At 74.4% G+C, this 57,671-nt stretch carries 41 protein-coding genes (1 of these 41 only partly in view); 27 read left to right on the forward strand and 14 right to left on the reverse strand.

Annotation, left to right across the window (positions count from 1 at the left end):
- Positions 1–437: 437 nt before the first annotated feature.
- The gene (locus HCK00_RS18735; protein ID WP_168103150.1) at positions 438–1,409 is read right to left on the reverse strand and encodes a DUF4429 domain-containing protein; all 972 of its coding nucleotides are present in this window, start codon (positions 1,407–1,409) and stop codon (positions 438–440) included.
- Between the two features lie 237 nt (positions 1,410–1,646).
- On the opposite strand from HCK00_RS18735, the gene HCK00_RS18740 reads away from it, so the two are divergent.
- The 3 genes from HCK00_RS18740 (at position 1,647) to lacZ (ending at position 9,051) form a co-directional block, all read left to right on the forward strand.
- Entirely contained in the window at positions 1,647–3,398 is a 1,752-nt protein-coding gene (locus HCK00_RS18740) for a beta-N-acetylhexosaminidase (protein WP_311765380.1), read from the forward strand.
- Between the two features lie 108 nt (positions 3,399–3,506).
- Positions 3,507–3,980 carry a carboxymuconolactone decarboxylase family protein gene (locus HCK00_RS18745; RefSeq protein WP_168103151.1) on the forward strand — a complete coding sequence of 158 codons (474 nt, stop codon included), beginning with the start codon at positions 3,507–3,509 and terminating at the stop codon, positions 3,978–3,980.
- 1,231 nt (positions 3,981–5,211) lie between these two features.
- Entirely contained in the window at positions 5,212–9,051 is a 3,840-nt protein-coding gene (lacZ, locus tag HCK00_RS18750) for a beta-galactosidase, LacZ type (protein ID WP_168103152.1), read from the forward strand.
- A 206-nt stretch (positions 9,052–9,257) separates the two neighbouring features.
- Here the strand turns inward: lacZ and HCK00_RS18755 are convergent, their stop codons facing one another.
- From HCK00_RS18755 to HCK00_RS18775, 5 genes are all read right to left on the reverse strand, one after another.
- Positions 9,258–10,001 carry an SDR family oxidoreductase gene (locus tag HCK00_RS18755; RefSeq protein ID WP_168103153.1) on the reverse strand — a complete coding sequence of 248 codons (744 nt, stop codon included), beginning with the start codon at positions 9,999–10,001 and terminating at the stop codon, positions 9,258–9,260.
- 491 nt (positions 10,002–10,492) lie between these two features.
- Entirely contained in the window at positions 10,493–11,653 is a 1,161-nt protein-coding gene (locus HCK00_RS18760) for an acyl-CoA dehydrogenase family protein (RefSeq protein WP_168103154.1), read from the reverse strand.
- Positions 11,654–11,655: 2 nt separating this feature from the next.
- Entirely contained in the window at positions 11,656–12,600 is a 945-nt protein-coding gene (locus HCK00_RS18765) for a hydroxymethylglutaryl-CoA lyase (protein ID WP_168103155.1), read from the reverse strand.
- 160 nt (positions 12,601–12,760) lie between these two features.
- Positions 12,761–15,112, reverse strand: coding sequence for an acetyl/propionyl/methylcrotonyl-CoA carboxylase subunit alpha (locus HCK00_RS18770; protein ID WP_168103156.1), 2,352 nt, complete (start codon positions 15,110–15,112; stop codon positions 12,761–12,763).
- A gap of 112 nt (positions 15,113–15,224) precedes the next feature.
- On the reverse strand, positions 15,225–16,856 hold the full coding sequence (locus tag HCK00_RS18775; protein WP_168103157.1) for a carboxyl transferase domain-containing protein: 1,632 nt from the start codon (positions 16,854–16,856) through the stop codon (positions 15,225–15,227).
- An 87-nt stretch (positions 16,857–16,943) separates the two neighbouring features.
- Between HCK00_RS18775 and HCK00_RS18780 the strand changes: the two genes are divergently transcribed.
- The 3 genes from HCK00_RS18780 to HCK00_RS18790 all read left to right on the forward strand — a co-directional run bounded on the left by HCK00_RS18780 (position 16,944) and on the right by HCK00_RS18790 (position 20,183).
- On the forward strand, positions 16,944–17,564 hold the full coding sequence (locus tag HCK00_RS18780) for an SACE_7040 family transcriptional regulator (protein WP_168103158.1): 621 nt from the start codon (positions 16,944–16,946) through the stop codon (positions 17,562–17,564).
- A gap of 479 nt (positions 17,565–18,043) precedes the next feature.
- Positions 18,044–19,201, forward strand: a complete 1,158-nt coding sequence (locus HCK00_RS18785; RefSeq protein WP_168103159.1) for an acyl-CoA dehydrogenase family protein — start codon at positions 18,044–18,046, stop codon at positions 19,199–19,201.
- Positions 19,202–19,295: 94 nt separating this feature from the next.
- Positions 19,296–20,183 carry an acyl-CoA thioesterase gene (locus HCK00_RS18790; protein ID WP_168103160.1) on the forward strand — a complete coding sequence of 296 codons (888 nt, stop codon included), beginning with the start codon at positions 19,296–19,298 and terminating at the stop codon, positions 20,181–20,183.
- Positions 20,184–20,341: 158 nt separating this feature from the next.
- Here the strand turns inward: HCK00_RS18790 and HCK00_RS18795 are convergent, their stop codons facing one another.
- Positions 20,342–21,139, reverse strand: a complete 798-nt coding sequence (locus HCK00_RS18795) for a phosphatase (RefSeq protein WP_168103161.1) — start codon at positions 21,137–21,139, stop codon at positions 20,342–20,344.
- Positions 21,140–21,431: 292 nt separating this feature from the next.
- On the opposite strand from HCK00_RS18795, the gene speB reads away from it, so the two are divergent.
- Positions 21,432–22,460 (forward strand): agmatinase, encoded by a 1,029-nt coding sequence (gene speB, locus HCK00_RS18800; RefSeq protein ID WP_168103162.1) that lies wholly within the window; start codon positions 21,432–21,434, stop codon positions 22,458–22,460.
- Positions 22,461–22,613: 153 nt separating this feature from the next.
- Here speB and HCK00_RS18805 read toward each other — a convergent pair whose 3' ends face one another.
- Positions 22,614–23,102 (reverse strand): ATP-binding protein, encoded by a 489-nt coding sequence (locus HCK00_RS18805; RefSeq protein ID WP_168103163.1) that lies wholly within the window; start codon positions 23,100–23,102, stop codon positions 22,614–22,616.
- A 260-nt stretch (positions 23,103–23,362) separates the two neighbouring features.
- Between HCK00_RS18805 and HCK00_RS18810 the strand changes: the two genes are divergently transcribed.
- The 3 genes from HCK00_RS18810 to HCK00_RS18820 all read left to right on the forward strand — a co-directional run bounded on the left by HCK00_RS18810 (position 23,363) and on the right by HCK00_RS18820 (position 24,763).
- Positions 23,363–24,217, forward strand: a complete 855-nt coding sequence (locus tag HCK00_RS18810; protein WP_168103164.1) for a helix-turn-helix domain-containing protein — start codon at positions 23,363–23,365, stop codon at positions 24,215–24,217.
- 7 nt (positions 24,218–24,224) lie between these two features.
- Complete coding sequence (locus HCK00_RS18815) at positions 24,225–24,428, forward strand: DUF397 domain-containing protein (protein ID WP_168103165.1); 204 nt, start codon at positions 24,225–24,227, stop codon at positions 24,426–24,428.
- 131 nt (positions 24,429–24,559) lie between these two features.
- Complete coding sequence (locus tag HCK00_RS18820; RefSeq protein WP_168103166.1) at positions 24,560–24,763, forward strand: DUF397 domain-containing protein; 204 nt, start codon at positions 24,560–24,562, stop codon at positions 24,761–24,763.
- Positions 24,764–24,844: 81 nt separating this feature from the next.
- Here HCK00_RS18820 and HCK00_RS18825 read toward each other — a convergent pair whose 3' ends face one another.
- Both HCK00_RS18825 and HCK00_RS18830 read right to left on the reverse strand, forming a co-directional pair.
- Positions 24,845–25,831 (reverse strand): NADPH:quinone reductase, encoded by a 987-nt coding sequence (locus tag HCK00_RS18825; protein WP_168103167.1) that lies wholly within the window; start codon positions 25,829–25,831, stop codon positions 24,845–24,847.
- 379 nt (positions 25,832–26,210) lie between these two features.
- A complete protein-coding gene (locus HCK00_RS18830) occupies positions 26,211–27,047 on the reverse strand; it encodes an enoyl-CoA hydratase/isomerase family protein (protein ID WP_168103168.1) in 837 nt (278 codons plus the stop codon).
- 108 nt (positions 27,048–27,155) lie between these two features.
- Between HCK00_RS18830 and HCK00_RS18835 the strand changes: the two genes are divergently transcribed.
- The 3 genes from HCK00_RS18835 to HCK00_RS18845 all read left to right on the forward strand — a co-directional run bounded on the left by HCK00_RS18835 (position 27,156) and on the right by HCK00_RS18845 (position 29,143).
- Positions 27,156–27,548, forward strand: coding sequence for a winged helix-turn-helix transcriptional regulator (locus HCK00_RS18835; RefSeq protein WP_168103217.1), 393 nt, complete (start codon positions 27,156–27,158; stop codon positions 27,546–27,548).
- 229 nt (positions 27,549–27,777) lie between these two features.
- Entirely contained in the window at positions 27,778–28,227 is a 450-nt protein-coding gene (locus HCK00_RS18840; protein WP_168103169.1) for an HIT family protein, read from the forward strand.
- Between the two features lie 181 nt (positions 28,228–28,408).
- Positions 28,409–29,143: a S1 family peptidase gene (locus HCK00_RS18845; protein ID WP_168103170.1), complete on the forward strand. Its 735-nt coding sequence runs from the start codon at positions 28,409–28,411 to the stop codon at positions 29,141–29,143.
- Positions 29,144–29,341: 198 nt separating this feature from the next.
- On the opposite strand, the gene HCK00_RS18850 is transcribed toward HCK00_RS18845, so the two are convergent.
- Positions 29,342–32,146: an AAA family ATPase gene (locus HCK00_RS18850; protein ID WP_240965684.1), complete on the reverse strand. Its 2,805-nt coding sequence runs from the start codon at positions 32,144–32,146 to the stop codon at positions 29,342–29,344.
- 348 nt (positions 32,147–32,494) lie between these two features.
- On the opposite strand from HCK00_RS18850, the gene HCK00_RS18855 reads away from it, so the two are divergent.
- From HCK00_RS18855 to HCK00_RS18900, 10 genes are all read left to right on the forward strand, one after another.
- Positions 32,495–35,428, forward strand: a complete 2,934-nt coding sequence (locus tag HCK00_RS18855) for a helix-turn-helix transcriptional regulator (protein WP_168103172.1) — start codon at positions 32,495–32,497, stop codon at positions 35,426–35,428.
- Positions 35,429–35,658: 230 nt separating this feature from the next.
- Positions 35,659–36,648: a polyprenyl synthetase family protein gene (locus HCK00_RS18860; protein WP_168103173.1), complete on the forward strand. Its 990-nt coding sequence runs from the start codon at positions 35,659–35,661 to the stop codon at positions 36,646–36,648.
- A gap of 45 nt (positions 36,649–36,693) precedes the next feature.
- Positions 36,694–38,829 (forward strand): tryptophan 2,3-dioxygenase family protein, encoded by a 2,136-nt coding sequence (locus HCK00_RS18865; protein WP_168103174.1) that lies wholly within the window; start codon positions 36,694–36,696, stop codon positions 38,827–38,829.
- A gap of 235 nt (positions 38,830–39,064) precedes the next feature.
- The gene (locus HCK00_RS18870; RefSeq protein WP_168103175.1) at positions 39,065–40,090 is read left to right on the forward strand and encodes a polyprenyl synthetase family protein; all 1,026 of its coding nucleotides are present in this window, start codon (positions 39,065–39,067) and stop codon (positions 40,088–40,090) included.
- Between the two features lie 196 nt (positions 40,091–40,286).
- Positions 40,287–41,507 (forward strand): cytochrome P450, encoded by a 1,221-nt coding sequence (locus HCK00_RS18875; RefSeq protein ID WP_168103176.1) that lies wholly within the window; start codon positions 40,287–40,289, stop codon positions 41,505–41,507.
- A gap of 76 nt (positions 41,508–41,583) precedes the next feature.
- Positions 41,584–41,799 carry a ferredoxin gene (locus HCK00_RS18880; RefSeq protein WP_168103177.1) on the forward strand — a complete coding sequence of 72 codons (216 nt, stop codon included), beginning with the start codon at positions 41,584–41,586 and terminating at the stop codon, positions 41,797–41,799.
- A complete protein-coding gene (locus HCK00_RS18885) occupies positions 41,792–43,633 on the forward strand; it encodes an FAD-dependent monooxygenase (RefSeq protein ID WP_168103178.1) in 1,842 nt (613 codons plus the stop codon). The genes HCK00_RS18880 and HCK00_RS18885 overlap by 8 nt, the downstream gene beginning before the upstream one ends.
- Positions 43,634–43,641: 8 nt before the next feature.
- Positions 43,642–44,049, forward strand: a complete 408-nt coding sequence (locus HCK00_RS18890) for a limonene-1,2-epoxide hydrolase family protein (RefSeq protein ID WP_168103179.1) — start codon at positions 43,642–43,644, stop codon at positions 44,047–44,049.
- Between the two features lie 2 nt (positions 44,050–44,051).
- Positions 44,052–45,245, forward strand: coding sequence for an acyl-CoA dehydrogenase family protein (locus tag HCK00_RS18895; protein ID WP_168103180.1), 1,194 nt, complete (start codon positions 44,052–44,054; stop codon positions 45,243–45,245).
- 175 nt (positions 45,246–45,420) lie between these two features.
- Positions 45,421–46,239: a transmembrane-type terpene cyclase gene (locus HCK00_RS18900; RefSeq protein WP_168103181.1), complete on the forward strand. Its 819-nt coding sequence runs from the start codon at positions 45,421–45,423 to the stop codon at positions 46,237–46,239.
- Here HCK00_RS18900 and HCK00_RS18905 read toward each other — a convergent pair.
- From HCK00_RS18905 to HCK00_RS18910, 3 genes are all read right to left on the reverse strand, one after another.
- Positions 46,219–46,860: a helix-turn-helix transcriptional regulator gene (locus HCK00_RS18905; protein ID WP_168103182.1), complete on the reverse strand. Its 642-nt coding sequence runs from the start codon at positions 46,858–46,860 to the stop codon at positions 46,219–46,221. The two genes, HCK00_RS18900 and HCK00_RS18905, sit on opposite strands and share 21 nt — an antisense overlap.
- 453 nt (positions 46,861–47,313) lie before the next feature.
- Positions 47,314–47,496: a hypothetical protein gene (locus HCK00_RS26980; protein WP_206320574.1), complete on the reverse strand. Its 183-nt coding sequence runs from the start codon at positions 47,494–47,496 to the stop codon at positions 47,314–47,316.
- Positions 47,497–47,630: 134 nt separating this feature from the next.
- Positions 47,631–48,500, reverse strand: a complete 870-nt coding sequence (locus HCK00_RS18910; protein ID WP_206320575.1) for a 1-deoxy-D-xylulose-5-phosphate synthase N-terminal domain-containing protein — start codon at positions 48,498–48,500, stop codon at positions 47,631–47,633.
- Positions 48,501–48,941: 441 nt separating this feature from the next.
- Here HCK00_RS18910 and HCK00_RS18915 point away from each other — a divergent pair, with 441 nt between their 5' ends.
- The 4 genes from HCK00_RS18915 to HCK00_RS18930 form a co-directional block, all read left to right on the forward strand.
- A complete protein-coding gene (locus HCK00_RS18915) occupies positions 48,942–49,784 on the forward strand; it encodes an IclR family transcriptional regulator (protein ID WP_311765381.1) in 843 nt (280 codons plus the stop codon).
- A gap of 789 nt (positions 49,785–50,573) precedes the next feature.
- The gene (locus HCK00_RS18920; RefSeq protein ID WP_168103219.1) at positions 50,574–54,446 is read left to right on the forward strand and encodes an ABC transporter ATP-binding protein; all 3,873 of its coding nucleotides are present in this window, start codon (positions 50,574–50,576) and stop codon (positions 54,444–54,446) included.
- Between the two features lie 275 nt (positions 54,447–54,721).
- Entirely contained in the window at positions 54,722–55,996 is a 1,275-nt protein-coding gene (locus tag HCK00_RS18925; RefSeq protein ID WP_168103183.1) for an extracellular solute-binding protein, read from the forward strand.
- A gap of 280 nt (positions 55,997–56,276) precedes the next feature.
- Positions 56,277–57,671 carry the 5' portion of a serine protease gene (locus HCK00_RS18930; RefSeq protein WP_168103184.1) on the forward strand. It continues 129 nt past the right edge of the window, so only the first 1,395 of its 1,524 coding nucleotides appear in the window; its start codon is at positions 56,277–56,279; its stop codon lies beyond the right edge, outside the window.

Here is a 57,671-nt window from a genome sequence, read left to right on the forward strand (position 1 = left end):
CGGTGCGTGTGGTGTGTGGCCGACGGGTGGCGCGTCGCGTGCGCGTCATCGACGCCTGTCGGGTGCCGTGGAGAAGGCCCGGATGAGCGGAGGGGTGGGTACCGGTCGCTCCGTTCCAGGCGGTCGGGACAAGCCGGGGAGGGCGCGCGAGGGCGGAGGAGGCGCGCCGCCGCCCTCCGGTGGCGCTCCCGCGCCACCTCCCCCGTGCGGTGCTCATGTCACAACGGGTTGATCAGGTGCGCGCATGGGGAGGGGCTGATTCCGGCCAGGTCGAGAAGATCCTCCGCAGGGGGAAGTGCCGCACTTTCCGCACCTTTGTGGAGTGCGGGTGCTCGCGCCCCCTCCCCACGGGCCACGCGGTCTCGGTCCCCCGCGACGTGGCCGGCGCGACCGCCACCGTTCCCGCCGCGGTGGCAGCGTCGCGGTGACCGCACCGCTCAGAACCGGCTCAGGATCGCCTGCTTCGCGGCCGTGAACTCCTCGTCGGTGAGGACGCCCGCGCGGTGGAGTTCGCCCAGCTCGCGGAGGCGGCGCAGCAGCACGTCGTGGTCGTCACCGCCCGGGCCGGGCGCGGGGGCCGCGGGCGGGGCCCCGGCGTCCGGGAGCCGCGGGGTGTCGCGGCCGGTCTCCGGGGTGAGCGTCGTGCCGGGGGACGCGGGGCCGTCGTGATCGGGGCCGTCGTGCCCGGGGCCCCGGCGGGGCGCGGCCGGGTGCGGGAGGCGGGCCGCCACCGCGGCGGCGACCAGCGCCATCAGCGGGTCCTTGCGGAAGCCGTAGAGGTCGACGGCGAACGGGTCGTACTTGGCGGGGACACGGGCGCCCGAGGCCGCACCCCGGGGGACGAAGCGGAGGTAGCCGTTCTCCAGCCCGGCCGACGGCGACCACTCCACCGACTCGACCTCGCGCAGGGCCAGTACGCGCGGCCCGCCGGACTTCTTCGACTCCTCCGTCTTCCAGTTCCATTCCAGCAGGATCCGCTCGCCGTCGAAGTGGACCGTGCCGTCCCCGGCCCCCGCCGTGACCGGTACGGACGGGCCGGGCAGCAGGTAACGGTCGACGGGGCCCGGCTCCACCTGGTCGAGGAGGAGGGCGTTGCGCACCTCGTCGACGCAGTAGTCCGCCAGGTCGGCGCGTTCGGCGGCCACCGCGAGCTGGTACGGGTCGTCGGGGCCGCGCAGCTTGCCACCGGTGATCTGGAGCACCGGGTCGGCCCCGTGGCGGAGGCGGAGCCGCAGCCGGCCGCCGCGGCGCCCCGGCTCGTGGGAGATCCCGGCCACGGCCCGCAAGGGGACGGCCAGCTCGCCGAGGGCCCGGCGGAACGGGCCCACGCCCTTGTCGTGGCCGGGCACGATCCGGATGGTCTCCCCGTCGAAGTGCCAGGTGCCGTCCCGCTGGGTGATCTCCGCCATGGCGCCGATTCTTCCAAAATCCGCCCCGCCGGGCGGTGCCGGTGCCGAAACCCGCCGTGTCGGCCAACTGGTCGCCCGCAAGGCGGTGTTCGGCCGGTTCCTGAGCGGAGAGGGAAATTGGTCTAAACCCTTGACCCGCACAGGGGGCCCCGGTCTCATGGAGCCCATCGGTCGCTCCACTCACCCACGCGTCACTCACACGGATCACCCGGACAGAAACCGTCGGAAGGGATCGTCGTGCGACGAACCGGTGCCACTCCCCACCATCCCCGATCCGCCCTCAGACTCCTCTGCGCGCTGCTGCTCGTCACCACCGGCGGAGCCGCGGCCTCCCCGGCCGCCGCGGCGGCTCCGGAGACGGACGGCCCGGCCAGGGGCCCGGGCTCCCCGGCGTCCTCCGCCTTCGACCGGCTCGTGCCCGCCCCCGCCTCCGTGCGGCCGGGCGGCGAGCCGTACCGGATCGGCCCGGGGACGGCGATCCGCGTGGACGATTCCCCCGCGAGCCGCCGCATCGGCGAGCACCTCGCCTCCGTGCTGCGCCCGTCCACCGGCTACGCCCTGCCGGTCACCACCCGGCAGGGCAAGGGCGGCATCACCCTGAAACTGGGCGCCGCGAGGCAGTCCGGGGGCGGTCCCGGCGGCGCCTCGGCGGACGGCGCGGGGGAGACGGCCGCCGCCGGCGGCGCGGAAGACGGCAAGGGCCCGGGCAGCGGCACGGGTGCGGCGGCCGGCGGGGACGGGACGGCCGCTGCCGAGTCCTACCGGCTGCACTCGGCGCCCGGCGGGGTCACCGTCACCGCCCCGCGCCACGCCGGGCTCTTCCGCGGCGTCCAGACGCTCCGGCAGCTCCTGCCCGCGGCGGCCGAGGCGGACACCCGGCAGCCGGGCCCGTGGACCGTGCCCGGCGGCACCGTCACCGACGCGCCGCGCTTCACCCACCGGGGCGCCATGCTGGACGTCTCCCGCCACTTCTTCACCGTGGAGCAGGTCAAGCGGTACATCGACCAGCTCGCCCTCTACAAGATCAACAAGCTGCACCTGCACCTCTCCGACGACCAGGGCTGGCGCATCGCGATCGACTCCTGGCCGCGCCTGGCCACGCACGGCGGTTCCACGGAGGTGGGCGGCGGCCCCGGCGGTCATTACACCAAGGACGACTACCGCGAGATCGTCTCCTACGCCGCCGAGCGCTACCTGGAGGTCATCCCCGAGATCGACATGCCGGGCCACACCAACGCCGCGCTCTCCTCCTACGCGGAGCTGAACTGCGACGGCGTCGCCCCGCCCCTCTACACCGGCATCGAGGTGGGCTTCAGCTCCCTCTGCGCCGACAAGGAGATCACCTACGACTTCGTCGACGACGTGGTGCGTGAGCTGGCCGAACTGACCCCCGGCCGCTACCTCCACATCGGCGGTGACGAGGCACACGCCACCAGCCACGAGGACTACGCGCGGTTCATGGACCGCGCCCAGGAGATCGTCGGCCGCTACGGCAAGACGGTGGTCGGCTGGCACCAGATCACCGGGGCCCGGCCCGTCGAGGGCGCCGTCGCCCAGTACTGGGGCACGTCCGGTGACGACGAGCAGGTCGCGGCGGCGGCCCGGGCCGGGACGAAGATCGTCCTCTCCCCGGCCAACCGTGCCTATCTGGACATGAAGTACGACGAGGACACCCCGCTCGGGCTGAGCTGGGCCGGGTACGTCCAGCCCGAGCAGTCCTACAGCTGGGACCCCGGCAGCTATCTGCGGGGCGCGCCGGAGTCGGCCATCCTCGGCGTCGAGGCCCCGCTCTGGTCGGAGACGCTGGAGACCGGCGACGACATCGAGTTCATGGCCTTCCCGCGGCTGCCGGGCATCGCCGAACTGGGCTGGTCCCCGGCGGACGCGCTCGACTGGGCCGACTACCGGCAGCGGATCGCCACCCACGGCCCGCGCTGGGAGGCGCTCGGCATCAACTACCACCGTTCGCCGCAGATCCCGTGGGAGTGAGCGGGGCGGAGTGAGCGGGAGACGCACGCCACATCCGTCCCCCGTCACACTCCGCCGGGCTGTTCCGTCCTCCCTGCGCAGTCAACGGCAACGACGGAGGAGCCCTGGATGGACGCCCGCTTGAATCTCTTCGGCAGCTCGATCGGCCGCACGTTCTCGCAGCACATGCTCGCGGCCGGGCAGGTGATGTCCCAGTCGACCGTGCCCCTCACCACCCTGGAACTGGTGAGGCTCCGCGCGAGCCAGATCAACGGGTGCGGCTTCTGCGGTGACATGCACACCAAGGAGGCCGTCGCCGCGGGGGAGTCGCACGCCCGCCTCCACCTGGTCGCCACCTGGCGCGAGGCCACGGTCTTCACGGAGGCGGAGCGCGCCGCGCTGGAGCTGACGGAGGAGGGTACCCGCATCGCGGACGCGGCGGGCGGCGTCCCGGACGAGGTGTGGGCGAAGGCCGCCCACCACTTCACCGAGGAGGAACTGGCCGCCCTGGTGTTCAACATCGCCTTCATCAACGCCGCGAACCGGGTGAACGTCATGGTCCGGCAGCCCGCCGGGGACTACGAGGTGGGCCGGTTCGGGTAGCGGGAGCCGACGGGCCCGACGGGCCCGAGATGACCGCCCGGGGTCCGTGGCCGGCGCGAGGACGCCGGTCACGGCCCCCGGGCGTCGTGGGTACCGGGAGACACGGGTCCTCCGGAGGACCGGTCCGGAGCCCCGGGGGAGTGACGCCTCGTCAGTCGACGCCTGTGCCCCTGACGGCGGCTTCCGGCAGCTGACGGGGGAGTCCCGTCCCCCGGGGTTCCCGGCGCCCGCCACCGGGTCCGGGGCCTCGGCCAGGGGCCCCGGCTCGCCCGCCGCAGCGGCGGGGCCCGCCCGGCCGGGTTCCGTGCGGGAGCCCGGGCGGGACCCGCCGATGCGGCGGGGGCGCGTCGGTGCGGCGGCCGGTGGACCGGGGTGCGTCCGTCGGTGTGCCGGCCGCCGTGCCGGCTGTCCGTCCCCCGGACGCGGTAGGTGTTGCCTCGTGGGGTGGGCGGTCAGGACATGGGATGTCGCTTCATGTCACCGTCGCAGTGAACCGCTTCGAGAGGGGATGGCGTGGGGGCGGCCGGGGCCTCGCCCGGGTGGTTCGGATTCCGTCCCGGACGGTGGTCCGGGACGGCCGGCCGACGCGACCGCAGCCGGCGGCCGTCGGGCCCGGCCATGTGAGGTGCGGGGGAGCCCGGGTCCCGCACCTGGCGGCCCGGTGCGCGGCGCGCTGACGCGCCGTCGGCCGGCAGGTGAAGACATCCGATGTCTTCGTGGTCGAAGGATTGCGCTCGGGTGACCAGACATCTAATGTCTCCGGCGTGTCACCGCCGAGGGGGGATCGTGCCCGACCGGAGGCGGCCGGCGGTGAGTTCGGGGAATCGGTTCGGTCCGGCGGGGCGCGGGCCGTGTCAGGGAGATCCGGACGTGAGGGTGGTTCTCGCGCGGTGCCGGTGACGGCAGGTGCGGCGTCCGCGGCGTCCGCGCTCTCCGCCCGTCTCGCGTTCCCCGCCCCGCCCTCCCGGCCTCCCCGCCCGGGGTGACCTGTTCGACACCGCCCACGCCGCCGGGACGCCCTGTGCTCCACCTGGACCGGCCCGCCGTGGCCCCGGGGCGCGTGGCCGGTGGGCTGAGCCGCACCATCGCACCGCCGTACCGCCGATGTGCCGTACCGCCGATGTGCCCAGTCCGTTCCCGCGCGCGCGTTCGCCCGCGCCCGGCGGACGTCCGCACGCGGCGGCACATCGTGACAGCGAACCCCGCCCACAGGGAGGCACAGGTGCCAGACATGCCCGAATCCCCCGCATCCCCCGAATTCCCCGCGTCCCCCGAGCGGTCCGCATCCCCCGAGGGCCCCGCCTCGCCCGGGCGCCCCTCGCCGGTCCGGCGCCGTACGATCCTCGGCGGCGGCCTGGCCGCCCTGGGGACCGCCGCCTGGTCCTCTCCCGCCTTCGCCTCGCCGGTGACCGGGGCGGCCGCGGGGGCCGGGACCGGGGCGGCGACGGCCGGGGGCGCCAAGGCCGCCGCGGCCTGGCCCGACCCGCCCAACGGCTTTCCCGAGTGGCGCAACAACATCGGGATCTTCCAGGTCAACGCGGAGCCGCCGCACGCGACGTTCATGCCGTACGGCGATCTCCAGCAGGCGCTGGACGCGGACCGCACCACCTCCCCGTACCGGCTCCCCCTCGACGGGAACTGGCGGTTCCAGCACGTCACCCGGCCGGACGACCGGGACACCGGCTTCCACCGCCCTGAGGTGAACGACGGCTCCTGGAAGACGATCCCCGTACCGGCCAACTGGCAGCAGCACGGTTACGACTTCCCGATCTACGTCAACATCGCCTACCCGTGGTGGGGCGGGAGCGGCCAGAACGAGGCGTCGCAGCCGCCGGAGGTGCCGCTGCGGTTCAACCCGGTCGGGCAGTACCGCCGCACGTTCGACCTTCCGTCCGGCTGGCAGGGCCGGCGGGTCCACATCCACTTCGAGGGCGTCAAGTCCGCCTTCTACCTCTGGGTCAACGGCACGAAAGTGGGGTACCGCGAGGGCTCGTTCACCCCGGCGGAGTTCGACATCACCGACCACGTCCGGCCGGGGAGCAACCTCGTCGCGGTCGAGGTCTACCGGTTCCCGGACGGGGACTGGCTGGAGGACCAGGACATGATCCGGATGTCCGGGATCTTCCGGCCGGTGTTCCTCCACTCCCTCCCGGCCGTGCACCTGCGGGACTTCACCCTCGGCACCCCGCTGCGGGACAACTACACCAACGCGGACCTGACGGTCGCCGTCGCCGTCCGCACCAAGGGGGCCCAGCAGGCGGGGACCTACACCGTCGAGACCCAGCTCTACGACGCGGACCGGAAGGCCGTCTGGCCGGAGCCGCTGCGGACACAGGTGGACACCGGTTCGGTGCAGGCCGGCCGGGACGCGACCGCGCAGGGACGGAAGGCCGTCCAGGGGCCCAAGCTCTGGTCGGCCGAGCACCCGAACCTCTACACCGCCGTGCTCCAGTTGCGGGACCCGTCGGGCGCGGTCGTCCAGATCGTCTCGGCGCGGGTCGGCTTCCGCGAGTTCGCGATCAAGGACGGGCTGATGCGGATCAACGGGCAGCCCGTCTCGCTGCGCGGCGTCAACCGGCACGAGATCGACCCCGACCGGGGCATGGCGCTGACCCGGGCCGACATGGTCCGTGACATCGAGGTGATGAAGCGGCTCAACGTCAACGCGGTCCGCACCTCGCACTACCCCAACAACCCGCTGTGGTACGACCTGGCCGACGCGTACGGCCTCTACGTCATGGACGAGGCCAATCTGGAGACCCACGGGATCTCGGGCAACTACCCGGCCTCCCGGGCGGACTGGACCTCGGCGTGTGTCGACCGTGCCTCCGAGATGGTTCACCGCGACAAGAACCACGCCTCGGTCTGCATCTGGTCGCTCGGCAACGAAGCCGGCGGGGGCTCCAACTTCGTCGCCATGCGCAACTGGATCCGCTCGGCCGACCCCACCCGGATCATCCACTACGAGGGGGACAACCGGGCGGAGGTCAGCGACCTGCGGTCGCGGATGTACGAGTCGCCGTCCCGGGTGGCCGAACGCGCCGGCGAATCCGACCGGCGGCCGTACGTGATGATCGAGTACGCCCACGCGATGGGCAACTCCGTCGGCAACCTCAAGGAGTACTGGGACACCGTCCGGGCCCACGCCATCCTGCAAGGCGGCTACATCTGGGACTTCGTCGACCAGGCCCTGCGGCGCCCCGTCCCCTCCGGCGGCGGGGCGACGTACTTCTCCTACGGCGGCGACTGGGGCGACAAGCCCGATGTCGCGGACAACTTCTGCGCCAACGGGATCCTGCCCGCCGACCGCAAGCCGTCCGGCAAGGCGGCCGAGGTCAAACAGCAGTACCAGGCGATCAACGTCGCCGCCGGTTCCGATGCCGGCGCCGGCAGCGTCCGCATCACCAACGAGTACCTCTTCACCAACGTCCAGGCCTTCGAGGGGACGTGGGCCCTGATCGCCGACGGCGCGGTGATCGGCAGCGGCGAGCTCACCGCCGCGCAGCTCGACATCCCCCCGCTGACGAGCAAGACGGTGCAACTCCCCGTCCAGCGCCCGGCCGACCCCGCGCCCGGCGCGGAACACTTCCTGCGGCTGTCGTTCACGCTCCGGTCCAAGGCCGCGTGGGCGGACGCCGGGTTCGAGGTGGCGAAGCAGCAACTGCCGGTCGACTTCGCGAGCCCGCCGGTCAAGGGCACCCCGATCGCGGACGTGCCCACGCTGACCCACGCCGAGACCGGGGACCGGATCACCGTCACCGGCACGGACTTCACCCTCGCCGTCTCCAAGGCCACCGGCGAGATCACCGCGTACGAGGCGATGGGCATGCGGCTGATCGCCTCCGGCCCCGCCCCGAACTTCTGGCGCGCGCCCACCGACAACGACCGGGGCAACGGGCAGCCCAGCCGCAACGCCACCTGGCGCCGTGCCGGCACCGACCGGACGGTCACCCGCGTCACCGCCGAGCGGCTCTCCGACCGCTCGGTGCGGATCGCCGTCACCGGCACCCTCCCGACCGGCCCCGCGTCCTCGTACACCACCACGTACACCGTCTACGGCAACGGGGAGATCAAGGTCGACAACACGCTCCGGCCGGGCGCGGCGAGCCTGCCCTACCTCCCCGAGGTGGGGACGATCCTGACCCTCCCCGGTGAACTGGAACAGATGCGCTACTACGGCCGCGGGCCGGAGGAGAACCACTGGGACCGCAACAGCGGCTCCGACGTGGGCGTCTACAGCTCGACCGTCTCCGGGCAGTGGACCGGCTACATCCGGCCGCAGGAGAACGGCAACAAGACCGACGTCCGCTGGGTCGCCCTGGTGAACGGCGCCGGGCGCGGCCTCCTCGCGTACGGGGAACCGCTGCTGGAGGTGAACGCCTCCCACTTCACCCCGGAGGACCTCTCCACCGGGGCCCGCCACGACCATCAGCTGACCCCGCGCAAGGAGGTCGTGCTGCGGCTGAGCCACCGGCAGATGGGCGTCGGCGGCAACGACAGCTGGGGCGCGCACACCCTCGACCGCTACAAGCTCTTCGCCGACCGCGACTACTCCTACAGCTACCGGCTGCGGCCCCTGCCGGACGCCGGCCAGGCGATGGCGCTGTCCCGCCGGCCGGTGGAGGGCGGGGGAAGCGGCGGCCCGGTGGAGACCGGGGTGTACTACCGGCTGGTGGCGCAGCACAGCGGCAAGGCCGCCGACGTCGAGGGCGCCGCGACCGCCGCCGGCGCCCGGCTGGTCCAGTGGCCGGCGGGCAGCGGACTCAACCAGCAGTTCGACTTCGTGCCCTCCTCCGGCGGCTACCACCGGATCCGGGCCCGCCACAGCGGTCTCGTGCTCCAGGTGTCCTCCACAGCCACCGGAGCCGACATCACCCAGCAGGCCGACAACGGCGGCGCCGCCCAGCAGTGGCGGGTGACGGACCTCGGCGGCGGGCTGATCGGCCTGGTCAACCGGCAGAGCGGGCTGGCCATGGACGTGTGGGAGGGCTCCACCGCCGACGGCGCCCGGATCTCCCAGTGGACGGAGAACGGCGGCGGCAACCAGCGCTTCCGGCTCCAGCGCGTCTGACGCGGCGGGCGCGCCCCTCTCCTGCCGGGTTGGGCCGGGCCGAACTGGTCCGGGCCGGGTTGGGGCAGGTGCGGGGGCCGGGTCCCGGGGCGGCGCTCCGGGACCCGGCCGGGCCCGGCGCGGGGCGGGCCCGGCGGCCTCCCTGTCCCGGCCGGGGCCGGGCCGCGGTGGGGGTGGCCGGGGCGACGGGCCGCCGCCCCGGGCGTCTACCCGGGGGCCCGCGCGAGCCAGTCGGCGTAGCTGGTCGGGGCGATCTCCGTGTCCGGGCCGGCGGTCAGCGCGTCACCGGGGAGGCCCGCGTAGAGGCCCGCGCTCTCGTCCACGATGACGGTCCGGCGCTCGCCGCGCGACTCCAGCCTGCGCCGGCCGATCTGGTCGAGGGGGAGGACCTCCGGGCCGGCGATCTCCCGGATGCCCCGCAGGGGCGCGCCCAGGGCCACCTCGGCCACGACGTCGGCGACGTCCCCGGCGGCGATCGGCTGGAGCGGGGTGGTGGGCAGGCGCACGTCGTCCAGCGCCACGGTCCCCGTCAGGACCGCGTCGACGAACTCCATGAACTGGGTGGAACGCACGATCGAATAGGGGAGGGAGCCGGCACGGACGAGCTCCTCCTGCAGCACCTTCGCGCCGTAGTAACCGTCGCCGGGGACCCGTTCGGCGCCGACGATGGAGAGGATCACCACGTGACGGACGCCGGCCTCGCGGCTCGCCGTCAGCAGGTGGTCCATGGTGGCCTGGTAGAAGGCGTGCGCGGAGCGGTCGAAGGCCGGGGCCTTCGTCAGGTCGATCACGACCTCGGCACCCTCCACGGCCTCCCTGATCCCCTCACCGGTGACCAGGTCCACCCCGGTGGAGCGGGAGTGGGACGTGGCCTCGTGCCCCGCCGCCCTGAGCTTCCGCACGACCTGGGAACCGATCAGGCCGGTGCCGCCCATCACCGCGAACCGCATGGTCGTCTCCCTCCGCGCGCTTGCCGTGCGCCCGTCCCGTGCGCCCGTCCCGCGTGCCTCTCCGCGTGCCCGCGGCGCGCGGCCCGCGGCTCCGCGGGACGGGGTGACGGTGGCCGGGCCCGCCCGCCGCCCCGTACACCAGTCTTCTCCCTGCGCCGGGGGAGAGCCACCGGAGCGGGGCGCACGGGGGCGTCCGGGGCCCGGGGCCGGCGGGAGGGCGGTGGGTCCGGGGCCGGCCGGCGGGACGGTGGTGCGGAGGGAGAGACAGGCAGGGCCACCGGGCGGGCGCGGGCGCCGGGCGGCCGGCGGCGGGGTGCGGGTGCGGGTGTCGGGCGGTCAGGGGCAGCCGCGGGCGCCGGGCGGTCAGGGGCGGGCCGGGGCTCCGGGCGGGCAGGGGCCGAGTACGGGCATGGCGCCGGGCGGTCAGGCGTAAGGGGTGGACGCGGCCCCGCGCCCACCCCGCGTCCCCCGGGCGAACCCGTTCCCCTCCGTCAGGAGGTGAAGCCCAGCTCGCGGGCGATCAGCATGCGTTGCACCTCGCTCGTGCCCTCCCCGATCTCCAGGATCTTGGAGTCCCGCCACATCCGGGCCACCGGGTACTCGTTCATGAAGCCGTAGCCGCCGTGGATCTGCGTCGCCTCACGGGCGTTGGTCACGGCGATCTCCGAGGAGTACAGCTTGGCGAGGGCCGCCTCCTTCTTGAACGGCTCGCCCGCCAGCAGCCGGGAGGCCGCGTCCCGCCAGGCCAGCCGGGCGGTGTGGGCCCGCATCTCCATGTCGGCCAGCTTGAACTGGATCGCCTGGTTGTCGCCGATGGGCCTGCCGAACGCCGTGCGGTCCCTGGCGTAGGTGACCGACTCGTCCACACAGCCCTGGGCGAGCCCGGTGGCCAGCGCCGAGATCGCGATGCGCCCCTCGTCCAGGATGCGCAGGAACTGGGCGTAGCCGCGGCCCTCCTCCCCGAGCAGGTTGGCGGCCGGGACCCGTACGCCGGAGAAGGACAGCTCCCGGGTGTCCGAGGCGTTCCAGCCGACCTTGGAGTACGGGGCGGCGACGGTGAAGCCCGGGGTGCCCGAGGGGACGATGATCGAGGAGATCTCGGGGCGCCCGTCCGGCTTGCGGCCGGTGACGGCGGTGACCGTGACCAGGCCGGTGATGTCCGTGCCGGAGTTGGTGATGAAGCACTTGGTGCCGTTGATCACCCACTCGCCGCCCTCGCGCACGGCGGTGGTGCGGGTGCCGCCGGCGTCCGAGCCGCAGTCCGGCTCGGTGAGGCCGAAGGCGCCCAGGATCTCGCCCGAGCACATCCGCGGCAGCCACTCCCGCTTCTGCTCCTCCGTGCCGAACCGGTACACCGGCATGGCCCCGAGGGAGACCCCGGCCTCCAGGGTGATGGCCACCGAGGAGTCCACCCGGGCCAGCTCCTCCAGGGCCAGGCCGAGGGCGAGGTAGTCGCCGCCCATACCGCCGTACTCCTCGGGGAACGGCAGGCCGAAGAGGCCCATCCGGCCCATCTCGCGGACGATCTCGTAGGGGAACTCGTGGTTCTCGTAGAACTCGCCGATCTTGGGGGCGACGACGTCGTGGGCGAACTCCTCGACGGTGCGGCGGAGTTCCTCGTGCTCGGGGGTGAGGCGGTGGTCGAGGGGCATCTTCAGCTCTCCTGGTGGGAGGGGGTGCCCGCGAGGGCGCGGACGGTGCGGGACGGGCTGGGTCGGCCCAGGTGGGCGGCCATCCACACGCTGGTGGCGGTGAGACGGCCGAGATCGACCCCGGTCTCGATACCGAGGCCGTGCAGCATCCAGACCAGGTCCTCCGTGGCGAGGTTCCCGGTGGCGCTCTTGGCGTAGGGGCAGCCGCCGAGGCCGCCCGCGGAGGCGTCGACGGTGGTGACGCCGTGCCGCAGGGCGGTGAGGGTGTTGGCGAGGGCCTGGCCGTAGGTGTCGTGGAAGTGGACCGCGGTCCGCGCCGCGTCCACCCCCGCCTCGCCGAGCGCGGTGAGCAGCGCCCCGACATGGCCCGGGGTGGCGACGCCGATGGTGTCACCGAGGCTCAGCTCGTCGCAGCCGAGGTCGAGCAGGCGGCGGCCGGCGCCGGCGACCCGCGCCACGGGCACGGCGCCCTCCCACGGGTCGCCGAAACACATGGAGAGGTAGCCGCGCACCCGCATCCCGGCCTCCTTCGCCCGGGCGACCACGGGTTCGAAGATGGCGAGGGACTCGTCCACCGAGCGGTTGAGGTTGGCCCGGGCGAAGGACTCGGTGACGCTGCCGAAGACGGCGACCTCCCGTACCCCGAGGGCCAGGGCGCGCTCCAGCCCCCGGCGGTTGGGGACGAGGACGGGCAGGCGGAGCCCGGCCGGGAGACCCGCCTGCGCCAGCAGCTCCATCAGCCGCTCCGCGTCGCCGAGCTGCGGCACCCACCGGGGGTGGACGAAACTCGTCGCCTCCACGGTGTCCAGGCCCGTCGCGGCCAGGCGGCGGATGAACTCGGCCTTGATCTCGACGGGGACTGCCGCCGCCTCGTTCTGGAGGCCGTCCCGGGGGCCCACCTCGTGGATACGGACCCGGGCGGGGAGGGCCGGATCGGGGAAGGCCATGGGCAGCCCCGGGGGCACCCCCGGCAGGGACACCTCCGGCGGGGACGCGCCCGCCGGGGAATCACCGGGCGCGGGACCGCCGGCCGGGGAGCCGCCGGGCGGGGGCCCGCCCGCCGCGGGTCCGGATGGGGGTCCGGACGCGGGTCCGGACGGGGGGCCGTCAGGCACGGACATCGCTCGTCTCCTCGGTGGTGCCGTGCGGGTCGCGCGGGGTGACCACGGCCAGCACCTGGTCCATGGCGACGGTGGAGCCGGGCGTCACGTCCAGCTCCGTGACCGTGCCGTCGTGCGGGGCGGCGATGACGTGCTCCATCTTCATCGCCTCCACCACCAGCAGGCTCTGGCCGGTGGTGACGCTCTCGCCGACCGCCGCCTTGACGACCGTGACCGTGCCGGGCATCGGCGCCGTGAGCGCGCCCGCGTGCCCCGCGCCCGCACCGCCGCGCAGCGCCGCCGCCACGGGGTCGTACGCGGCGGCGTGCCAGGCGTCGCCGTCCCGGCCGAGCCAGTGGCCGCCGCTGCCGTCCGGGGCGTGGTGGAAGGTGTGGGTGACCCCGGCGTACTCCAGCAGCAGCCGGCCCCGCGCGGCGGACGCGCCCGGGCCCCGGCCGGCGGTCCCGTCCCCGGTGGGGACGAGCCGGGCGCGGACGACGGCGGCCGCGGGTGCCGCGGAGGCGGTGGCGTCGGAGGCGGCGGTGGCGTCGGCGGAGTTGGCGGGGCCGCCGGGGCCGCCGGGCTCGCGCCCGGCCGCGCCGGTGGCGGGCGCGTCCGAACCGGCGGCCGGTTCGCCGGCCGGGGCGAGGAGCAGCTCCGCGTCCGTCACCGGGCCGCGCACCCGGACGGTGACCGGCGCCCGGCCCGGTATCCGCAGGTGGTGCGGTACCCACGCCGGTACGCCGCCCAGCCGCCAGCCGCTGGGGACGGAGAACGGGTCCGTCCAGCCCGGGCCCGGGTGGACCGGCCCGCCGGTGAGGGCTCCGGACCCGGCCACCGCTCCAGGACCGGCCGCGGAGCCGGGCCCGGGGAGGGCCGCGCCGCCCGCCCCACCGCCCACGGCCGGGGCCGCGCCCCCGTGCCCGGTGAGCGCCGCGTGCCGGAGCAGTGCCGCCGCCGCGTACACCTCCGCCGGGACCTCCGTGGGCACCAGCGTGGCCGCGTCCCGGTCCACCAGGCCGGTGTCCATCGCGCCGGAGACGACCTCCGGGTGGGCCAGCAGACGGCGGAGGAAGCCCGCGTTGGTGTCCACGCCCAGCACCGCCGTGGCGGCGAGCGCGGCACGCAGCCGGCGCAGGGCGGTGGCCCGGTCCGGGCCGTGGGCGATCACCTTGGCGAGCATCGGGTCGTAGGAGGTGGAGACCTCCGTGCCCGTGGCGAGGCCGGAGTCGACGCGGACACCCTCACCCACCGGCTCACGGAGCAGCGCGACCGTGCCGGCGGAGGGCAGGAAGTCCACCCGGCCGCCGTCCGCCGCGCGGGCCGTCTCGGCGCAGAGACGGGCCTCCACCGCGTGCCCGTCGAGACGGACGTCCCGCTGGGTGAGGCCCAGCGGCTCCCCGGCGGCCACCCGGATCTGCCACTCGACCAGATCCAGGCCGGTGACCAGCTCGGTGACCGGGTGCTCCACCTGGAGGCGGGTGTTCATCTCCATGAAGTAGTACGCCGACGGGTCGTCACCGGGGACGATGAACTCGACCGTGCCCGCGCCCCGGTAGCCGCAGGAGCGGGCGGCCTGGACGGCGGCCTCGCCCATCGCGGCCCGGGTGGCCTCGTCCAGCAGCGGGCTGGGCGCCTCCTCGACGATCTTCTGGTGGCGCCGCTGGAGGGAGCACTCCCGCTCGCCCAGGTGCACCACACCGCCGTGCCCGTCGGCGAGGAGCTGGATCTCGATGTGGCGGGGGCGGTCGATCCACCGCTCCACCAGCAGGGTGTCGTCCCCGAAGGAGCCGCGGGCCTCGCGCCGCGCGGCGGCGATCTCCTCGGCGAGCACCTCCTCGGCGCGGACCAGCCGCATCCCCTTGCCGCCACCGCCCGCGGAGGGCTTCAGCAGCACGGGCATCCCGATCTCCCGCGCCGCGGCGGCCAGTTCGGCGTCGCTCAGGCCGCTGCCGGAGGAGCCGGGCACCACCGGGACCCCCGCGTTCCGCACCGTCTCCTTGGCGCGGATCTTGTCGCCCATCAGCTCGACGGCGCCGGCCGGCGGGCCGATGAAGACCAGCCCGGCCGCCTCGCAGGCGCGGACGAAGGCGGCGTTCTCGGCGAGGAAGCCGTACCCCGGGTGGACGGCCCGCGCGCCGCTCCGCGCGGCGGCGTCCAGCAGCCGCTCGATCGACAGATAGCTCTCGGCGGCGGCCGCCGGGCCGATCCGCACCGCCGTGTCGGCCTCCCGCACATGGCGGGCGCCGGCGTCGGCGTCACTGAACACGGCGACCGAGCGGACGCCCAGCCTCCGCAGGGTGCGGATCACGCGCACCGCGATCTCGCCCCGGTTGGCCACCAGTACGGACTCGAACATCGTCATCTCCGTCGTCACTTCACGAGCCACTTCACGGGCCACTTCCCGAGCCATCTCCCGGCCGGCCACCGCGCCGGCCCCCGCCTCGCCCCCGCCCCGTCCACCGGGCCCGTCACATCCGGAAGACGCCGTAGCCCGGGCCCGCCGGATCGCGCTCGGGCACGGGCGCGTTGGCGCAGGCGGTGAGGGCCAGGCCCAGTACCTGGCGGGTCTCCAGGGGGTCGATCACGCCGTCGTCCCAGAGGCGGGCCGTGGCGTAGTAGGCGCTGCCCTGGGCCTCGTACCGTTCGCGGATCGGGGCGCGGAAGCGCTCCTCGTCCTCGGCGCTCCACCCCTCGCCGCGCGCCTCCAGCTGGTCGCGCTTGACGGTGGCCAGCACGGACGCGGCCTGCTCGCCGCCCATGACCGAGATCTTGGCGTTGGGCCACATCCACAGGAACCGCGGCGAGTACGCCCGGCCGCACATGGAGTAGTTGCCCGCGCCGTACGAGCCGCCGATCACCACCGTCAGCTTCGGCACCCGCGCGCAGGCCACGGCGGTGACCATCTTGGCGCCGTGCTTGGCGATACCGCCCGCCTCGTACTCCCGGCCGACCATGAAGCCGGAGATGTTCTGAAGGAACAGCAGGGGTATGCCGCGCTGGTCGCAGAGCTGGATGAAGTGGGCGCCCTTCTGGGCCGATTCGGAGAACAGGATGCCGTTGTTGGCGACGATGCCGACCGGGTGGCCGTGGATCCGGGCGAAGCCGGTGACCAGCGTCTGGCCGTACTCCGCCTTGAACTCGGCGAACCGGGAGCCGTCGGTGATCCGGGCGATCACCTCGCGGACGTCGTACGGGGTGCGGGAGTCCGCCGGGACCACGCCGTAGAGGCCCGCCGGGTCCGCCGCCGGCTCCTCGGCCGGCGCCACGGGCCAGGGCAGCGGCGGGCGCGCGGGGAGGGTGGAGACGATGGTGCGGGTGATCGCCAGCGCGTGGGCGTCGTCCTCCGCGAGGTGGTCGGTGACGCCGGAGACGCGGGAGTGCACCTCGCCGCCGCCCAGCTCCTCCGCCGTGACCACTTCGCCCGTGGCGGCCTTCACCAGCGGCGGGCCGCCGAGGAAGATCGTGCCCTGGCCACGGACGATCACCGCCTCGTCGCTCATCGCCGGGACGTACGCCCCGCCCGCCGTGCAGGAGCCCAGGACGGCCGCGATCTGCGGGATCCCGGCGCCGGACAGCCGGGCCTGGTTGTAGAAGATCCGGCCGAAGTGCTCCCGGTCGGGGAAGACCTCGTCCTGCATCGGCAGGAACGCGCCGCCGGAGTCGACCAGGTAGACGCACGGCAGCCGGTTCTCCAGCGCGACCTCCTGGGCGCGGAGGTGCTTCTTGACCGTCATCGGGTAGTACGTGCCGCCCTTGACCGTGGCGTCGTTGGCGACGACCACCACCTCGCGGCCGGAGACCCGCCCGATCCCGGCGATCACCCCGGCCGCCGGGGCCGCCCCGTCGTAGAGGCCCTCGGCCGCCAGCGGGGCCAGCTCCAGGAAGGGCGAGCCCGGGTCGAGCAGGGTGTCCACCCGGTCCCGGGGGAGCAGCTTGCCCCGCGCGGTGTGCCGGGCCCGCGCCGCGGCGCCGCCCCCCAGCCGCGCGGCGGCCAGCCGCTCCCGCAGCTCCGCCGCCAGCTCGCGGTGCGCCGCCTCGTTGGCGTGCCAGGCGCCGGACGCCGGGTCGGCGGCGCTCTTCAGCACGGGTGCCTGCTGCATGGTCGGGTTCCCTCGCTCGCGGGTTAGTGACCGTTAACGTTCCGCTCAGGTTAACGAGCGCTAACCCCTGTTGTCTAGAATGCGGCCATGACGACCTCCGCCGCCGCGGAAGCGGCCCCCACCCGCCGTGAGCAGATCCTCCGCGAAGCCGCGCGCCTCTTCGCCGAGCGCGGTTTCCATGGCGTGGGGGTGGACGAGATAGGCGCCGCCGTGGGCATCAGCGGCCCGGGGCTCTACCGCCACTTCCCCGGCAAGGAGGCGATGCTCGCCGAGCTGCTGGTCGGCATCAGCAGCCGGCTGCTGCACGGCGGCCGGCGCCGGGTCGAGGAGGCCGCGCAGGCGCGCCCCGGCGGCCCGCCGGGGGCGGTGCTGGACTCCCTGATCGACGGGCACATCGACTTCGCCCTGGACGACCGGGCGCTGATCGTCCTCCACGACCGCGAGCTGGACCGGCTGCGGGAGAGCGACCGCAAGCTCGTCCGCCAGTTCCAGCGGCAGTACGTGGAGCTGTGGGTCGGGGTGGTCCGGGACGCCTACCCGGAGATCACCGAGGCCGAGGCGCGCGCCTCCGTCCACGCCGTCTTCGGCCTGCTCAACTCCACCCCGCACCTCGGCCGCCCGGGCGCCCTCTCCGGCCGTGAGCCGATGGCCGCCCTGCTCCACCGCCTGGCCCGCGGCGCCTTCGACGCGGCGGTGCCGGCGTACTGACGTACCGGCGCGTGGGCGTGCACAGGCGTACCGACGTGCCGACGCGTGGGCGTGCCGGCGTGTGGGTGTGCCGGCGTGTGGGTGCGCCGTCGAGCGGGAGTGCCCGCGGAACCCGGTCACCGGAGTATGCCGTCCCGGTGGGGCCGGGCGGCCGCGGTGCCGTGGCCGCCCGAGCCCGCCGCCGTGGGCTCCGGTGTGGCTCGCCCTCGTGGCGGGGGTCCCGTCGCCGTGTGCCCCGGCGCCGCATATCCCGGTGCCGCCCGTCCCGGCGGCGTGACGGAGGTCTCTGGACAGGTCTGGTGACCGAGCGGTAGCTTTTTGCTGAGCAAGCGCTTAGGTGGCGAGGCCGGCCGGATCCGCCGGGATCCGCGCGGATCTCACGGCGGGACGGCCGGACGGCCGGCCAACCGCCGTCGCGGCGCCTGGCCACGCACGGAACCGCCCGGAGCCGGGCCGAACAGAGGGAGGCGTGCGGGACGATGCGTCGCACGGTGTTCAACGAGGACCACGAGGCGTTCCGGGAGACCATCCGCGCCTTCATCGCCGCCGAGGTCGTGCCCGTGCACGACCAGTGGCTGGAAGCCGGTCAGGCCCCGCGCGAGTTCTACTACAAACTCGGTGAGCTGGGCGTCTTCGGCATCGAGGTGGACGAGGAGTACGGCGGCGCGGGCGAGCGCACCTTCAAGTACCAGGCCGTCATCACCGAGGAGTGCGCCCGCGCCGGCGTCAGCTTCGGCGGCAGCGGCGTCCACGTCGGCCTCTGCCTGCCCTACCTCCAGGCGTACGCCACGGAGGAGCAGAAGAAGCGCTGGCTGCCGAAGTTCGTCACCGGCGAGATGATGTTCGCCATCGCCATGACCGAGCCCGGCACCGGCTCCGACCTGGCCGGGATGAAGACCACCGCGAAGCTCTCCGAGGACGGCGGCCACTACGTCCTGAACGGCGCCAAGACGTTCATCACCGGCGGCGTCCACGCCGACCGCGTGATCGTCTGCGCCCGCACCGCCCCGGCGACCCCCGAGGACCGCCGCGCCGGCATCTCCCTCTTCGTCGTGGACACCAGGTCCGAGGGGTACGCCGTCGGCCGCAAGCTGGAGAAGCTGGGACTGAAGACCTCCGACACGGCCGAGCTGTCCTTCACCGATGTCAAGGTGCCCGCCGAGGACCTGCTCGGCGAGGAGGGCAAGGGCTTCTCCTACCTCGGCCAGAACCTGCCGCAGGAGCGCCTCGCCATCGCCGTCGGCGCCTACGCGCAGGCCGCCGCGGCCGTGGAGTTCGCCAAGAGCTACGTGCGGGACCGGACCGTCTTCGGCAAGCCCGTCGCCGCGTTCCAGAACACCAAGTTCGTGCTCGCCGACTGCAAGGCCGACGTGGACGCCATCCAGGCCGTCACCGACCGCGCGCTCGACGCCCACGACGCCGGGGAGCTGACCGCCGCCGACGCCGCCTCCGCCAAGCTGTTCTGCACCGAGAAGGCGGCTGAGGTGATCGACAAGTGCCTTCAGCTCCACGGCGGCTACGGCTACATGATGGAGTACCCGATCGCCCGGCTCTACGCGGACAACCGCGTCAACCGCATCTACGGTGGCACCAGCGAGGTCATGCGCTCCATCGTCGCCAAGTCGATGGGGCTGTGAGCCGCCGGCCGGACCCGTCCCGGGCCCCGGCCCCGCATCCCGTACCGGCGGGCAGCCGCCCGCCGCGCCACCCACCGGAACCACACGAACCCTCATGAGTGACCCCTTGCAGAGCCTCCTCGCCCTCCTCGACCTGGAGCGCATCGAGGAGAACATCTTCCGCGGCGCCAGCCGGCCCGCCGTGATCCCCCGCGTCTTCGGCGGCCAGGTGGCCGCCCAGTCGCTGGTGGCGGCGGGCCGGACGGTGCCCGGGGACCGCCCGGCGCACTCCCTGCACGCCTATTTCCTGCGGCCCGGCGACCCCGGCGCGCCGATCGTCTACACCGTCGACCGCATCCGGGACGGCCGCTCCTTCACCACCCGGCGCGTGGTGGCGGTCCAGCACGGCCAGCCGATCTTCCACCTCTCCGCCTCGTTCCAGGCGGTGGAGGAGGGGCTGGAGCACCAGGAGCCGATGCCGCCGGCGCCGGACCCGGAGTCCCTGCCCACCGCGGAGGAGCTGCTGCCGCGGTACGCGCACCTGTTCCCCGACCCCCGCGTGGCCGACCGGATGCTGGAGGCCCGCGCCGCCATCGACCTGCGCTACGTCGGCGAACCGCCGTACGGCACCGCCGCGCAGGGCCCCCGCGAGCCGCGCTCCCAGGTGTGGTTCCGGACGAACGGCAAGCTCGACGGCGCCATCGACCAGCCGCTGCTCCACGTCTGCCTGGCCACCTACGTCTCCGACATGACCCTGCTCGACTCGGTGCTCCTCGCCCACGGACGCGGTGGCTGGGCGGTCGGGGACGTGGTCGGCGCGAGCCTGGACCACGCGATGTGGTTTCATCGTCCTTTCCGGGCAGACGAGTGGTTGCTGTACGACCAGCAGAGCCCGTCGTCCTCCGGAGGGCGTGGGCTCGCGCAGGGACGCATCCACACCGCCGACGGCCACCTCGCGGTGACCGTCATCCAGGAAGGGCTGGTCCGGGTGCCTCGGGTGTGAGGCAGCCCGGGCCGGGTCCGGTGGGAGCCGCCGTGGAGACGGACGGCGGCTCCCCCGGGCCGCTTCCCGCGTTCCGTCCCCCGCGCGTGCCGGAGGTCTCCCGGCCCGGGAGCCGTCCCGCGCCGTCCGCGACCGCGGCCCTTCCGGGGCCGCCTCCGTCAGCCGTCGCGCAGGCCCGCGCCGTCCAGCAGGTACGCCGTCAGCGGGTCGTAGAAGCGGGGGTCCGCGACGTGGTCGTCCAGCGGTACCGTGACCGCGAGGGTGCCCTCCGCCTCGGCGAGGAACAGCGCGGGGTCGTTGCAGTCCGCGAAGCCCACCGCCGTGATGCCGCGCTGGCCCGCGCACCCGGCCCAGCCGTGGTCCGCGACCACCAGGTCCGGCTGCGGCCGTCCCTCCCGCTCCAGCGCGTCGAGGATCGCCGCCATCGGCGCGGGGGAGTGGGTGTGCCACAGCGTCGCGCCGCGTTCGAAGACGGCCACGTCGGCGAACTGGAACACGTAGCCCTCGTCGGCCCGCAGCCCGCCGGGGATCTCCATGATTTCGCAGCCCGCCGCGCGCATCCCGTCCGCGAGGGCGCGGTGCACGTCCAGCAGCCCGCCCGGGTGGCCGGTGGCGAAGAGCACGCGGCTCCGCCCGGCGGCGGCCTTCCGCAGCTCGGCCGCCATGCGGTCGAGGGCGTCCACGGTCAGGGACGGGTCGATGGTGTCCTGGCCGGCGCGGTGTCCCGGGTCGTCGACGACGCCGCAGCGCTCGGCCATCACGGCCAGCACGTCCTGCTCGTCGCGCCACCGGTCGCCGAGCTCCAGCCCGAGCCAGTAGTGCCGGTCCCCGTTGGCGAGCCGGCGGTAGTGGTCGAGGTTGTTGTCGCGCGGGGTGGCCACGTTGCCCGCGATCCGCGTACGGACGAGGTGGTCGATCAGCTCGGCGCGCTCCGGGGCGGGGCTGGGTATCGGCATGCGTCCATTGTCCCCCGGAAGCGTTCCGGGCCGGACGCGGTGTCCACCTCGACGCGGTGTCCAACAGGGGAGCGGGCCTCTTGCGGAACGTACATGTCCACCGGCCGCCGCCCCGCCTACGCTCGGCAGGGGCCACGGCCCGTCCGGCCCCCGGCGGGCCGTCGCGCCCCGTCCGGCCGCCGGCCCACACGCCGGAGCCCGCCCCGGCCCCGGCGGATCCGACCGATTCCCGGCCGGTCCCGACTGGTCCCGACCGATCCCGACCGACCGTACGAGAGCAGAGGCGCCCGCCATGACCGCAGCCGACCGCCCGACCGGCCCCCGGGGAACCTCCGCCCCCGCCACCCCGGCGCAGCCCTCCTTCCGCGGCCCCGTGGACTCCTCCCGCGTCCCGCGCTACGCCGGTCCGGCGACCTTCGCCCGGCTGCCGCGGATCGACGAGGTGGGCGGCGCGGCCGACGTGGCCGTGGTCGGCGTGCCTTTCGACAGCGGCGTCTCCTACCGGCCCGGCGCCCGCTTCGGCGGCAACGCGATCCGCGAGGCGTCCCGGCTGCTGCGCCCGTACAACCCGGCGCAGGACGCCTCGCCCTTCGCGCTGGCCCAGGTCGCGGACGCCGGGGACATCGCCGTGAATCCGTTCGACATCAACGAGGCCGTGGAGACGGTCGAGGCCGCGGCCGACGGCATCCTGGGCACCGGCGCCCGCATGATGACCCTCGGCGGAGACCACACCATCGCCCTGCCGCTGCTGCGCGCCGCCGCCCGCCGCCACGGCCCCGTCGCCCTGCTCCACTTCGACGCCCACCTGGACACCTGGGACACGTACTTCGGCGCCGAGTACACCCACGGCACCCCGTTCCGCCGGGCCGTCGAGGAGGGCGTCCTCGACACCTCGGCCCTCTCCCATGTCGGCATCCGCGGCCCGCTCTACGGCCGCAAGGACCTGGACGACGACGAGAAGATGGGCTTCGGCATCGTCACCTCCGCCGACGTCATGCGGCGCGGGGTGGACGAGGTGACGCAGCAGCTCCGCGAGCGCGTCGGCGACCGCCCGCTCTACATCTCCGTCGACATCGACGTCCTCGACCCCGCGCACGCCCCCGGCACCGGCACGCCGGAGGCCGGCGGCCTCACCTCGCGCGAACTCCTGGAGATCCTGCGCGGCCTGGCCGGCTGCCACCTCGTCTCGGCGGACCTGGTGGAGGTCGCCCCGGCCTACGACCACGCGGAGATCACCTCCGTCGCGGCCTCCCACACGGCGTACGAACTGACGACGATCATGGCCCGCCAGATCGCGGCGGGGCGGGAGACGCAGGGCTGACGGGCCGGCCCGGGCCCGGGCACGAGGCGGCGGGCCCGGGCGCCGCCCAGGTGGCGCCGAAGCGGTCCCGGAGCCCTTCGCGCCACCGGGCACTCCGGGCCCGCTCACCCGTCCGCCGTCGACGCCGCGCCGTCAGCCCAGCCCGCCGCGCCGTCAGCCCGCCGCGCCGACCAGCTCGAACCAGACGCTCTTGCCCCTCGGCGGGCACCCGCCGTGCCATTCGGTGCCCCAGGCGTCGGCGCACGCCTGGACGAGCAGCAGCCCGCGCCCGTGCTCCGACTCCGCCCCGGCGCCCGGTGGTTCGGCCGGCTCGCCGGTCCCCCCTGCCCCGTCGCCGGGTGGTGTTCGCATCCAGGGCACGCCGGAGAGGTCGTCGTCCCTGACCGAGACCCGCACCCGCTCACCCCGGACGGTCGCCTCCAGCGTCAGCCGGCCCACCTCGGTGTGCAGATGCACGTTGGCGACCACCTCCGAGACGAGCAGCCGCGCCACCTCGACGAGCGGCGCGTGCCCGGTGACGGTCAGCAGCCCGGTGAGCAGATCCCGGGCCACCTTCGCCGTCTCCGGGATGTTGGGCGCTTGCAGGGTGTACGAGCGGACGGGCGCGTCCGCGCCGGGCCCGGTCAGAAGGGACGTGCTCAACGGAACCTCCGGTCAGGGGAGATGGACGGAAACGGCATCGATGCGCCGCCCGCCCCACCACCGTGGCTCTGCGCGCCCGCCCGCCCCACGACGGACCGGCCGCGCTGCGGACTCACCGGCTTGCGTAGCGGCACGAACACTGAACGTAGGTACAACCATGTACCGGTACAAGGTTTCCCTGCTTCTTTCACCCGTCCGAGTGGGGCCGTGGTATAGCTACGCGGCAGGTCCGATGAGCCGAGAAGGGATACGTCGATCCCATGCCCCCCAGGGAGAACCCCACGGTCCGGCAGGCCCGACTCGGAGCCGAGTTGAGAACTCTCCGGGAGCGGGCGGGACGGACGGCGCGGGAGGCCGGCGCCTTGCTCGGCGTGGATCAGGCGCGGATGAGCAACATCGAGGCCGGACGCATCGGTATCGGCGACGAGCGGATTCGGCGCCTGGCCGCTTTCTACGCGTGCGGGGATCAGGCTCTGGTCGAGGCGCTCTGCGCCATAGCCAACGAACGCCGGGGCCGGCACTGGTGGGAGGAATACCGGGGCATCCTTCCTCCGGGCTTCCTCGATGTGGCCGAGTTGGAGCACCACGCGGTCCGTCTGCGCTCACTCCAGATCGTCTCGATCCCAGGCATCCTGCAGACCGAGGAGTATGCGCGGACGCTGTTCAGCGGAGACGTACCGCCGCTGCCGGGATCGGAACTCGAAGCCCGGGTGGAGCACCGCGTGAGAAGGCGCCTGATCTTCGAGCGCGCCGATCCTCCGCAGTTCACGGCGATCATTCATGAGGCCGCCCTCCGGATGCGGTTCGGCGGACGGCTGGTCACCCGGACGCAACTCGGTTACCTTCTCGAGGTCTCCGATCTCCCTGTGGTGACTCTGCGGGTCGTGCCCTTCCACAACGAGGAGTTCTTCGAGGCCACCCAGCCCCTGCTGTATGTGAGTGGCGTGGTCCCGCAGCTCGACACGGTGCAGATGGATACGATTTTCGGAGGTCATTACCTGCACGCGGCTGCACAGCTTGACAAGTACCGGGCACTGCTCGACATCGCGGAAGGGGCTGCGCTCGGCACGGGGGACTCCCGGGACCTCATCGCTCGGATCAGGCAGGAGATGTGAACACGTCATGACGGCACGGAGTGGTTGGCAGAAGTCGTCCTTCTCGGGGGCGAGTGGTGAGAATTGCATCGAGGTAAGGCGCTCCGAGGACGGCGGATTCCTCCTGCGGGAGGGTGATGTGCCCGGCACAGTGCTTGCGATCACTCACGTGGGGCTGCGCAGGCTGATAGCCGCTGTCAAAACCGGTGAGTTCGATCGTCCTCATCGTTGACTCGCCTGCCGGGACCCGCTGTTGGTCAAGGCGATGGTGAACGGGTGAATGTTCTGGAGGGCAGCGGTCCTCTCGGCCTTGCGAACTCTCGGTTCCTCTTTCGCGGCAACGAAAAGAAGAGGTGAGCACACATGGCTGTACGGAGTGGCTGGCAGAAGTCGTCCTACTCCGGGGCGGAGGGCCCGAACTGCGTCGAGGTGGCGCGTTCCGCGGGAGGCGGCCTTCTGTTGCGGGAGAGCGAGGCGCCGGAGGACGTCCTGGTGACCAGCCGCGCCGGAATGCGCGGGCTGATAGCCGCCGTCAAGGCCGGTGACTTCGACCGGCCTGGCCGCTGACTCGCTCGACCCGCTCGACCCGCCCGGCAGGGGGCGCCGCGTGCTCGCGCCCCCTGCCGCCGCGGAACTCGCGCCGGATGGTCAGCGCAGGTCGAGTACCGCCTTGCCGATGAGGCCGTTCTCGACGGCCTCGTGCGCGACCGCCACGTCGTCGAGGCCGAAGGAGTGGATCGGCAGGGGCGTGAGAGCGTCCTCGCGCAGGGCCGCGGTGATCTCGGTGGCGGCGCGCAGCAGCGCCTCCCGCGGTTCGGTGAGGAACAGTGCGAACCGCAGCACCAGGTTGGACCACATCAGCCGGAAGACCGGCAGGGTCGGGTCGTCGGGCTGTGCCGCGTAGGTCACGATGGTCGCTCCCGGGCCGGCGACGGCCAGGTCCAGTTCAAGGTTGTCGGTCAGCGAGACCTCGATGACCCGGCCGACGGGCCCGGCTCCGTCGAGGATCTGCCGGGCGGCGTCGGCGTCGCGGTAGTTCACGACGAGGTCCGCCCCCGCCGCCCTGGCCAGCGCGGCCTTCTCCGGGCCGCTGACCGTTGTCACGATCCGTGCGCCCGCGATCCGGCCGAGTTCGATCGCGTAGTGTCCGACGGCGCCCGCACCGGCCGCCACGAGTACCGTGCTGCCGGCGGGCGAGCCGTCGGCGTGCAGGCACCAGTGCGCGGTCATCGCCGGGATGCCGAGGCAGGCGCCGAGTTCGTCGGAGACCCCGTCCGGCAGCGCGACGGCCTGCTCGGACGGCAGTACGGTCCACTCCGCCGCCGTCCCCCACGGATGGCCCGCGCCGGCCATCCAGATCCACACGCGTTCGCCGACCCGGCCCGGGTCCACGCCCGACCCGACCGCGTCGATCGTGCCGGTGCCGTCCTGGTGCGGGATGCGGCCGGTGTACTCGCCGACGCGCCGGAAGTCCTGCGGGGTGGAATGCAGCCGCATGAACATGTCGCCCGGGTTGATCGCGGAGAGCGCGACGCGGACGCGCACCTGGCCGGGGCCGGGCTCGGGGCGTTCGACGTCCAGCACCCGCAGCACGCTCTTGGCGGGACCGGGCGTGTCGTAGAAGGCTGCCCTCATGGGTTCATCTCTCCTCTTGGATGTGGCGCGATGTGGCGCGATCCATGGAGACGGACCGGGATCACGCGCGTCACCACGGCGCGGCCGTGTGCCACGGCGTGGTGTGGTTTCCCGGCGGCGGGACGGCCGCCTTCCGGGGCGTCGGCCGGCACGGCTTGATCGAGCACGGGCCGTCGGCCGAGACGACTTGATCGAGTACGGGCCGGCCGCTTCCCTCGCACGAGGCGCGCGCCGTGGCCGGCGACCGGACCCTGTGGCCCCTCCGCGCGCCGGCGCCGGTGGACTCAGGGGCGGACGAGGCGCCTTCCGTCGCGCCGCCCGGTGACGGAGGCGCGGGCGGCGGCTCCCGTCCGGGCCTTTCCGGCCCGTGGCTCCCGCTCTACAGGCCGGCGGCGACGCTCCGCATGACCGATTCCAGATCGCGCTCACCCTCAGGGGTCTGCGCGCCGTGCTCCAGGGCCCCCGCCATGAGGCGTCCCGGCAGATCCCCGCTCACCAGCTCTGCCCAGGCCTCGTTCTCCGCGCGCAGGCCGTCGGTCAGGTCCGCCGGAGGGACCAACCGCTTGGCGGCCGCGATGAGCTCCGGGGAGAGCGCGGCCATCTTCTCCGCCACCCCGTCGACGAACGCGTCCAGCTCGGCCGCGGGCACGGCGCGGTTGATCCAGCCGTAGGCGGCCGCGGTGTCCGCGTCCACCAGATCACCGGTGAGCAGCAGCTCCAGGGCGCGATTGCGCCCGACCCGCTCACGCAGGTACTGCGTGCCTCCGCCGCCCGGCACGATGCCCATCAGGACCTCGCTCTGGCCGATGCCCGCGGTCTCCCGCGCGGCGAAGGTCATGTCGGCCGCCGCGACGAACTCGGCGCCTCCGGCCCGCGCCTTGCCCGCCAGTTTCACCACCGTCACCTGGGGCTGGTGGCGCAGCAGTTCGCCGACCCCCTGGAAGAGATTGGCGTCCGGGTTGCGGTCCGCGATCTCCCGTAGCCCGTCCATCTCCTCGAGGATGTGGATGTCGACGTGGGCGATGAAGAACTCGGGGTCGGCGCTGGAGAACACGATGACCCGGACCGAGCGGGCGTCCCGCAGCTTCCCGAGGGCGTCGTGCAGCTCGCGGATCAGGGTTCCGCCGAGCACGTTGACAGGGGGGTTGTTCAGGGTGATCCGCGCCACTCCGGCGTCGATGGCGACGTCGAGTGTCGTGTACCGGTCCAGGTTCATGGGGCTTCCAAGGTTTGCGGTGGGCCAGTAGGTTTGCGATGCATACCAACCCTGGGCCCGCGCTGCTGGACCGGTCAATAACGCACTTTTCGACAACCAAGGATCATGATGGATACCCGCCCCTCGCCCCTTCCGCCCCGCGCCGCCCCGCGGTTCAGTGCCGAGTGCCCGAGCCGGCCCATCCTCGATCAGATCTCCGACAAGTGGTCGATGATGGTCATGGCGGTCCTGGAGCGGCCGACGCGGTTCAACGAGATCAAGCGGCAACTGGAGGGCGTCACCCAGCGGGTGCTGACCCAGACGTTGCGCAGGCTCGAACGCAACGGCATGATCCGGCGCCGGGTCCTCGAGACCTCCCCGCTCGGCGTGGAGTACTCCCTCACGCCTCTCGGCGAGTCCTTCCGTGGCCCTTTCACGTACCTGCACCAGTGGATGATCGAGCACTGTGACGAGGTCCTGTCGGCGCAGCACGCCTACGACGAACGGTCGGCGAAGCGATAGCCGCGCCGCTGGAGACCGAAGGTCCTTGGCTCACCACACGGATTCCGGGTCCCGCGCCGGGGGCGCGCACATCGGTTTCCTCTCATCGGCGGGCCGGTGCATGCTCTCACCACTCAGGTGGCGGGCGCCGGCGACCTCTGTCTGTGGTTGATTCGGCGTACCGCTTCGGGGTGGGGGCAGGCCGTCCGGGGCGCACCTGGCCCGCCGTCATCGACACCGAGGAGCGGACGTGACCGTCGACGAATGCGTGTTCTGTGCCATCGCGCGAGGTCAGGCGGAGGCCAGCACGGTGTACGAGGACGACGCGGTGGTGGCCTTCATGGATCACCGGCCCGTCACGCCGGGGCACCTCCTCGTCATACCGAAGGCGCACGCCGTGGGGCTGGAGGATCTGGAGGAGGGCCTGGGGGCCCGGGTGTGGCGGGTCGCGCACCGGCTGGCCCGCGGGCTGCGTCGTTCTTCCCTGCGGTGTGAGGGCATCAACCTCTTCCTGGCCGACGGAGAGGCCGCCTTCCAGGAGGTCTTCCACGTACATCTGCACGTCTTCCCCCGGTTCGCCGGGGACGGCTTCCGGATCGACGCGGACTGGCGTCTGCGGGAGCGCGCGGAACTCGACGTGAACGCGGGTGCCGTCCGGGCCGGTCTCGCGGCGCCGGGGCAGGAGGGGGAGCAGCGCTGATCTCGCGCCCGCCGGCTCCTGGCGGCGGGTCGGCGGAAGCGGGTTCGCGTGCGGGGGCGCGCGGCACCGCCGACGATCTGAGCCGTGGTTGGCGCGGCTTCGCCTGGCCATCCGGCTCCGGGCCGGGATAATGGCGGGAGGTAGTGGCAGGGTCATGTCACGAGGAGGCGCCGTGAGTCCCATGCGTTCCCCAGCACCGCTCCGAACCGCCGTCCGGACCGTCCTCCGAACCGCCGTCAGGGCCGTCGTCGTCCTGGCGGTGCTCTTCGGCTGGTCCGCCGCGGCCGGATCGGCGGTCGCCGCCGACGCCGTGGCGCGGGCGCGAGGGCAGGCGGCCGTCGAGGTGCGGGGCGGCGACACCCTGTACAGCGCCGGGGCCCGCTGCACCGTGGGCTTCAACGCCCGCTCCGGCTCCACGACGTACGCGCTCGTCGCGGGCCGGTGCGCCCAGGGCTCCTCCGTCTGGTACGCCGATGCCGCCCTGACCGTCGAGGCCGGTGTCACCGCGGCGGTGAGCTTCCCGGGCAACGACTACGCGAGCATCCGGTACACCAACACCGCGATCGTCCACCCGGGCGAGGTCTCACTGGGCGCCGGTGGCGGTACGCGCGACATCACCGGCGCGGCGCATCCCGTCGTCGGGCAGTCGGTCTGCCACGTCGGGCGGACCTCCGGATACCGCTGCGGGACGGTCCAGGCCGTGAACGTCACCGTCAACTACGGCGGAGGGGCCGTGTCCGGACTCTTCCGGTCCTCCGCCTGCTCCGAGCCCGGGGACGCCGGCGGCCCGGCCTTCTCGGGCGGCACGGCGCTCGGCATCATCGTCGGCAGCAGCGGGAACTGCGGTGCGGGAGGGGTTACCTACTACCAGCCGGTGACCGAGTGGCTGTCGGCCTACGGCCTGAGCCTGTACTGAGACGGGCGGGCCGGTGACGCACGAAGCGGGCCCCGGGGAGAGCGCGCCAACCGCTGCCGTCCGCGTACCGTCCGCTGTCGCCCTCCGGTGCGACGGACACGGTCAGCTCGTCAGTGACTCCGGCGCCGGTCGTCCGCCGGGGATGTTCCCGCGCGTTCCGCGCCCCGTCCGTGACCGTGACCGGGGCCGGGCCGGAGGTCAGCCCGGGTATTCGCCCGTCAGCATCGCCGAGGTGAGTTCGACCCGCGAGCGGTAGCCGGTGCGTTTGAAGAGCCGGCCCAGGCGGCTCTCCACGCTCTTCTCGCTGACTTCGAGCACGACCGCGAGTTCGCGGTTGGTGAGGCCTTCGGCGACGAGGGTGGCGAGCAGCCGCTCGTTCTCGGCGGTGGTCTGGCTCTGGCGGGGCAGGGCGAGGCCGTACCCGCGCATCACGTTGCGCAGCTGGGCGCGGCGCAGCAGGGCGTCGAGGTCGCCGTAGAGCGCGTACGCCTCGTGCAGCAGGGACGGGTCGGCCAGCCGGTGGCGGACGAGCATGGTCATGGTGTCGGCCTGTTCCAGTGGCTGGGCGCGGTGCCGGACGACCCGTATCGCCTCGTCGGCGGCCGCGCGGTCCTGGTGCACGACGGCGGTGCCGAGCAGCCGGCACATCCGGGCCCGGCCTGTGCCGAGCTGATCGGCGATGCGGCTCAGCTCGTCCAGGCACCGCTGTGCCGCGGCCCGGTCGCCCCCGGCCAGTTCGGACACGGCCCGCATCAGCCACAGTTCCTCGGTGCCGACGACCAGGCCGCGCTCGACGGCCAGGGTGAGCGCGTCCGCGATGACCTGGTTCCCCCGCTGGAGGTCGCCGAGGGACAGGTCCAGGCACCACTCCGCCAGGGCGAGCAGGTGCAGGGCCACGGGCTGCACCGCCCGCGCCCGGTCGATCACCTCGCGGGCCCGGGCCAGCTGGCCGCGGGCGCCGAGGATGATGCTGGTCTCCCGGGACATCAGGGTGTGCGTGGGCAGGTCGCCCACCGAGAGGCCGGTGGCCAGGCCGAGCCGCGCCAGGCTGAGGGCCGGGTCCCAGCGCCCGGCCAGGCTGTCCGCCACCACCCGGTCGGGGAGGGGACGGTAGTCCGAGGGCAGCGCGTGCGCCGCCAGCAGCCGCTGCGCCCGGTCCAGTTCGCCCAGGGCCATCAGCGCCCGGGCCAGCTGCGACAGCTGTTCGAAGCGGTGGCGTGACTCCTCCGACCACAGGGGCCACCCGGGCGGGGCCGCGGCCATCCGGTCGAACGCCTCGGTCCGGCCGAGGTACGCGGCGATGCAGTCGCTGAAGAGCATGCCGAGCGCGGCGACGGTGCCGCCCTCCCGGGCCCAGGCCTCCCGCCGGCGCGTCAGGCACTCGTCCGCCTCCCGCCAGCGGTCCAAGTGGCACAGGGCGAGGGCCCGGGTGAGGGAGCGATGTCCCTCACCGCCGGGCAGCTTGCGCCAGCCGCCCTCGCAGATCTCGGTGAGCGCCGCCCGGTCTGCGACCCCCCCGAGGGAGACGACGTAGATCATCTCCATTTCGAGCAGCGCCTCCGGGGTGACCAGGCCGGCGTGTTCGGACAGCACCGTCCACGCGCTCTCCAGGGCGTCGGTGTGCCGGAGGTGAATGCAGCAGGTGGCGGCGTGCGCGAGCAGGGCGCGGGCGCGCCGCTCCGGCTCGGTGGCCAGCTCGGCGGCGGCCCGCAGCCGGCGTTCCGCGGCGTAGCCGTCCTCCAGCATGGCCGCGGTGCCCAGGGCGATCAGCTCCCCGGAGGCCCGCCGCGCGTCCACGAACCGCCCCGCGGCGACGAGTTGCTCGGCGAGGTAGGGGCCGTCCGCGGTGGCCTCGCCCGCCCAGATCGCGGTGACGGCGAGCTGGGCGAGCCTGCGCCGCTCGTACGGCCCGAGGCAGGTGATCAGCGCGGACGCCAGCAGCGGCAGCCGGAACCTCCAGTGGCCCGGCCGGGGCCCCTGCCACAGCACCCCCTCCGCCCACAGCTCGGTCAGGGCCGCGCCGACCTCGTCCGCGTCGGCGCCCACGGCCTCGCTGACGAGCCGGGCCGCCTCCGGGCCCAGCGGGTGCAGCACGGCCAGCGCCTTGGCCACCGGCCAGACCAGCCCGCCCAGTTGCCGCAGATACTCGACCGGCGGCAGGCCGGCCGGCAGCGAGGGCGGCCGGTTCGGTGAGGGGAGGAAGGCGTGCCGGTCGAAGACGCACAGGGAGTCGCTCCGCCGGTACCCCGCCAGGGCGGTGAGCACGGCGGCGGGCCTGCCGCGGCACTCCCGGTTGAGATACCCGAGCAGCGACGGCGACGGCTTGGCCTGTAATTGCTGGGCGACCAGCGCGCGCACCTCCGCGCTGCCCAGCGGGCGCAGCGGCACCACCTCGGCGAGGCCGGCCGCCCGTAGCCGCTCCAGCGCGGCCCGGTCGCCCTCCGGGTCGGCCGGGGACGGGCGGAACGCGCAGACGAAGCGGACGGGGCCGGCCCCGGGGGCGCGGAGCAGCGTCAGCAGCACGGCGCGCGAGCCCGGATCGGCCCACTGCGCGTCGTCGATGAGGACGACGGGCGCGCCGGAGGCCGCGAGGGACGTCCGCAGTTCGGCGGCGAGCTGACGGCCGGTGTCGGGGCCCGCCCCCGGGGCGGCCGCCCTCACCGCGACCGCGCGCCTGGGGTCGCCGTTCCGGTGCCGGACGGCGAGTTCGGCGGAGAGGCGGGCGGCGAGGGAGTAGGGGCGATCGCGCTCGTTGCGCGCCACCCGCAGGGTCAGGGTGGGGAGGCCACGCGCGGCGAACGCCTCCCGGGCGGCGGCCAGCACCGTGCTGCGGCCGATCCCCGCCGGGCCCGTGACCAGGACCAGCGGGGTCCCGGCGGTGCCGGTGACGGCGCCGGTGGCGGTGCCCGTGGCGGCGTCGACGACACGCGCGACGCAGGCGTCACGGCCGTACATCGCCTCCGCCGGCACGTCGCAAACGGCCGCACAGTGCCCGTCGTCCATCACCTCAGCAGTATGCCCGGCGCCGGCCCAGGGCAGGGCGGGTGAAAGTTCCTTCTCCCTGCCCCATGGGGAATGCCCTCCAGGGCGGGCCGGTCACGGGAAGACCTCCGGGACGCCGGGGCCGGGCCGGGCGGCGGCCACGCGGCCCCATTGCCGCGCGGCACGGGAGACAGCACAGTGCTCTCCGTACGCCGCGCCGGTACCGACCCGCGCACGTACGGCCCGCTCGCGCACCGCATCTCCACCGCACGGCACACGCACCACACCTGCACCGCACCGCACTCGCACCACACCTGCACCGCACCGCATGTACCACTCGCCGCACCACGCCACGAGAGGAGAACCGCAGTGGCCCGAACGCGCGCCGTGCTCCGGGGACGGGACGAGGAACTGGCGGTGCTGCGCACCGCGCTGACGGCCGACGGCGGGCGCCTGGTCGTCCTTCTGGGCCCGGCCGGCAGCGGCAGGACCGCCGTGCTGGACGAGGTGGAGCGGCTGCTGGGCGCCGCCGGGACACGTGTGCTGCCGATCCGCCCGGGCGCCGGCCCGGACGGCGGTGACGATGGTGACGACGCGTTCGCCCTCGCACCGCTGGTGCGCACGGTGCGCGACCGGTTCGAGCAGTTCCCGGAGGGCGGGCCGGCCGACGAGCTCGCGGCCGTGGCCCGGTTGAGCGAGGCGGCGGAGCGGGACGGCGGGGGATGGCGGCCGTCGATGATCACCACGCTGGGCGACCTGTTCGACCGGATCGGCCGCCAGGGCCGCACCGCGATCCTCGCCGACGACGCGCACGCGATCGCCGAGCCCGCCCCCCTGCTCACCGCGGCCCGCCGGTCGGGGTTAACCGTGCTGGCCACCTGTGAGACGAGCGCGCGGCACGCCCCGGGAGCCGCCGAACTCCTGGCCCTGGCCGATCAGGTGGTGACGCTCGGGCCGCTGGCCGACGACGCCGCGGAGTCCCTGGCACGCCGCGCGCAGGGCGCACGGCTCGACGAGGCGGTGCCGGACCTTCTGCGCGGGGCGCTGGGGCCGCTGTTCGGCAACCCCGGCACTGTGCTGAACACCCTCGCCGACCTGCGCGAACGCGGCCGGCTGACGGTCTTCCGCGGCCGGCTGTGCCTGCGCGCCCCGTCCGAGCCGATCGAACTGCCCGCCGGCCACCCCCTCCTGCGCCGGGTCGCCGCGCTCGGCGAACCGGCGGGGCGGCTGCTGTCCGCGGTCGCCGTGTGGGACGGCGTCGGCGTCTCCGATCTGCCACTGCTCGCCGAGGTGATCGGGGCCCGGCTCGCCGACTGCGGGCGCGCGCTCGACGAGCTGATCGACGCGGAGGTGCTCGTCGCCGACCCGGCGGGCCGGGTGAGCTGCCGGTGCCCCGCCCTGGCGGCCTCCGCCGCCGCCTCACGGGGCGATCAGGGTGGCGCGGCCCTGCACGCGGAGATCGCCCGGCGGCTGCTGGCGGAGGACCCGCTGGAGGGCGGGGCCGGTTCCGCGGCGCTCGCCGACCACATCGCGCTCGGCGGACCGGCCGTCACCCTCGACGCGCCCCGGGTCACCCGGCTGCTCGGCCTGGCGGCGGGCGCCGAGGCGGAGCAACCGGAGCGCGCGGCCGGGTGGTACGCGGCGGCGCTGCGCCACCTGCCTCCGGGGGAACCGGAACATGCCCGTACGCTCTACCGGCTGCTGGACCTGGTGCTCCGGACGGGCCGGTACGAACTGCTGCGCGACGTGCTCGCCCGGGCCGCGGAACAGGGCCTGCTCGACTGTTCCGCGCGGCGGGGCGGTCCGGACCGTCCCCCGGAGCCGGGCCGGGCCGCGGTGGGCTCGCCGTTGATCCGCCTCGCCGCGGTCGTGGCCGCCCTGCACTCGGGCGAGCCGCCCGCCGGGGAGCCCGCGCTGTCCGTGCTGGACGAGGGGATCACGGGCCGCGAACCGATGGGATTCGCGCCGTGGTGGTTCGGGCGTCCGCCCGCTCCCGGCGGCGAACCCGGAGGGCGCGAGGCCGATACCCCGGACGGCTCAGGCGGCCCAGGCGGCCCAGGCGGCCCGGACGCCTCGGACTCCCCGGACGCCTCGGACACATCGGACGCCTCATGTATCTCAGAGGTCTCAGTCTCTTCGGAGGGCTCGCCGGCCCCGGGCATCCCGGCCGGCGCCCCGAACCTGCTGCCGGCCGGCCGGCTGGACCTGCTGACCACCGCCCTGGCCGGTGATCCCGGGGCCTTCGAGCGCGCCTGGCGCCGCTCCGGCCGGTCCGTGCCCTCCGCGGAACTGGGACGGCTGCACCGCGCGGCCGCGGTGGCCGACATCGCCACCGTGGCGCGGCTCGTACTGGGGGACCGGTACCGGGTTCCGGAGACCGGCGTGCTCGGCGTGTACCGCCGGGTGGTACGCGGCTACGCCCGCGCGGACTGGTCGCAGGCCATGTCCGCGGCCCGCGAACTGGAGCTGTCGTATCCCGGGGAGACGCTGGCGCACCAGGGGGCCCGTCTCTTCGCCGCCGAGATCTGTGCCGCCCGCGGCGAGACCCGGCAGGCGGCCCAGTGGCTGGACGACGCCGAGCCGGCCCCCGGGCTCGTCGTGATGCGGGCCTGGGTGCGGATCGGCCTGCTGAGCCATGCGGGCGCCGGCCGGCGCGTGCCGCCGCTGGTCCGCAGGCTCAGCGGCCGGCTGCGCCGGGAGGGGGTGGTCGCGGGGCTCGACCTCCTGCTGATGCGCGCGGTACGGATCGCCGCCTTCACCGACGACCACCAGGGCGCGGCGTCCCTGCTGGAGGAGATCGAACTGGCCCGCCGCGACCTCGGGACGGAGGCGGCGGAGAGTCTCGCCCTCGCGCGCGGCCTCGTGCGGCGCGACCTCCGGCAGGCACGGCGGGCCGCCGAACTGGCCCGGCGGCGGGGGGACCTGCCCTCGCTGCTGTGCCTGTGCCTCGTGGTCGCGCGGTTCGCCGAGGACCCGCGGCCCTGGCTGCGCGAGGCCCACGCCCTGGCCACCCAGTGCGACGCGTCGGTGCCGCTGGCCCACGTCCGGGCGGTGACCCGGGAGCGGGGTGTGCCGGCCCCGCGGGCCCGGGGCCGGCGGGAGGACTCGGCCGTCACCGAGCGGCGTATCGTCGAACTGATCGGCGAGGGCCTGACCAACCGGCAGATCGCGCTGCGCCTGAGGATCAGTGAGAAGACGGTGGAGAACCACCTGACCCGGCTGTTCGCCCGCACGGGGGTCCGTTCCCGCGTCGAACTGGCCGCGGTCAGCCTGGGCGGCCGGCTGACGCGTACGGTGACCTGAGCACCGCGCCGTCAGCGTCAGCGCCACCGCCACCGCCCCGGGCCCGCGCTCCCCGCGGCTCGGGGCACACGCGCCGGCCGCCGCTGCCGCCCGGGACGGCCCCCACCGTCCCGCCACCGCCCCGTCACCGCCCAGGTCCCGGGCCAAAGATGCCAACCCCCGGTCCCACTCGGGCCCAGGCGGGCCGCCGGTGACGACAGTCCCCCGGCCTCCTCCTTAGCGTCGTACTCATGACCGACGTCGATGTTCCTCAGGTCGCTGATCCCGAAGTGGCAGCCATCGTGCGGGCCGAGGTCGAGAGCCGGTGGCCGCACGACGTTTCCGGCCTCGATGAGCTGGTGCGCTACGCGCTGGTGCCCTTCGGGAAGATGATGGGCCCCTGGCTGGTGGTCCGATCCAGTCTCGTGGTGGGAGGTGACGTGGCCACCGTCCTTCCCGCGGCGGTGGCTCTGGAATGTATCCAGGTCGGCGCGATGATGCACGACGACATCATCGACAGCGACGGAGAACGGCGCGCCAAGCCGGCCGCGCACACGGTGTACGGAAAGCCCGCGGCGATCGTCGGCGGCGACGGGCTGTACTTCCACGGCTTCGGCGCCCTCGCCGAATGCCGGGCGGCGGGAGCCCCCGCGCCGCGGGTGGCGGACGCGCTGACGGTGCTGTCCAAGGCCGGACTGCGGATCGGGGACGCGGCCCTCCGGGAGATCCGGATGAGCCGCGAGGTCTGCTCCGTCGACGACTACCTCGACATGATCGCGGACAAGAGCGGCGCCCTGCTGTGGATGGCCTGCGGTGTCGGCGCCACCCTGGGCGGCGCCGACGACACGGAGCTGAAGGCGCTCAGCGAGTACAGCGACCAGCTGGGCATCGCCTACCAGATACGCGACGACCTGATGGCCTACGACGGCACGCGGGCGGGTAAACCGAACGTCTCCGACATCCGTAACGGCCGCCCCACCCTGCCGGTCCTGCTCGCCCACGAACGCGCCTCCGCCGCACGGCAGCGGCGGATCGAGACCCTGCTCGCCGACATCTCGGTCCCGGTCGGCGAGCGCTACGAGGCCATGGCCGAACTCGTCCACGCGTACGACGGAGCGGCGGCGGCCCGCGAGGTGTCACACCGCCATGTGCGGATGGCCGCCGCCGCGCTGGAAGCCCTGCCACCCGGTGTGCACCGGGACGCGCTGATGGACCTCACCGTGCCCGGTCGCCTCGTGTGACACGAGCGGTGCGTGGAGCGCGACTCACCCCGAGGAGCTGGCCCGATGCCCTATCCCACCTACGCCTCGTATCTCCGTCTGGACGAACTGCTCTCGTTGCAGCGGCCGTTGACACCGGCGGAGCAGCGGGAGCTGAGCGACAGTGAGCGGCTCTTCATCGTCGTGCACCAGGCGGCCGAGACCCTGCTCAGCCAGGCCCTCGTCGACCTGAGGCACCTCGACGACGGCCGGTGCGGACCCGCGTGCACCACCTACCGGCTGGAACGGGCAGCACGGGTGGTGGACGCCCTGGTCGGGCAGTTGACGCTGCTCCGCCGCACGCTGCGCCGGGAGGACTTCATGGGCTTCCGGGACCGGTTCGGCACGGCGAGCGGGCTGGAGTCGGAGCAGTTCAAGGAGTTGTTCGCGCGGGTCAGGCGGCTGACGCGGCAGGCCGGCGGCGACCGCGTGCCCGAGGAGGCCCGCTGGCTCGGCGAGCTGGACGAGGCCGTGCGGCGCTGGCGGAGCACACACCTGGAACTGGTCGCCCACATGCTCGGCGACCAACCGGGTACGGCGGAGACCTCCGGCGCCCGGTTCCTGGCCGCCCGGCTGGACGACGCGCCCGCGGGCGCCCCGTCCGGCCGCCCGGCCACATCACCGTCCCGGCCGGTCCGCGGCGATGCCCACGCGGCCCGGCCGGGGCACGGGGACGGCCCGGCCCCCCGTCCCGGTCAGGGGGACACCCCGGCCCCCGGGCCGGACCGCGGCGGCGCCCCCGCCGCGGGGCTCCCGGCGGTCTCCCCACCGCCGGCCCCGCTGCCCGCGCCGTCCGCGCCGGCGGCGGGGGCCCGGCTGGGGCACGTGGCCGTCGTGGGCGGCAGCGTCGCGGGGCTGCTGGCCGCGCACGTCCTCGCGGACCACGCGGAGCGGGTGACCCTGCTGGAACGCGACACCTACCCGGACGACCCCGGGCCCCGCGCGGGCGTCCCGCAGTCACGCCACACCCATGTGCTGCTGACCAGCGGGATGAACGCGCTGGAGGAGCTGATGCCCGGTCTGCTCGCCGAGCTGGCCCGGGCGGGTGCGCCGCGCCTGGCGGTGCCGGGGGACCTCGGGGTGTGGCAGGCGGGGCAGTGGATCTCCCGCCGCAACCCGTCCGAACCGATCCTCACCCCCTCCCGCCCCCTGCTGGACCACCACATCCGCCGCCGGGTCCTGGCCGGCTCCCGTATCGAGGTACGCACGGGGGCCGAGGTGACGGGGCTGCTCGGCCGGCCCGGGCAGATCACCGGGGTGCTCGTCCGGGAGCGTGGCGGCGGCCGGCACACCGCCCGGGAACTCACCGCCGACCTCGTGGTCGACGCCACCGGCCGGGGCGGCCGCACCCCCCAGTGGCTGGCCGGGCTGGGCGGCCGGACCCCCGCCGAGGAAGTGGTGGACACCGGGCGGGCCTACGCCACCGGGGTGTTCCACGCCGACGAACCGGCGGCGGATCTCAGGGGGTTCTACATCGTGCCCGACGCCGGGCAGCCGTTCGGCGCCATCGTCCTGCCCGCGGAGGGCGACCGCTGGATGGTCACCCTCTCCGGTCCGCGCCACCACGCGCCGCCCACCGACCCGGAGGGCTTCACCGACTTCGCCGAGCGGCTGCCGCACCCGGCCGTCCACAAGTGGCTGAGCGCCGCCGCCCCCCTGGGCCGGCCCGTGGGCTACCGGCAGACCGCCAACCGCCGCCGCCGCTACGACCGGCTGGGGCGGGAGAGCGCCGGACTGCTCGTCGTCGGGGACGCGGCCTGCGCGCTCAACCCCGTCTACGGGCAGGGCCTGTCGGTGGCGGCACTGGGCGCGGCCGCGCTCCGGAAGGAACTGGCCGGCGGGCGCGCCCCCACCCCGCACGACCTCCAACGGGCGGTGATGCGCGCCTCCCGCACGGCGTGGGAGGTGGCCACGGGAGCGGACAGCCCGATGCCCGGCGCCACCGGCAACGCGGTGCGGAGCGGCCCCGTCACCCGGCTGCTGGACCGGTACCTCGGCCGGGTGCGCGACCGGACAGCCGGCGACCCGGTGGTGTGCACGGCCAACCGCGACGTCCTGTTCCTGCTGGCCCCGCCCCACTCCCTGCTCACCTCCCCCCGGGTCCTGCGGCGGGCCCTGCTGACCCCCGCCGTGCCGACCTCCCGCGACCTGCCCACCCCCTGAGCCCCTGACCGCCCTGAGCCCTTGACCGTTCTGAGCCCCCTGGCCGTTCTGAGCCCCCTGGCCGTTCTGAGCCCCCTGACCGTTCTGACCGCCCTGATCAACCCGTGACCAGCACGAGCAGACAGCGAAGGTGCACCATGCGACACGCCAGTGCGTACCCGGACCGTCCGCGCGCGGACCGGTCCCGGACGTCTTCCCGTCACCCCCTCCGCCGCGCGGACGGCCGGTGGGGCTCATGACGACGACCCCGGTCCGGGCCCTCACCCCGGTCCTCGACACCGGCCGGACGACGCTCGGCCCCGCCCTGCGCGACGCCGTCCGCTCCCACCTGGGCGAGCAGATGAGCCGGATCGCCGGCTACCACTTCGGGTGGGCGGACGCCGACGGGCTCCCCACCGGCAGCTGGGGCGGGAAGATGGTCCGGCCCGGCCTGGCGCTGCTGTCCGCGCGCGCGGCGGGCGCGCCGGCCGAGGACGGCCTCCCCGCGGCGCTCGCCGTGGAGCTCGTGCACAACTTCTCCCTGGTGCACGACGACATCATGGACGGCGACGAGACCCGGCGCGGCCGCCCCACCGCGTGGACCGTCTTCGGTGTGCCGGACGCCGTCCTGGCCGGGGACGCGATGGCCACCGCGGCCACCTCCGTGCTGCTGGAGGCCCCGGGCCCGGGCGCCCGGGCCGCCACCCTGTCGCTGATGACCGCCACCCAGCGGATGATCGACGGCCAGACCGCCGACGTCGGGTTCGAGCGGCGTGACGACGTGACCCTGGCCGAGTGCCTGCGCATGGCCGGCGACAAGACGGGCGCGCTGCTCGGCTGCGCCTGCTCCCTCGGCGCCGAACTGGTGGGCGGGGAGCAGGTCCTGGTCGAGAACCTCCGCGCCTTCGGCGAGCACATCGGGCTCGCCTTCCAGCTCGTCGACGACCTGCTGGGCATCTGGGGCGACACGGAGCGGGCCGGGAAGCGGGTGGGCGCGGACCTGTGGGCCCGCAAGAAGTCCCTGCCGGTGGTGGCCGCGCTGAACGCACCCGGATCGGAGGAGCTGCGCGCCCTCTACCTGGGCGCCGAGCCCCTCACCGAGAGCGACGTCCGGCAGGTCACCGCACTCGTGGAACGCGCCGGCGGGCGGGACTGGGCCCAGGACGAGGCCGCCCGGCAGATCACCGCCGCGGAGGAGTGCCTCGCCGCCGCCCCCCTCCCCGGCGGCGTGCGCGCCGAGTTCCTGGAGATCGCCGGATTCATCCTGGGCAGGCAGCTGTGAGGCGGCACCACCCCGCCCGGCGGGACGCGCGGCCCTCCGGCGGCGGACCGCCCGCCGCGCGCCGCTCCCCGGCCCGCGCCGGCCATGCCACCCGCGCCACCGCGCCCGTTCCGCCCGTTCCGGCCGTTCCGGGGCGGTGTCGCGTGGCCGCGCGGAACGCCGTCCCTTGTTCCCTGACGCACAGAGAGGCCCGCTCATGACCGAGTCCGCAGCCATTCCCATCGGGGGACGGGCCGCCGGCTGCCCGTTCGCCCCCGCGCCGGAACTCACCGCGGCGCAGAAGGACCCGGAACTGCCCCGGGCCACCGTGCCCAGCCCACTGCTGGGCGCCTTCGACGCGGTGATCGTCACCCGTTACGAGGACGTCAAGACCGTGCTCGCGGACGACCAGCTCCGCATGGGCGGGTCGATGCCCTACCAGGCGGGCAACCTGCTGAGCTACGACGGCCCGGAACACACCCGGCTGCGGCGCATGCTGACCGGGTCGTTCACGACCAAGCGGGCGCGGGAGCTGCGCCCGCGGATCGAGGACGTCGTCAACTCCGCCCTGGACGCGGTGGAGGAGGCCGGCCGGGGCGCGGACCTGGTGCGGACCTTCTGCACCCCCATCCCGACGGCCGTCATCTGCGAACTGCTCGGCGTGCCCTACGCGGACCGTGAGGAGTTCCAGCGCCGCACCGCGATCGCGCTGGACTTCACCACCAGCCGCGAGGTGCAGATGGAGAAGGCCGCCGAGATGGAGGCCTACATGGCCGGGCTCGTCGCCCGCCACCGGGAGGACCCGGGCGACAACGTCCTGGGCCGGGTGGTGCGCGACTTCGGCGACCAGCTCACCGACAGCGAACTCGCCGGCATCGGCAACATGCTGCTCATCGCCGGGCACGAGACGATCGCCTCCACCCTCTCGGCCGGGATCGCCCTGCTGCTGCGCAACCCCGACCAGCTCGCGGTGGTGCGCGACGACCCCTCGGCCGTCGACGGGGCCGTCGAGGAGCTGCTGCGCTTCTGCGCGCCGGCCGCCATCCTGCCGCGCCAGGCGGCCGGGAACATCTGCGTGCGCGACCAGGAGATCAAGGCGGGCGAACGGGTCGTGGCGTCCGCCCTGGCCGCCAACCGGGACCCCGGCCGGGCGGACCAGGCCGGCCTGGCCGAGAGGTCCGACCGGTCCGACCGGGCCGATGACGGTGTCCCCCTCGACGAGCTGGACGTGCGCCGTCCCCCGCAGCGCCACCTCGCCTTCGGCTTCGGCCCGCACCAGTGCCTCGGCCAGCAGCTCGCGCGCATGGAGCTGCGGGTCGCGCTGCCCGCCCTGTTCAACCGGTTCCCGGAGCTGCGGCCCACCGTCCCGCACGACGAGGTCGACTACCGGACCAACGCCCTGGTCTTCGGCGTGAACGAGCTGCCGGTCACCTGGTGAGACCGGGAGACCTGGCGAGGCCGGGAGACCTGGCGAGGCCGGGAGACCTGGTGAGACCTGAGAGAGGGGAGAAGCCATGAAGGTGGAGACCGACGAGAACCGGTGTATCGCGGTCGGCAACTGCGCCGCGGTCGCGCCGGCGGTCTTCGACCAGAACGACGAGGACGGCACGGTGCTCCTGCTGGACGCGGCTCCGCCGGAGCGCGAGCACGCCGAGGTCCGGGCGGCCGCCCTGCGGTGCCCGGCCTCGGCCATCACCGTGCACGAGAAGGCGGGGTCCGGCGATGACTGACGACCCGATCGCGCCGGCGGCCCGGCCCGCTCCCGGGGTGCCCGCATGTGACCGGGAGGTGCCGGTGCTCGTCGTCGGCGGTGGCGGCTGCGGACTCGCGGCGTCGGTCTTCCTGTCCGACGCCGGCGTGGACCATCTGCTGGTGGAGCGCCGCGAGTCGACCTCGGTGCTCCCCAGGGCGCACTACCTGAACCAGCGCACGATGGAGATCTTCCGCCAGTACGGCATCGCCGACGACGTCTACCGGATCAGCGCCCCGCTCGCCCATATGAGCGAGATCGTGTGGACCACCTCGCTCGCCGGGGACGGCCCGCTGGACGCCCGTGAGCTGCACCGGATGGACGCGTTCGGCGGCGGCGGCACGGCCGGGCCCTACGCGGCCGACAGCCCCGGCCCCTCGACCAACCTCCCGCAGCACCGGCTCGAACCCCTGCTGCGCCGGCACGCGGAGCGGCGGGAGCGGGCCGAACTCCTCTTCCACCACGAGATGACGGAGTTCACCCAGGACGAGACCGGCGTGACCGCGCTGATCACCGACCGCTCCACCGGCCGGACGAGCACCGTCCGCGCCCGCTATCTGCTGGGCGCCGACGGCGGCCGGAGCATCGGCCGGTCGCTCTCCATCCCGATGGACGGCGCCGGCGGCGGCTTCACCATCATCTCGGTCCACTTCAGCGCGGACCTCTCGCGCTGGTGGCCCGGCGACTCGGTCCTGATGACCCACATCATCAGCCCCCAGGGCGAGGTGTCCGTGGTCGTCGCCACCGGGCCCGAGTGGGGCCTGGCCTCCGACGAGTGGGCGCTGCACTTCCGGGTGCACCCCGGGGCCGAGGTGGACCTCGGCACGGAGGCGATCGCCGCCCGGGTGCGGGAGCTGCTGAAGCTGCCCGCGGAGCTGGACGTGCTCGTCCGCCACGTCAGCGAGTACCGGCCGGAGGCCGTCGTGGCCCGGTCCTTCCAGGACCGGCGGGTCTTCCTCGCCGGGGACGCCGCGCACCGGCAGCCGCCGGCCGCCGGCGGTGGCCTCAACACGGCGGTCCAGGACGCGCACAACATCGCGTGGAAGCTCGGCGCCGTCGTCTCCGGCCGGGCCGAGCCGGCCCTGCTGGACACCTACGAGGCGGAGCGGCTGCCCGTCGCGACCCGCAACGTGCGCTGGGCCATGGCCTGCCTGCGCAACTACGGGGTGCTGTTCGCGAGCCTCGGCATGGTGCCCGGGCAGCCGGAGGCCACCCTGGCCGGTTTCGGCGAACTCCTCTCCGACTCCCCGATGGGGGAGACCCGGCGGACCGTGACGCGCGAGGTGTTCGCCACCCAGCGCATCGAGTACCAGGCGCACGACATCGAACTCGGCCACTCCTACCCCTCCGGGGCGGTCGTCCCGGACGGCACCCCGCCGCCGCCCCGCGACCCCCTCGGCGCGGTCCACCACCCCGTCACCAGGCCCGGCCATCGGCTGCCGCACGCGTGGCTGCGGCACGGGGACACCCGGGTGTCGACGCTCGACCTCGTCGGCCGGCACGCCGGCTTCGTGCTGATCACCGGTCCGCTCAGCGAGGTCTGGGAGGTCGCGGCGAAGAAGGCCGCGGACACCTACGGGGTGGCGGTCACCGTCGTCTCCGTCGGGAACGCCCCCGGCACCGCCGACCACTGGGACGACGAGGGCACCTGGGCCGCCGTCCGCGGGACCGAGGACGACGGGGCGCTGCTCGTGCGGCCGGACCAGCACGTCGCCTGGCGCGCCGAGCGCCCGGGGCCGCAGCCCGACCGGGACCTCGGCGGGGCCCTCCGCCGGGTCCTCGGCCACCCCGACGCCACGGCCGCCGGGGGGTGAACGCGAACATGAACGCGAACGTGAACGCCGGCACCACCGACGGCGAGCGCGTCGTCCGGGACTTCCTGACGCGGCTGGGGCCGACCCCGGCCGCCGTCAGGAAGACCATGGACGCCTTTCTGACCGACGACTGCGTGTGGGAGAACCCCGGAGCCCCGGTGTGCCGGGGCAAGGAGGAGATCTTCGCCCTCCTGCCGGCCGACTTCGCCCGCCTGGAGGTCCGGTTCCGGCACCTGGCCACGGCGGGGGACACCGTCCTGGCCGAGCGGATCGAGAACATGCTCCGCACCGACGGCACGCCCATCGCCCGGAACCTGAAGGTGATGGCGGCGTTCGAGCTGCGGGCCGGCCGGATCTGCGGCTGGCGCGACTACTACGACCCCACGCATCTCATCTCCGAGCGCCCGGACTGGTGATCATGACGTACACACGAACGGATCTGTCCCGGCTCCGGGGCGAACTGGTGGACCGCGTCCACAAACTCGGGCCGGTCCTCGCCGGGGGCGTCGCCGAGGGGGAGCGGGAGCGGCGGCTGCCCGAGACCACGGTGCGGGCGATCGACGAGGCCCAGCTGAGCAGGGTGTGGACCGAGAGCGTCTACGGCGGGCTGGAGGCCGACGTCCGCACCATGAGCGAGGTCGCCAAGGCCCTGTCCCACCACTGCCCGTCCACCTCGTGGGTGGTCAACAACATCAACGGGTCGAACCTGCTCGCCGCGAAGTTCCCGCGGGAGGCCCGGGACGAGGTGTTCGGCGCCGACCCCGGCGCCAAGCTCGCCTCGGTCTTCGCGGCCACCGGCACCGCGGTGCGCACGGACGGCGGCTATCTGCTCTCCGGGACCTGGCCGTACGCCACCGGGATCCTGCACGACGACTGGACGATCCTGGTGGCCCGGGAGGTCGACGCGGACGGCGAGCCCGTGGGCGGGCTCTCCCTGCTGGTGCCCGCCGCGGACCTGACCATCGAGGACACCTGGCACACCGTCGGCATGCGCGCCACCGGCAGCCACTCCGTCGTGCTCCGGGAGATGTTCGTACCCGCGCACCGGGTGATCGCCGCCGACCGGCAGCGGGGGCGGGAGAACACCACCGACACCGCGCTGCCGCCGCTGCTGCGGACCGCGGCGATCGCGGCCATGGGCGTCGTCTGCGCCTCCGTGGTGGTCGGCGTCGGCCAGGCCGCGCGCGCCTTCGTCGTCGACAAGGCGCCGGGGCGGGGCATCGCCCCCAGCCGGTACACCAGCCAGCCCGACTCCCAGGCCTTCGTGGCCGCGCTGGGCAGGACGGCCCTGACGATCGACGCGGCCGAGCTGCACGTGGACCGGGCCGCCGAGGTGCTGGACGAGGCCGCGCGCGAGGCCACCGGACTCACCGACGCCGAACTCCGCCGCATCCGCGGGGACGTCGGCCAGGCGGTCAGCCTGACCACCACCGCCCTCGACGAGCTGATGTGGGCGCACGGGGCCGCCGCCTTCGCCGAGGCCAACCCCTTGCAGCAGTTCTGGCGGGACGGCAACACGGCCGCCCGGCACGCCCTGCTCAACCCGCGCATCGGGCAGGAGCTGTACGGCGGCGCGTACTTCGGGCTGGATCTCGTCGTCCCCAGCCTCTGACCGGGCCGGGCCGGGTGCGGCCCGGACCGCGGCCGGGCGGGCCCCCGTCCGGCCGCGCGACGGGCCGCCCGGGGCCGCCCCCGGACCACACAGCCCAGCCGGCCGCCCACCCCTCCGTCCCTCCGCCCCTCAGCCCCCGCACGGGCCCCGCCCGCCTCGTCCCCGAAGGATTCCCATGGACTGGCTGCCCCCCTTCCTCATCCCGATGTCGCAGCCGGCACCGGTCACGGAGGGGGCGGCCGACGTCCCCGACGGGCTCTTCTGGGCCCTCGCCGGGCCGACCGCGATCGGCTGGGTCCTGACCTACGTGCTGGCCATCCGGCAGGCCGTCGTGGACGGCCGGGTGGGCATCCCCGCCTACATGGTGGCGGTGAACTTCGCCTGGGAGTTCAGCCTGACCTTCGTGCTGGAGCAGACGCCGACGCAGCGGCAGATCAACGTCCTGTGGCTGATGTTCAACTCGGTCCTGCTGTACCAGGCGCTGCGGCTCGGCCCGCGCGACTACCCGGCGATGCCGCCGCGCGTCTTCCGGTGGACCTTCGCCGGCCTGCTGGTGTGGGCGGCCCTGCTCGTCGTCGCGGGCGCGAACGAGTTCCACGACCTCGACGGCATGTACACCGGCATGATCATCCAGGTGCCGCTGAGCGCCGCGTTCCTGCTGATGCTGCGGCGGCGCGGGTCCAGTGTGGGGCAGTCCCTGCACCTCGCGGTCGCCAAGCTCGTGGGGTCGGTCTTCGCCGGGCTGACGGGTTTCGTCCTCTACCCGTCCCACCACCTTCTCCAGGTGCTGGTGCCGACCTACGTCGCCCTGGACATCGCCTACCTGGTGCTGCTGCGCAGGACGATGCGGAGGGAGGGACGGCCGCCGTGGTCGCTGCGCGGCCCGGCGGCGGCCGTCCCCGGGGCTCCGGCGGACACCGCGGGGGTGGGAGCCGGGGCCGGTACCGCGCCGGCCCGGGGCTCCGGCGCCACGTCAGATGACGCCGCTGCGTAGTGCGTAGGCCACCGCGTGGGGCCGGTTGCGCAGGTTGAGCCGGCGGGTGACCCCGAAGACGACCCGCTTGACGGCCCGTTCCGACAGGCACATCTTGTCGGCGATCTCGGCGGTGTCCAGGCCCTCCGACATCAGCCGCAGGACACCGATCTCCCGGGGGGTCAGCCCGGAGTTGTGCAGACCGTGCGGCGAGAGCACCTCCCGCTGCATCCGCTCGACCTGCCGGAGCAGTTCGCCGAGGAGCTGGGCGGGGAGCGCGCCGCCACCGGTGGCGGCGGTCACCACCGCGTCCTCGATGCGCTTGCTGGTGGCGGCGGCCCGCGGCAGCACCGCGACAACGTTGCACTCGACCGCCATGAAGAGGTCGGCCCGGTCGATCTCGGAGGGGATCAGCACCACCGGCACCCGGAGGGTGTTCTTGATCCTGCGCAGGAGGGAGGTCACCTCCACGGTCATCCGCTCCGCGACGACCACGGCGACATCCGCGGGGTCCGGGCGTTCCTCCGAGACGATCTCGATGTTGGGTGCGGCGCCGAGGTGACCGCTGACGGCCGATTGCGTCAGCGGATCGGGAGCCCGTACCAGTGCCTTTATCGCACGTGTCGCGGTCTTGGTGGTCATGGTGAACCTCCGGAGGGGGGCGGCGTGTTCGTCGAGGCATTCCGTCGCGATGCCGGACGCGATCGTGGCAATTCCCGAGCCGAACGGCTGAGTGGCGTGAATGCGCCCGCTCAGCGTGTCCGTAACAGACTTCTGGACCGTCCGGGGTATTCGGGCTGTTCGGGCCGGTCGCGGGACGGGGCCGGGCAGATGCCCACGCTGCGCCTTTCCGGGCCGTGCATTTCCGGTGAAGCGACGGGACCGCGCCGGTGAACGGCCGTCACCCGAAACATCGTTGTCATCCTGTGCATATCCGGCGGTGCGCCGCACTGTGCCAGCACGTGTGAACTCCCCGAGAGTGGCCTGCTAGGGCAGTGACCATCGGAAACGAACGATGGAATAACCATAGCCGGGCCGACTTTCGGGGAGCCGGGTGATCGAGTCGTTCGTGTTCTCCCGAGGGGAATCCCTCACTCAGCCGGCGACGACGGTCACACGGCCGCCTCCGGCGGGTTCCACCGTCCCGGCGAGGGCCATGGCCTCTTCGGCGAGGGGCTCGACGATCTTCGATTCCGGGACGGTCCCGATGGCCTCGCCCTTGACGAAGATGTTCCGGTCCAACTCTCGGCCGAGGGACGTCGCGTCGAGGCGGACCACCGGGTGCGGCCCGCCCCTGGCCGGTCCCGGGGCGCCGGTGACCGCGCGCTGTTCGGCGATGCCCCCGTCGACGACCCGGTCCGGGAACCGCTCGGCGAAGCCGCGCGGGCCGGCCGGTCGCAGCGTCGCCGCGGTCAGCGCGACGACGTCCGGCCGGCCGGCGGGCGGCCCGTCACGGGGCCGAGGACCCCGATGCCGTGCAGGGGGCCGGACCGGTCGTTCTCCGCCGGGGCGTAGCCGCGGTCCTTCCCGGTGACGCGGTGGACGAGGACCGGCTGGTCCAGCCCCGCCGCGAGACGGCAGGCCAGCTCGGTGGCGGCGATGTCGTGTCCGTCCACCGGGCCGAGGTAGGCGAAGCCCATGGACTCGAAGAGGTTGGGCCCCCGGAGCCGGCAGCGGCGCAGCGCGGCCAGATGCTCGCCGACCCCGCCGACCCCGCCGGCCCCGCCGGCTGTGGGGCTGTGGCTGCTGCCGTTGTCGTTGAGGACCACCACCACGGGCTGCCCGCCGCCGCCGAGGGTGTTCATGGCCTCCCAGGCCGTGCCGCCGGTCAGCGCGCCGTCCCCGATGACCGCGACCACGTGGCGGTGTTCCTCGCCGGTCAGCCGCCGCGCCTCGGCCAGGCCACCGGCGCAGGAGAGCGAGGTGGAGGCGTGCGGGTTCTCCACGAGGCCGTGCGGGGACTCCGCGCGCGACGGGTGACCGGCGAGCCCTCCGGCCGCGTGGAGCGGGTCGAAGCCGGACTGCCGGCCGGTGAGGATCGTGTGGACGTCGGCGTGGTGCCCGGTGCCGAACAGGATGTGGTCCGCCGGGGAGTCGAAGACGCGGTGCAGGGCGATGGTCAGTTCGACCATGCCGAGGGCCGGGCCGAGACGCCCGCCGGTGGCGCGGGCCTTGTCGATCAGGAACTCCCTGATCTCGCGTGCCAGCGCGGGCAGTTCCTCCGGAGGCAGTTCCTTGAGTTCCTGGGGGCCGGTGACCCGGCCGAGCACACTGGATGACATGTTCCTCCTCGCTCAGCTGGAACGGACGTCGGCCGTCCGCCGGGCGTCACCGCGCAAGGGCGAGGGGAGATCGAAGGTCACGGTCTCCCGGCGATCTCCCGCTCCTCGACATGGCCCGGCCCGTTCCACGATCGCGACGGCCCTCTCGGCCCCGCGCGGAAGGAGCGGGGGCCGGCCGGCGGGGCCCGGCGGACGGCCTCGGTCTCCGCATGTCCGTACGAGCTCCCCTCCGCCATGGCCAGGACGGTACGGAGGGCGGTCCGCCCGTACCACGGCGGTTCCCACCTTCCGGAACGATGGTGGCCCAGGGAGCGGAGAGGGTCGAGCCCCGGCGGCACCGGGCCCGCCGAAAGGGCCCACCTGAAAGCACCCACGGGACAGCACCGCGGAACGATCTTGAGTGCGCGGCCCCGGCACAGGTAGGCATGGACCCGTTGGTGTGTGCTCGGCGACGGGAGCATCACGGTGGACGGTGAACGGCATCCTCAGGCGCCACGCCCGGGCGCGGCGGCCGGCACGATCGTGCCGCCGGCCGGGCCCGGAGCCGTGGGCGGCCCCCTGCGCAAGGCGCTCACCGTGCTCGAAGCGCTGGCGGAGGCGTCGCGGCCGCTGACCCTGTCGGAGCTGTCACGCCGGGTCGACCTGCCCAAGTCGACACTGCACCGGCTGATGCGGTCGCTCACCGACATCGGACTCGCCGTCCGGCGCGAGTCGAAATCCTACGAGCTGGGCAGTTACCTGTCCCGGCTGGCGGCCACGGGCGGCCCCACCGGGGCGCAGCGGCTCAGCTACCCCGTCACGCCCTTTCTGCTCGAACTGTTCCAGCGCACCCACCGGATCGTGAGCCTCGGCATCCTGTCGGGGACGAGGGTCCAGCACGTCGGGACCCTCTACGGGCAGGAGCACCTCCGCCTCGCGATGGCGCTGCGCCGCCCGGTCCCGGCGCACGCGTCCGCGCCGGGCAGACTCCTCCTCGCCCTCTCCCGGCGGGACCCCGCGGAGCTCCTTCCTCCGCCGGCGGGGGCCACCGGCCCGGCCCGCGCCCGGGCGGACGAGATGCGGCGCGAGTTCGACCGCATCCGGCGGACCGGGCCGGCCTGTGCCCGCAACGAGTGGATCCCCGGCCTGGTGGAGCTGGCCGCCCCGGTCCGGCTGGGGAAAGCGGGCCCGATGGCCGCGGTCGTCGTCGGTGACACGGGGAACGCCCGGGACCTGCGCGGCGTGACGCGTTCCCTGCTCGGCACCGTCGACGCCATCGAACAGCAGCTGGCCGACGCCCGCTGATCAGGCCGCTGGCTCCTGCCCCTGCCCCTGCCCCTGCCCCCTGCCCCCTGCCCCCTGCCGGGGGAGCCCAGCCGGTGGGGTACTGCCCGCGCGTGATCCCGTCCGGTGGGGAACCGTCCGCTCCCGGGCGGGGCGCCGCCCCCGGGCCGGTCCGCGCGTCCCGCCCCTGACGTCTGCGCCCCCTGACGTCCCCGCCGCACGATCCGCGCCGCCCGGCCGCCCGGCCGCGCGGCGGGAGGCGCGGGGCCGGGGCGGGGCGGGGAAGCGGCCGGCCGCCCGACGTCCCCCGCCCGCCGCCCGCCGCCCGCCGCCCGCCCTCGCCCCGATGACCCGCCGCCCCGCCGGGTCCCGGCCGTCCTCCGCCGGAACGCCCAGGACCTGCGGCGGAGCCGGGGCTGGTTCATATTGCGTACATACGCGCGAAACAAAAGCGGCCGCCCGGGGTGTTCTCGTTCCTGGTGCCCGGGAGAGCCGTGGCGCCGTACGACGAGTGGGGACGACGGAGGTCTATCGGTGAGCGGCACGGCGGCGGAGGCGGGGGTCCGGGGCGGCGGCACGGCCGGGGGGCCGGGCGAGCCCGGCGGTCCGGAGCGCCCGGACCGGCCGGAGGGCCCCGGCAGCCCGGGAGGCCCGGCAGGCTCCGGTGACGCCGGCCGGCCGGAGGGCCCGCGGGGGCCGGGCGGGGGCCGGGGGGAGCCGGCCGCGCGGGACGAGCCCGGCGCGTCCGGGGAGCCCGCGCGCGGCTGGGCGCGCCGGCTCACCGGCTACGCCTGGCGCTACCGCCGCAACGTGCTCCTCTCGCTCGGCGCCTCGCTCGGCGGGATGGCCGTCATGGCGCTGGTCCCGCTGGTCACCAAGCTGATCATCGATGACGTGGTGGTCAGCCACAACCGGCCGATGGGCCCGTGGGTGGCGCTGCTGATCGCCGCCGCCGTCGTCGTCTACGTCCTCACCTACGTCCGCCGCTTCTACGGCGGACGGCTCGCGCTCGACGTCCAGCACGATCTGCGGACCGACATGTTCCGCTCCCTGGTCCGGCTGGACGGGCGGCGCCAGGGTGAGCTCTCCACCGGTCAGGTCGTCGGCCGGGGCACCAGCGACCTCCAGCTGATCCAGGGGCTGCTGTTCATGCTGCCCATGATGATCGGCAACATCCTGCTCTTCCTGATCTCGCTCGCCGTGATGGTGTGGCTGTCGCCGCTGCTCACCCTGGTCGCGCTGGCCATGGCCCCGGCCCTGTGGTTCATCGCCGACCGCAGCCGCAAGCGCCTCTTCCCCGCCACCTGGTACGCGCAGGGGCAGGCGGCGGCCGTCGCCGGCGTGGTGGACGGGGCCGTCACCGGTGTCCGCGTGGTCAAGGGGTTCGGGCAGGAGGAGCAGGAGACCGGGAAGCTGCGCGAGGTCAGCCGCAAGCTCTTCGCGGGGCGGATGCGCACCGTCCGGCTGAACTCCCGCTACACCCCCGCCTTGCAGGCCGTGCCCTCCCTGGCCCAGGTGGCGATGCTCGCGCTGGGCGGCTGGATGGCCACCCGGGGGCAGATCACCCTCGGCACCTTCGTCGCGTTCTCCACCTACCTCGCCCAGCTCGTCGGCCCGGTGCGGATGCTGACCATGGTGCTCACCGTCGGCCAGCAGGCGCGCGCCGGCGTCGAGCGGGTGCTGGAGCTGATCGACACCGAGCCCGCCATCCGTGAGCGGCCCGGCGCCCGGGAACTGCCCGCGGACGCGCCCGCGACCGTCGAGTTCGACCGGGTGACCTTCGGCTACGAGCCCGGCCGCCCCGTCCTGGCGGACTTCTCGCTCCGCATCGGCCAGGGCGAGACCGTGGCCGTCGTCGGCGCCTCCGGCAGCGGCAAGTCCACCCTTTCCCTGCTGCTGCCCCGCTTCTACGACGCGACGGACGGCGCCGTGCGCGTCGGCGGGCACGACGTCCGCGAGCTGACGTTCGACTCGCTGCGGGCCGCCGTGGGCCTCGTCCCCGAGGACAGCTTCCTCTTCTCCGACACCGTCCGCGCCAACATCGCCTACGGGCGCCCCGACGCCACCGACGAGCAGGTCCGCGCCGCCGCGCGCGCCGCCATGGCCGACGGTTTCATCGAGGCGCTCCCCGAGGGGTACGACACCAAAGTCGGCGAGCAGGGCCTCACCCTCTCCGGCGGGCAGCGCCAGCGGGTCTCCTTGGCCCGCGCCATCCTCACCGATCCCCGGCTGCTCGTCCTGGACGACGCCACCTCCGCCGTCGACGCCCGCGTGGAACACGAGATCCACGAGGCGCTGCGCGGGGTGATGGCCGGCCGCACGACGCTTCTCATCGCGCACCGCCGCTCCACCCTCGCCCTCGCCGACCGGATCGCCGTCCTGGACCGCGGCCGGCTGTCGGACGCCGGCACCCACGAGGAGCTGGAGCGGCGCTCCCCGCTCTACCGGCGGCTGCTCACCGACCCCGACGAGCTGGGCGGCGTCGACCGCGACCCGGTGGCCGGGCTGCGGCGGGACGCCCCCGGGACGGAGACGGCCCGGGCCGGGACCGAGCGCGAGCCGGACTTCGAGGCCGAGCTGGACGCCGAGGCGGAGATGGGCGCCGAGCCGGTCAGTGCCCACCGGCGGGTCCCGGAGCGGGTCACCCCCGAGCTGTGGCGGCGCGCCGAGGAGACCGCCCGGACGGAGGAATCGGAGGGGCCGGAGGGCCCGGAGAAAACGGAGGGGTCGGGGGGAACGGCGAAGGCGGGCCCGGCGCGGGCCGGCGCCGGCCGCCCCGCCCCGGCCCCGGCGGGCGGCCCCGGGATCGCCGCCGCGATGGCCGGGATGCCCGCCACCCCGGAGCTGCTGGCGAAGGTCGCCGCGCTGCCGCCCGCCACGGACACCCCGGACGTGGACGAGGAACGCGCCGCCCAGCCCGAACGCGAGTACGGGCTGCGCCGGCTGCTGCGCGGCTTCGGCCGCCCCCTGCTGCTGGCCCTCGGACTGGTCACCGTGGACGCGGGGGCCGGGCTGCTGCTGCCGATCCTCATCCGGCACGGCATCGACGACGGCGTGCAGCGGCTGGCGCTCGGCGCGGTGTGGGCGGCCTCGGGGCTGGCGCTGCTCGTCGTCCTCGCCCAGTGGGCGGCGCAGGCCGGGGAGGTGAGGATGACCGGCCGCACCGGCGAACGCATCCTCTACAGCCTCCGCGTCAAGATCTTCGCGCAGCTCCAGCGGCTCGGGCTCGACTACTACGAGCGCGAGCTGACCGGCCGGATCATGACCCGGATCACCACCGACGTCGACGCCCTCTCCACCTTCCTCCAGACCGGCCTGGTCACCGCGCTGGTCTCCCTGGTGACCTTCTCCGGCATCCTCGTCGTGCTGTTCGTCCTCGACGTCGAACTGGCGCTGGTGGTCTTCGCGACGCTGCCCCTGCTGGCGGTGGGCACCGTGTTCTTCCGGCGGCGCAGCGTCGCGGCGTACGAGCTGGCGCGGGAGCGGGTCAGCGCCGTCAACGCCGATCTCCAGGAGGGGGTCGCCGGACTCCGCATCGTCCAGGCGTTCCGCCGCGAGGGGGACGGCGTCCGCCGCTTCACCGAGCGCAGCGACGGCTACCGGCGGGCGCGGGTGCGCGGCCAGTTCCTGATCTCCGTCTACTTCCCGTTCGTGCAGCTCCTGGCGTCCGTGGCGGCGGCGGCCGTGCTGATGGTGGGCGCGGGCCGGGTGGCCGAGGGCACCCTCACGGCCGGGGCGCTCGTCGCCTACCTGCTCTACATCGACCTGTTCTTCGCCCCCGTGCAGCAGCTCTCCCAGGTGTTCGACGGCTACCAGCAGGCGACCGTCTCGCTCGGCCGCATCCAGGAGCTGCTGCGCGAGCGGACGAGCACGCCGGCGGCGGCCCGTCCGCTGCCCGTGCGGTCGCTGCGCGGCGAGATCGCCTTCGACGGCATCCGGTTCCGCTACACCACGGAGGACGGGCCCGGGGCGGGGGACGGGCCGAAGGAGGCGCTGTCCGGGGTCGACCTGCGGATCCCGGCCGGGCAGACCGTCGCCTTCGTCGGCGAGACCGGCGCGGGGAAGTCCACCCTCGTCAAGCTGGTCGCCCGGTTCTACGACCCCACCGAGGGCGCCGTGCGCGTGGACGGCACGGATCTGCGCGAGCTGGACCTGGCCCGGTACCGGCACCGGCTGGGCGTCGTCCCGCAGGAGTCGTACCTCTTCCCCGGTACGGTGCGGGACGCGATCGCCTACGGCCGGCCGGACGCCACCGACGCCGAGGTGGAGGCGGCGGCGCGGGCCGTCGGCGCGCACGACATGGTCGCCTCGCTGGACGGCGGCTACCTCCACGAGGTCACCGAGCGGGGCCGCAACCTCTCGGCCGGACAGCGGCAGTTGATCGCGCTGGCCCGCGCCGAGCTGGTCGACCCCGACGTCCTCCTGCTCGACGAGGCCACCGCCGCCCTGGACCTGGCGACGGAGGGACTGGTCAACCAGGCGACGGACCGGCTGGCCGGGCGCCGGACCACGCTGGTGGTGGCCCACCGCCTCACCACCGCGGCCCGCGCCGACCGGGTCGTCGTCCTGGACGGCGGTCGGGTCGTGGAGGACGGCACCCACGCCGAACTGCTCGCCGCCGGCGGCCGCTACGCCCGGCTGTGGCGCACCTTCACCGGGGTCCCGGAGGCCGCCGCCGTGTGACCGGAGGGGCCACGCGCCGGCCGCCGGGCCGCGCGTGGCCCCTCCGCTCCCGCCCAGCCCGCGGCAACGGCCCCGGCCTGCTGTTCTGTTCGATACGTAAGCGATACGTTCCACTCCGTGGCTTGGGCACGCTCCCACAAGGGACACTCGTGCGCCACGCCGTGTTCACACTTTCTCCGTACGCGGCGGTTCGGCGGTCCGTCGCGGGGGGCACCTCCGCCCGCCCGGGCCGGGACACCAGGGCAACACGGGCAAGACACAAGGGCGGTAGTGCGGTGCGACGGCGTTTTCTCGGTCCACTGGCGGCGGGACTCGCGGCCGGTCTGGTCCTCACCCTCTCGGCGTGCGGCGACGGCAGCGCGCCGGCGGAGGACGGTGAGGTCAAGCTCAAGCTGGTCGCCACCGAGTACGGCGACAGATCCGGCACGAGCACGAAGAGATACTGGGACCAGCTCATCGGCGAGTTCCAGTTCGACAACCCCGGTATCTCGGTGGACGTGGACGTCTACGACCGCGGCGAGGTGGACCGCGAGGTGGCCGAGCTGGTGAAGGCGGGCAACGCGCCCGACATGGCGCAGATCTCCACCTACGCCGACTACGCGGCCGACGGCAAGCTCTACAGCGCCGACGAACTCCTCTCCATCCCCGCGCAGGCCGACTTCGTCCGCGCCGTCGCCGAGGCCGGCACGGCGCAGCGCAAGCAGTACGGGCTGCCGTTCACCGCCTCCACCCGGGTCTTCTTCTACAACAAGGAACTCTTCGAGCAGGCCGGGATCGAGAGCCCGCCGAAGACCTGGGACGAGCTCCAGGCGGCCGCCGCGGCCCTGCGCCAGTCCGGGGTCACCACCCCGTACGGCCTGCCGCTCGGCCCGGAGGAGGCGCAGGCCGAGGTGCTCAACTGGTTCCTGTCGAACGGCGGCGGCTTCACCGACAACATCGGCGGCTACACCCTCGACGAGCCGGAGAACGTCAAGGCGTTCACCTGGCTGCGGGACGAGATGGTCGGCAAGGGGCTCACCAACCCGGAGCCGGGCCGGACCAACCGCAAGGACATGTACGAGGCGTTCGTCCGCGGCGAGGTGGCCATGCTCAACGGGCACGCCTCGCTGATGGAGCGGGCCGCGGAGGGCGGGGTCGACTTCGGCATCGCGCCGATACCCGGGCGCACCGGCGAGTCCAGGGCCACCACCGGGGTCGCCGACTGGATGACGGCGTTCAAGGCGAACGGGCACCGCGAGGAGATCGGCGCGTTCCTCGACTTCGTCTACAGCAAGAAGAACGCCCTGCGGTTCGCCGAGACCTACGACCTCCTCCCCGTCACCAACGCCGCCTTCGACGCGATGCGCGCCGACGAGGGACACCGGGCGCTGTGGGAGTTCCTGGACCAGCTCCGCACCGCACAGCTCTACCCGGTGGACAAGGTCTCCTGGGCGCCGACGCTCGACCGGCTGCGGAAGGAGATCGGCGGCACGGTGGACCGGGGCGGCGACCCGGCCTCCGTCCTCGGCGCCATCCAGCGGAAGGCGGAGGCCACGGAGAGCGCGGGATGACCGGGCGCCGGGGCGCCCCGGTGTTCCGGCGGGCCGGGATGCCGGGGCGTGCCGGAGGTGCCGGCCGGGCGACGGGGCTGACGGCCGGATGGCCGGACGGGCCGGCGAGCTGACGGGCTGACGAGCTGACGGGCCGTGTGCCCCGAGACGGGTGGGACGAGGCAGCCGGCGAACCGGGCCCGGGATCACCGGCTCCCCGTCCCCGGGCGCGGTCTGGCGGACGGGGCGGCGTGCCGCTAGGTTCGCCAGACCTCGTGATCCCGTGCCCCAGGGAGGGCGTATGCGCAAGGCCGCGCGCACAGTGAGGGTGTTTCCGGTGTTCCCGGTACTCCTGGCGCTGGTGGTGCTCCTGGGCGCCGTGGGTGCCGGGACGGCGCCGGCCGGTGCCGCCACCACCGTGGCGCCCGTCCGGCCGGCCGCCGCCCCCGGCTCCGATGCCACCGGAGCCACCGGAGCCACCGGGGCCGGCCCTGCCACCGACATCGAGCAGCGGCTCCGGTCCGTCCCCGGCCTCAAGGTGATCGAGGAGAAGCCGGTCGAGGGCTACCGCTACTTCGTCATGGAGTACACCCAGCCCGTCGACCACCGCCGCCCCTGGCGGGGGACCTTCCAGCAGCGGCTGACCCTGCTGCACAGGTCCACCGACCGGCCAGTGGTCTTCCACACCTCGGGCTACCACGTCTCCACCACTCCCTCCCGCGGCGAGCCCGCGCGGATCGTGGACGGCAACCAGCTCTCCCTGGAGTACCGGTTCTTCGAGCCGTCCCGGCCGGACCCCGCCGACTGGTCCCGGCTGGACATCCGGCAGGGCGCCGACGACCAGCACCGCGTCTTCCGCGCGCTGAAGCGGATCTACGGCGCCAACTGGCTGGCCACCGGCGGCAGCAAGGGCGGCATGACCGCCGTCTACTACCGCCGCTTCCACCCGGGCGACATGGACGGCACGATCGCCTACGTCGCCCCCAACGACGTCGACAACGACGAGGACTCCGCCTACAGCCGCTTCTTCGCGGAGGTCTCCACCCCCGAGTGCCGCGCCGCGCTCGACGCCGTGCAGCGCGAGGTCCTCGTCCGCCGGGACGAGATCCTCGCCCGGTACACCGGCTGGGCCCGGGAGAACGGCGCCACGTTCACCGTCGTCGGCAGCGCCGACCGGGCGTACGAGAATGTCGTCATGGACCTGGTCTGGGCGTTCTGGCAGTACGGCGATGAGCGGGACTGCGCCACGGTGCCCGCGTCGACGGCCACCACCGACGAGCTCTACGCCTTCGTCGACCAGGTCTCCGGCTTCGCCTTCTACACCGACCAGGGCCTCGACCCCTACACGCCGTACTACTACCAGGCGGGCACCGAGCTGGGCGCGCCGTCCTTCGCCACCCCGCACCTGGCCGGCCTGCTCCGGTACCCCGGCACCTACGAGCCGCGCAGCTACGTCCCGCGGGAGATACCGATGCGCTGGCGCGGGCAGGTGATGGACGACGTCGACCGCTGGGTGCGCCACCGCGGTGAGCGGCTGCTCTTCGTCTACGGCGAGAACGACCCCTGGGGCGCCGAACCGTTCCGCCTAGGCCGGGGCACGGCGGACTCCTACGTCTACACCGCCCCCGGCGCCAACCACGGCGCGGGCATCGGGGATCTGCGCGAGAAGGAGCGGGACCGGGCCACCGCGGCGGTC

Source organism: Streptomyces zingiberis (genome assembly GCF_012034935.1).
GTDB lineage: Bacteria > Actinomycetota > Actinomycetes > Streptomycetales > Streptomycetaceae > Streptomyces > Streptomyces zingiberis.

Coding starts and splice junctions, on each gene's coding strand:
- HCK00_RS18735 (WP_168103150.1), bottom strand. CDS start 1,409: ATGGCGGAGATCACCCAGCGGGACGGCACCTGGCACTTCGACGGGGAG.
- HCK00_RS18745 (WP_168103151.1), top strand. CDS start 3,507: ATGGACGCCCGCTTGAATCTCTTCGGCAGCTCGATCGGCCGCACGTTC.
- lacZ (WP_168103152.1), top strand. CDS start 5,212: ATGCCCGAATCCCCCGCATCCCCCGAATTCCCCGCGTCCCCCGAGCGG.
- HCK00_RS18755 (WP_168103153.1), bottom strand. CDS start 10,001: ATGCGGTTCGCGGTGATGGGCGGCACCGGCCTGATCGGTTCCCAGGTC.
- HCK00_RS18760 (WP_168103154.1), bottom strand. CDS start 11,653: ATGCCCCTCGACCACCGCCTCACCCCCGAGCACGAGGAACTCCGCCGC.
- HCK00_RS18765 (WP_168103155.1), bottom strand. CDS start 12,600: ATGGCCTTCCCCGATCCGGCCCTCCCCGCCCGGGTCCGTATCCACGAG.
- HCK00_RS18770 (WP_168103156.1), bottom strand. CDS start 15,112: ATGTTCGAGTCCGTACTGGTGGCCAACCGGGGCGAGATCGCGGTGCGC.
- HCK00_RS18775 (WP_168103157.1), bottom strand. CDS start 16,856: ATGCAGCAGGCACCCGTGCTGAAGAGCGCCGCCGACCCGGCGTCCGGC.
- HCK00_RS18780 (WP_168103158.1), top strand. CDS start 16,944: ATGACGACCTCCGCCGCCGCGGAAGCGGCCCCCACCCGCCGTGAGCAG.
- HCK00_RS18785 (WP_168103159.1), top strand. CDS start 18,044: ATGCGTCGCACGGTGTTCAACGAGGACCACGAGGCGTTCCGGGAGACC.
- HCK00_RS18790 (WP_168103160.1), top strand. CDS start 19,296: ATGAGTGACCCCTTGCAGAGCCTCCTCGCCCTCCTCGACCTGGAGCGC.
- HCK00_RS18795 (WP_168103161.1), bottom strand. CDS start 21,139: ATGCCGATACCCAGCCCCGCCCCGGAGCGCGCCGAGCTGATCGACCAC.
- speB (WP_168103162.1), top strand. CDS start 21,432: ATGACCGCAGCCGACCGCCCGACCGGCCCCCGGGGAACCTCCGCCCCC.
- HCK00_RS18810 (WP_168103164.1), top strand. CDS start 23,363: ATGCCCCCCAGGGAGAACCCCACGGTCCGGCAGGCCCGACTCGGAGCC.
- HCK00_RS18815 (WP_168103165.1), top strand. CDS start 24,225: ATGACGGCACGGAGTGGTTGGCAGAAGTCGTCCTTCTCGGGGGCGAGT.
- HCK00_RS18820 (WP_168103166.1), top strand. CDS start 24,560: ATGGCTGTACGGAGTGGCTGGCAGAAGTCGTCCTACTCCGGGGCGGAG.
- HCK00_RS18825 (WP_168103167.1), bottom strand. CDS start 25,831: ATGAGGGCAGCCTTCTACGACACGCCCGGTCCCGCCAAGAGCGTGCTG.
- HCK00_RS18830 (WP_168103168.1), bottom strand. CDS start 27,047: ATGAACCTGGACCGGTACACGACACTCGACGTCGCCATCGACGCCGGA.
- HCK00_RS18835 (WP_168103217.1), top strand. CDS start 27,156: ATGGATACCCGCCCCTCGCCCCTTCCGCCCCGCGCCGCCCCGCGGTTC.
- HCK00_RS18845 (WP_168103170.1), top strand. CDS start 28,409: ATGCGTTCCCCAGCACCGCTCCGAACCGCCGTCCGGACCGTCCTCCGA.
- HCK00_RS18850 (WP_240965684.1), bottom strand. CDS start 32,146: ATGGACGACGGGCACTGTGCGGCCGTTTGCGACGTGCCGGCGGAGGCG.
- HCK00_RS18860 (WP_168103173.1), top strand. CDS start 35,659: ATGACCGACGTCGATGTTCCTCAGGTCGCTGATCCCGAAGTGGCAGCC.
- HCK00_RS18865 (WP_168103174.1), top strand. CDS start 36,694: ATGCCCTATCCCACCTACGCCTCGTATCTCCGTCTGGACGAACTGCTC.
- HCK00_RS18870 (WP_168103175.1), top strand. CDS start 39,065: ATGACGACGACCCCGGTCCGGGCCCTCACCCCGGTCCTCGACACCGGC.
- HCK00_RS18875 (WP_168103176.1), top strand. CDS start 40,287: ATGACCGAGTCCGCAGCCATTCCCATCGGGGGACGGGCCGCCGGCTGC.
- HCK00_RS18880 (WP_168103177.1), top strand. CDS start 41,584: ATGAAGGTGGAGACCGACGAGAACCGGTGTATCGCGGTCGGCAACTGC.
- HCK00_RS18885 (WP_168103178.1), top strand. CDS start 41,792: ATGACTGACGACCCGATCGCGCCGGCGGCCCGGCCCGCTCCCGGGGTG.
- HCK00_RS18890 (WP_168103179.1), top strand. CDS start 43,642: ATGAACGCGAACGTGAACGCCGGCACCACCGACGGCGAGCGCGTCGTC.
- HCK00_RS18895 (WP_168103180.1), top strand. CDS start 44,052: ATGACGTACACACGAACGGATCTGTCCCGGCTCCGGGGCGAACTGGTG.
- HCK00_RS18900 (WP_168103181.1), top strand. CDS start 45,421: ATGGACTGGCTGCCCCCCTTCCTCATCCCGATGTCGCAGCCGGCACCG.
- HCK00_RS18905 (WP_168103182.1), bottom strand. CDS start 46,860: ATGACCACCAAGACCGCGACACGTGCGATAAAGGCACTGGTACGGGCT.
- HCK00_RS18910 (WP_206320575.1), bottom strand. CDS start 48,500: ATGTCATCCAGTGTGCTCGGCCGGGTCACCGGCCCCCAGGAACTCAAG.